Below are 57042 nucleotides of genomic sequence, written 5' to 3'. Positions count from 1 at the left end.
TCTGCCTGATCTTGACTTGCGCTGCTTCGTCGAAGCCGAGCTTTTCCAGGCGCAGCTCGACGCCCGCGCGGTCGAGGATGCGCAGCACGATCGCCTCGCCGTGGATCGACGGGATGACCGAGACGCGCAGATCGACATCGCGTCCGCGCACGGCGATGCGCATGCGCCCGTCCTGCGGCAGCCGCCGTTCCGCGATGTTGAGCCGAGACAGGATCTTGATGCGCGTCGAAACGCCCGACAGCATCGCAGACGGCGCGGTGTCGACGACGGAGAGCATGCCGTCATTGCGGAAGCGGATGCGGACATGATCCTCAAGCGGCTCGATATGGATGTCGGTTGCCTTGGCGTCGACCGCGCGGTGGATGGTGTCGGCGACAAAGCGCACAATCGGCGCCTCGCGGGCGAAATCCTTCAGACGCTCGAGATCGTCCGAGCCGAAATCCGAGGGGCTGGCATTGCCGGCTTCAAGCGATACGGCCTCAGCCGACGACCGCTCAAGCCGGTCTGTGCATTCGCCGATCATGCGTCGCGGCAAGACGCGCAGCGACGGCGTCCTTTCCCAGTGAAAGGCGAGCGCGTCGATGGTCGCCGACGAAAAGGGATCCGCCACCGCGACGACCAGCTGTTGCTCGTCCATCTCCAGCGGCAGGACCGCATTCTCCCTGAGATACGCCAGCGGCACGCTGGCGAGCATTTGCGGGCTCAACTGTTCCGGCACCTCGGTCAGCACCGGCACGTCGAGAAAGCGGCACAGATTGTTGGCGAGTTCATGTTCGCCGATTAAGCCGAGTTCCGTCATCACCGTGTCGAACGGATGCCCCGAGGTTTTCGTCGCACTGAGCGCACGCTGCGCGGCATGCGCGGTAAGGATATTCTCGCCTTCCAGGAAGGCGAGAAACGTTTCGATTTGCGGAGCGCCGGGAGAGACGGTCATGAAGCCCATTTCCCCAGCATCTCGGCCACGGGGCTGCCGAACATTGCATCGCAGCTGGCCATCGAGGGAGGCATAGCGGAAGAGCTGTCGGCGATCCCGCCGCCAGGGATTAGCGCAGTTCGCCTGAAGCCGGCCGCCAGTTGAGGAAATCTCTCAACGACAAAACCAGCCCGGCCGACAATGCCCGAGCCTTCGCGCCTGACCACGATTTCGACGGAATAGACCGGGCTCCGATTTGTGGTGCGGCTCGCCATTTGTTCACGATCGCCATCGAACACATCCCGCAGACGCTTCGGCGCACTGGCGAGGTTGATCGAACCGCGTTTCAGATTGACTGTGAACACTTGGTAGAGGTCATGAAGCCGCGTGGCGGCGAGGGCCGAAAATTCCTGCAATTCCGACACGGACTCGAAGGGCGCGTGCTTGTCTTCGCGCGGTTCGGGCGAAGGCGCCCGTTCTGCGGCGGACTCGAATGCACTCACTGCCGTCCTGAAGGAAATGACGGACCTGGCAAGCGCTTCGGCATTCTGCCGATCGAAGCCAAGCGAGTCGAAGCCGCGCGCCAGCAAGACGGCTTCGCCGGCATTGAGATCAATCAGACCGTCATGGTCCTGTACCCGCACCTCGAAGATCATGTGGCCGGCCCGGCATTCCGATGGCTCGCCGTTCATCGACTGGCTGTCAGCCTCAGAACCATTGAACAGCTCGGCCGAGATGACATTGACTAGCCCGTCTGCAACCAAGGCCAGCCGTTGCTGCTCGGCCTCGTTGCTGGCGATCATCAGGCGTGTCCTCGCCATGAGCGCGAAAGGAACGACGATCGCTGAGACGAGCAGCATAAAGACCAGCACGGCGACCAGCGCAAAGCCGCCATGTCCAGCATCGTTGCCTGGATGGTCACTGCGCAACGCCGCCGCCTCCAATTGCCTGCTTTTGAACAGGCGGATAAAGCGACAGGCGAGCCTCTCGTCCGCTGCGCGTGAGCACTGCTTCGTCCTTGTCGATCGCGGAAACCGTCCAGCCGTCGACGGTCTCGCCATTGGCATACCAATTGGCCGCGGCGCCGCCATCGACCCTTAGCAAGGCCCGCGCGTTTCCCACGCTGATGCTGATTCCGAGCAGCGACGGCGCAGCCACCGGCGCCGCAGTCTCCTGTGGCGAGGGCGCTGCGGGCGCGGTGGCCACCTCGGCAGGCTTCGGCTCGGCCGGCGCAGGAACGAATTTGCGCCGCGTCGGGCTGAACAGCGGACGCTCGAAGGTTTCGGCTAAGCCGCTCATATCCGGCACGGTTGTGATTGGAGCAGCGCCGTCCTGCAACTTGGTTCCTGACCTTTGGGTCGGTGTCGCCGGTGAAATATCGACCGCCGTATCGTAGAGGACGGCATTCGTTGCAATGAGCCCGGCGGCCGCAATCCCGATGCCGAGCGCCGCCATGGCCCGCATCATGGCTTATTCCCCGACGCCGCCGTAGCAGCCGGCTGCAGCGCGCCGTAGAAAAGCACTTCGGCGAAGATCTCAGGCGGCCTCGCCGGCGAAGCGGATGCACTGTTGTTCGTGGTTCTGAGCGTGGCTTCGCGGACGAACAGAACTGGCAGCGTCGTTTCCAGCCTGAGCAGGAACCCGTGTACGCTTTCTAGCGATCCGGAAACACTAGCACGCAGCCCAAGATAGGCGACGCCGTCCTCGCTGAGGGTGGGTGCGTTGCCGGCGGAAAGCACGGTCACTCCGTTCGATGCGGCCATGGCGTTGAGCCGGGTTTGCAGTGCCCCGCGGATGACGGCCTCGCTTGCGCCCGAGAGGAACTCCTTGCTATCTGGGGTCGCCACGGGTGTGGCAGCGCTTTCCACGTTTTTTGCCAGGTGTATGACGGCTTCGATCTGCCCCAGCGTTTGCCGCTTCTGTTCGACGTCGGCCCTGGCCGAGGCGATGCTGCCGGCGGCAGCGAACAGAACCCAACCCGCCAAGGCCATCGCAACGATAGCGAGGGCGAGAGCCAGCGATCGTTGGACCAGCGCGGGTGCGTTGAGAATTCGCGTCAAAAGGTTCACGGCGCATCGATCCTTGCGGTGATCGTGAATCGCTCCCCGGTCTGCCCCGGAACCTTGACGACGGGGGCCGCGAATTCCGGCGCGGAAAACAACGGCGAGGCGTCGATGGGTTGGATCAGATCGGCCGCCGAAGCGGCAAAACCGCTGATGGTCAGTTCACCCTTCTTTGACGAAAGGTCAGTAACCCAGGCGCTGTCGGGCAGCATGTGCGTGACCTCCGCCAGGATGCGAACTGTGGAAACGGCGCTCTTCTTCTCGGCCCGGATTCGGTCGATCTGCTCAAGTTCCGTCTGACGCTTCTGCAGGATTGCCCGCGCCTCTTTTGCCTGGATCTGCGCCTCGGCGATCTGCTCGTCTAGCGCGGCTCCGGCCTGCCAATATCGCCATTGCGCGTGGGCATAGGTCGCGGCAAGACAGAGGAACAGTATCGCGCACGCCACGGCCCAGGCTCGCGTCACGAGGTGCTCGCGTTTGGTGGGAGGCCAGATCGCTGCCAGGCTCGGGCGGTCGACGCGTTTCGCTTGCCCATGCTCTACCAGCGCGATCGAGCGAACCGTCCCGCCGACTGCGTGGATTGCGCTCAGGACTGCCGACAAGGTCTTGGTCTTGACCACATGGTAGGAGCAGCCTTGCTCGGGTGAGGCGGCAAACACCAGATGTACCTGCGCGGGATCGATTGGCGTTGAGGCTAGCAGGTCGAGCTCGGCCATGGTTCTCGCTAGTCGAGGCGGCAGTCGCAGCGCCCCCAGTTGGCGGGTCAGAAATATGCCGGAATGGATGAGGACGTCGAAGCTCGGTCTCTTCCGGCGGTTTCCGGCATGGAGGAGCGTCGAAATCTCATTCGCGGGTGCATTAGGCGTCAGCGGGACCGATTGGACTTCAGGCGCACCAGCCCTGCCGACGCGGATGCCGTCGTCGGCAAGAGCGACGATCCAGTCGCTGGTGGATGTTTGCTTTTGCCGTGGAATAATCCGAGACGCGATGGCCCGCATCTCCCCGAGCCACCAGTCGCAAAAACCCAAAAGCTGCGCTTCAATTGCCGTCACGACTGGCTGCTCGCTGCCTCGGCTGATTCTCACGACGATATTCAAAGGCAAGGCTACAATGGCAGGGCCAGTGCAGATACGAGGGAGATCGCGAAAGACGATTTAGCCACAGCTTTGTACAGCGAGGCCCCGGGCTTATGTGGCATGCCAATAGCTGGAGACAGCTCCGACGGGAACACCTTCGGCCAGCTGGCGCGCATGGCGGCGAATACAAAGACCACGTTGCAGTCCTGCCGCTGGCTTGTGAAGACGGCGAAGAAGGGAGACTGGTGGCAACATTTCACGGCTTTCGCACAATACGGCTACGACGCGTTCGACTACCGAGCGGAAGACGCATGGCTTGCGACGAACAGAACCGAGTCGACGGTCTGACACCAACTCTTTAAGTAGTCGCGTCATCTTAGATCTCTACGAACTTGGTGCCTTGTCTATGACGAACTCTCAAAAACCGATCGTTCACGTTGTCTTCAATATGTCAGCCGCCGGCAGCCTCGGGCAGGCTCTCGGACAATTGGGTGTCGACCAGGCAGTCATTGGACTGCCGGATGACCTCAGCTTGGGGCCGATCAATCCGCCTGCAGCCGATCTCCGCGGTCAGTGGATGGAAGAGACATTGGGCGACGACGGTTTCGGAGACTATGGACAGCGCGCCGATCTTTTCTGGGACCGCGCAACGGACCGGAACGTCACTCCCGTGGCGTGGGTATGCTGGCGGAGCGCCATGGAATCTGCTGGTTTCCTGGAGTTTGTCTGGCGGATCGGCGGTAGCCCCTTTCGAGTGGTCGACATAACGCAGGTCGAATTCGCCTCCAGGGCTGGTCGTCCCGGACCAAGCACCTGGCATGCGAAATCGTTCGGTTTCGTTCCCTCGGACAGCATCGTGACAGCAGGTCTTCTTGATAGCCAGATCGTGTTGAGCGAGCTGCAGTTGCAGGCATACCGCGACCATTGGGAGCGACTCCGCACAGAAAGCGCTCCTCTCCGCGTTGTTGGCGATCAAGGCCTTCAATCAGCACCGATGACGCATTTCGATGATGTCATCGCATCCCAGGTGACTTCCGAATGGCGGAACTGCGCGCGCGTGGTCGCCCAAAGCCTTGGAGCCATATTGGACCAGGGCTTCTGGCAATGCGGCGATCTCGTGCTCTGGTCAGCCGTCAGAAGACTTGTTGATGAGGGCGTGTTTGAGATGAAAGGCGACGGCATGGTGATGCGCGAGAATCATGTTCGCCTTTCCAATCGCAGCGAGTCTGCATGAAATCTCGCCGAGGCGGCACTCCCAAGTTTACGATAGCGTAGTCATATTTCGATTTTGAGACCTGGATGCCTTAACTCAGCATTCCGAGTGCATATATTCACCGAGCCACGAGGGATGTTACTTGCTGACGCGTGAAGAGCCTGAAGTCGGCCGTGACCCCACGTTAGATAGCTTAGACCGGGAATTGGATGAGGTGAAAGCCCTCTATCGGTCCGGCAAGAAGGCCGAGGCCGCTCCTCTGTTCGAGAGCCTTGCTGAAGCTGGCTCCGTTCCGGCAATGACCTGGGTGGGATACATATACTTGAAGGGCAGAGGCGTCGATGTCGACACGTCCGCCGCACTCGCATGGTTTCTGCGAGCCGCCGAGGCTGGCGACGTCGAGGCAATGGGCTGGATCGCCCATATCCATTTCTACGGTGATGGTGTCCCCGTCGACATGGCCGCCGCATACCAATGGTACACGAAGGCTGCTGAGGCGGGCGAAGCCGACGCGATGTCGAGGCTCGGCTACATGTATTCCAAAGGTATAGAAGCTCCCAAGGATCTCGATTCTGCGCGGCACTGGTTTTCCAAAGCCGCGCAAGCTGGGGATGCCAGCGGACAGCACAACTATGCCTCGCTCTTGTTTGAGGCAAGCGAGAGCGAAGAGGCGGAAAGCTGGATACGGAAGGCAGCCGAACAGGAGCATGCGCCTTCCGTTCGATGGGTGCGGAAGCAAGAAGCCTACCGCCTGACGACTTCGAAGCGCTACGCGGAAGCTTTGCCGATACTCGAGAAGCTCGGGGAGGATGGCTTAGCATGGGCTCATCAGTGGCTGGGCCACATCTACCTTTACGGCTGCGCCGTGGCCAAGAACTTTGACCTGGCGGCCATCCACTACGAGGCGGCCTATGAGGGCGGACGACACGAACTGGCGGTTCCCGCCGGGATCGCGAATTTCCGGGCCAGCCGACCAGAGGCAGCGCTCGAGTGGCTTCGAAAAGACGCCAAGGCGCCGATCTCGTCCCTCTACTGGCAATATCGGGTTCTGGCTTCCAGACCGGAACTCGAACGCCATTCCGGCGAAGCCGAAGAGTTGCTTGTGAAGGCAGCGGATGCGGGCCACGTCTATGCCCGGCGCGCGGTCGCCCTCAAGATGATCAAAGGCAACCGGAAATTCGGCACCCGGCTCGAGGGGCTGCGAATGTTCGGGAGGTGTTTTCGCACACGCTGCGGATTCATGAAAATGATCCCAACGACGAGAGATTGCATTAGTCCTCAGGGCGCTCGAGCTGAGGACGGTGAAAAGGCAACCATCATGTGTCGACCACCGTCGCCAAGTTTGCTGACTTCACCTTGAAACCTTGAGGCTAAGCCGTCCATCAGGAGACGGGCCCGCCTCCTCGGACAACGCATTGCAGGCCGGGTTCGGGTCAATCGAAATCGAACGGCAGGTTCATGCGCCGCATCGGCATTCCGTTCGAATTCACGGTCTCGGGGCCAATGCCAAGCTCGAATTGAATGATGCCGACAGAAAGTGGCAAATCGGACCATTCAGCCGCATACCAGCTGAAGCTCGCTTCCAGTCTTGACGATACTCCGTATGTTACGGAACATGTGGAAAATTACGTGGAGAAGGCAGCCATGGTTTCCGTTGCAGCATCCGAAATCCAGAAGAATTTTGGAGAGTGGCACGATCGTTCGTTCCAAGGCTCGGTGGAAATCACCAAGTACGGTCGAACGTCTGCCTTTCTTGTATCAGCGCCGCTTTTCAAGGCGATGTGGGCCTCGTTTCGGCAAGCGGTTCCTACGGCCAACCTGTCGAGTGGCGAAGTTGACATGATCCTGAGTTCAGAAGTGGCTACGGATCAGCCTTACTGCCTGGATGACATCCCCGATCAGGAAGACGCGCCTGCAGGTCCAAGAATCTAGAGATCTTCAGTGAAGATTCCTGTTGTTCCTCCTGTCGGTCACGTGATCGCTTACGAATATCTCTGGAGATCGAAAGTCGGCCAGCGGGAAGACGGAGAGAAAACCTACCCCGTCGCGGTCGTTCTCGCCAGGCACGATGTCGGTCCAACTCCTGTTGCCTATGTCGTGGGCATCTCGCATACGCCGCCGAGGGAAGGGAGGCGGGCGCTTGAAGTTCCTCTCAAGCTGAAGCGTCACATCGGGCTCGATGACCAGCCATCATGGATCTACACCGACCTAATCAATGTGTTCGCGTGGCCTGGGCCTGACGTCCGGCCTGCCGAATACATTTCGCAGTCACCCGTTGCGCAGGGAACATGCGTGATCGGCGCTCTGCCGAGCGACTGGTTCAAACAAGTCACCAGCCATCTGGCCGAAAGCCATTGAATGGGACTCGCCAGGACGATCCGGCGAACCTCATAAGGCGCTCGGTTGCTCGTGCCGCTACCTGACAAGCTCCGAATCTCAGTTGTGCGAAAGCCAAGCGTTAGCGGCCTCGGACACGGATTTCCCATGCAGCAGAACCTTGGCCAGTCTGCGGACGGATTCGGGATCGACGCTTGCGGAAAGGGCTTGAACTGACTTTGTCGGACGATCGCCTTGATGGTCCCTCGGGAGACACAGCACATCTGGTCGGCCTCTTCGTAGGTGAAGTGACCGTACGGCAACCTGCCGGAATCGTCCCGAAGTTGCCCGGCCCCGCAGAAGCGGGAGAGGGCGCCTTCCAGGATGTCATGCTGTTCGTGCACCAGCCAGTACCGGAATTCGTCGGAGTAAACAGGCGGGACGAATGTCCCGGTTTCCGGCTGCAATGACTCCGCCGCGTCGGTCGCGGTCCGGAAGCCGTCATCCGGAGCTGAGAGGATCGAGTATCCCTTCGAAAGGATGCGGCGCAGGCGCTGCGACGGCGTTCCCGGCAGGTGACCCTGGAGATGCGGATCGAGCCCGAACCTGCCCACCGCCATCATCGTGGCGATCGCCTCGTCCAAAGGGAGCGCGTCGAGGAGCGGGCAGGGGTCACATCGCGGGCCAGCCTTCCGATGATGTAGGCGTCGGCCAAGCATTCCTGGGGCGGAACCGGTTGCGACGGCGCGAACTCGAGCCTGCGGCCGCAGCAGCAGTTGAAATACCCCGACGTCCGCCACGTCACGGCCGCCCCGCATGGACAGCTATCCTGCAGATCATGGATTGGCTGAAAGCCGAACGTGAGGAGCGATCTGTGATTGCTGACGCGCACTCGGACGGGGAGATGATTGCACTGATCGAGAACGACGTGCCTGTTGCGTTCCTCGCCTACGATTTGACCTATGATGGCATTCTGGAAGTTCGGCCAGATCGACGAGGCCTTGGATATGGCAAGGCTCTAGCGTTGGCTGCCTTGAAGCAGGCCGTTGAAGATGATCGTCGCTGCATCCTCGACATCCAGTGCGCACCGCTGACATCGATACCTTTTTGGGAAAAGCTTGGTTTCCGGATTCGGTTCGAGAACTATGCCTACATGCCGCTGCCGAAAGCCTTAGATGTGCCGGACAGTTTGCGGACTGCCTGGAAGGACGGAGCTATCCGGCCAACGGATCGCCCGATTGTAAAAACCAAAACGTGGCGGCGGCGTGCTGCCCCTCTCGTCAAGGCGATGGCCGACTTGCGAAATTGGTTCGAAGCCGAACCATGGCGAACCGGCAGCGAGCTTCTGTCACGGCTGCAGGCCGAGTATCCCGGCGTTTACCCGGAACTGCTTCGAAAACTTCAGCGTCGGCTGAAGGTCTGGCGCGGCGAACAGGCGGACGCGTTGCTGTTTGGCCCTTGAGCAAGGAGCCGCCAATCCTGGAGATCGCAAGGCCACACTGAGGCGCCGTGGCGCTTCGCAAAGGAGGCCGGGCGCTGCGAAACCCCGGCCATCGCAGCGCCCGGCCTCCTTCGCCCCAAGCCGGGAGCAAAGTGGATGAGGCAACGCTCGAACCTCCGGGAGCATTGTCACGTGAGGCAATACGACCGGTCTCCCTAATCGCCGCGCTACACTGGCGTCCGCGTGACGACGCATCTGCGTGAAGTGCTGCGCACGGTGCAGTGTCTCAATGCGACCAGGACGGATCTGTTCGGATAGCTTGAGAGATGAACCAACATGGGTGCTGCGCAGGCGGAAAGCAGTGGACCAATTCCAGAGATTTGGCCAAAGGGAGCCGTCTTCGTCCGCTTTTCGTGTTGCCGACCCCGAGTAGCGTTTCCGAAGCCCATACGCGATCCGGGAAAAGGGTTTTGACCTGATCCTCGGACGTGGTCTAACAGAGCTGCCGCTCGGGAAAGCAGTTTTACTAGAGGATATTCGGCCGTCGCGGATGAGTTTTCGGCCCTGGACGGCTGCTGAAGGTTTCTTCGGGTGCAGGCTCGCCAGCAGTATCGACGAGAGGATCGACTGCTGGGAACAGTTGGCGACGCGCAGCATTGTTGAGAGCCGCGCCCGAGAAAGCAGTAAATCGTATTCTCGTGGTCTAGCTCTTGCGACGTCGGGCGATAGCTTTCCCCTGCAACTGAGCGGGCTGGAAAGTTCGGCTGGGATGGGAATCGTGCACTTATAACCCTTCATTTAGATGCACGTCGCGACAAATGTCGCAATTCGAGAATGGCCAAGCGTATTCCTAGTTCTGCTTGAAACCACCCGTTTCTTGCGCTGACAACTCGCCCGCGACGGGCAATTCCCATAGATTATGAAATTATCACGCATCATGAGCGTCTGAAGGTTCGCGATCCCGATCGCCAGACTCTGGGCACCGCGTGTCAAGAGCTCAATCGCGGGGGGTGTCTTCGCAAAGAGAGAGTGACATCCAGCGATCCGCGTCGGTGATGCCGGCTTCTGCGGCCCTGGCTTCTCGCAGTTGGTCGATCGACTCGCTGCCATGGTCGAGGGCTCTGCCCCAGAGGAGCTGGTTCTCAGCGCGTCGGTATCGAGGCGGAGACCCGAAAGAGAAGCCTCGAGCAAGGTGTACTGCCGGATCTCCGTTCGCGACGCCGGTGATGCTCTCGGTCTTAGAGAGACTGGCCTGCATGCCGCGACGGTGCCGTCCGATATGCGGGGTGAGAGGCAACGAGTTATGCCGTAGTTCGAAACGTTTGCGGCAGGGAGCGGAACAGTACGCACTCATGATTGTCATCCCATGCCCGTTGCACACATTCCGCTGCATCTCTATCATGGAGCCACGCCGAACATCGCCTTCTGCGATTGCAACGCTCCCTGTCGGCCTTTCTTCCCTTAACAACAGAACCGAGGATGGCACATGTGTGACCATTTGTTTGTCGTGACCGGTGGACCCGGTTCAGGAAAAACTAGCTTAATTGAAGCGCTTGCGCTCAAAGGTATTCAGCACATGCCCGAGGCCGGCCGAGCAATCATTCAGGATCAGGTCAGGATCAAAGGCAATGCGCTGCCTTGGGCGGACAGATCGGCGTTCGCGGAACTCATGCTCGGATGGGAGCTTCGATCACATCGAGAGGCATCAGGGATGGCCGGTCCTGTGCTGATGGATCGCAGCATACTTGACGTGATCGGCTATCTGAGCCTGTGTGGTCTGCCCATTCCCGGCTATGCTGAAAGAGCGGCGAGGCTCTTTCGATATAATCGACGGGTCTTCATTGCGCCCTTCTGGGACGCAATATTTTCTCAGGATGACGAACGGAAGCAGGACAAGGGCGAGGCTGAGGCAACTTATCGAACTATGGCCGAGACGTACTCCAGACTAGGGTACGACCTTGTTCATTTGCCTTTGGTGAGCATCGAGGAGCGCGCACTATTCGTCCTCGAACACATAGGAAATCAATGACCGCTTTGTCCGCATCGTCGGGCCACGGTGCCGTCGCTATCAATTACTCTGACTCCAGCCATTCATTGCTCATGCAGAGCTCTTTAGGCGCACGCCGTCGGTATCGATTCGGCCAACAGCATGTTCAGCCGTGTCTTTCCACCGACCACAGATGAATACCTTCCCGCCGCATTGGCAGGCTGGGCATGTAAGCCTATGAAAGTCTGCCACCGCTGTCCCCGCGAAAAGCTTCCTTAGCGAGATCTAAAGTTCGCGCGCCGCTCGAATTCTCGTTCGATCGCCACGCTGAACATGGCGATGCCGAGGCGGAGGTCTGACCGGGCGGTCTTGAGCCCTTAGGCGATGCGCGTTGTTCGGCTCGCCTGCAGACTGCCGGTTCCACGCCCCGAGATCCTGCCAAACTGGCGATGGAGGGAATCGACGTCGGATCCCAGTGCATTTTGAGTCATAAGCTCGCACACACAGTCCTCAAGAAATCAATGACATAGCGTCGCGACGAAAGTCATAACTTCAGCAGAATTTCGACCCATAAGCCTGCGAAAGAAGGAAATTATGGGCATAAGCCGGACGCCGTTCCTGGCGCAGCCGTTCTCGCCCCAACGAGGCGCTTCGGCTCAAGTCTCGCTGACGGGCGCTCGCCAGCAGCCAGCATCTTGCCGCCTTAACCCTTCGGTTCGACAACTGTCCAGTCTCTGATCACAAAACCCCGGTCGTCGACTGGAACATTGTCGGTTTGTGCGACGTATGGCTGACCGGATGAGCAGGCCCATGTGACGACTTGGTCATGGCCCGCCGCATAGGCTGGTATGAAAGATGCGTTGGGCTCTCGTGAGCAATATTCCCGGATCGCTTGGGTAGGAACGCTAGGTGATTTGCGACCAGTAGAGGCCTATTTTAATCATAAAACTCCGAACAGTTTCTTTGCGAGCACGTGTACGCCCCCTTGTAACTACCGTATGCTATAGAAGCAGTCGCCCCCAGAATGCTTGTTTCCTTTGTCCCCATGGATTGTACCGCAATGACAAATTCCTGGTTGGGAGCGACGAACATCGTGGAAGGGACTCCTTCAAGGAGGACAATGTTGTTTCCCCACTTCATCAATGCTTCGTCCTCGGTCGTCATACGTACAAACGCAAGCGGCAGGGCAACCGTACGTCCCTTGAAAACAAAGGGATTAGCGACGAACAAATTGATGTCCGCTAGTTGCTGTGCGCCCGACTGCTTCATAAACGCGCTTCCTGACCTCTGCCTTTTGAGAAGCTATTGCATCGATCTGCTGGCGCTCCCTCACGCAATTCTTCAGGTCAGTCCATTGGCCACCGTTAAACTTCGTAGCAGTGACACATTGGTTGATCGCTATGCCATACTCCCCCGTGTCTTGAAATTCAGGCACGTACACGCTGCAAAAATGGGCCGATTCCGATCTCAGTTGCTCAAACAACGCAATCGCCTTGTTGTCATCTAGTAGAGTGTTCAGATTGGCATCGGATACGGTAGCGGCAATAGAATTCCATTCACCCGGCGCGCAAGCTTCCGACCTATGACCGAAGAACACAATTTGGCACGAACAGGTAAATTTTTCTTTTAGTACAGGTATATGATGATCTTCCTGTGCAACTGCCTCTGACCGTGCTCCGTCGCGACTCTTGCTTTCAGCCTGATCAAGCAATTTAGAAATATGGTCCGGATCGAAATGGTGGGGCGTACTCTTTCCGAGCGTATCGGCCGCACCCGCGCCAAGCACAGATGACGCGTCGAAGGTGATGGTTAGCCGATGAACGCCCTTTTTGGCCAGTTCGGCATACGGTGCGCACTTCTGTACTGCTCGAACGGCACTCTCGTCGAGCTGAATATTGGAACCATGCACAACGGGTTTGCCATCGAGAGTCCCGTCAGCCTTGAGATGAAATTCGACATGCGGAGTCGACCCGACGGCATCTATGCCTGCCGGAAGAGTCCAACAGCTGGCGAGCTTTTCGTGTAACGCCGCGTTTTCGGTCGGTGTGAGGCTACCCTCCTTCGCCTCGGAAGGACCGGGCCAGAGCGCGAGCGCAGCAAGTCCAGCACTGAAAAGCAAAATCCTCATGTTTAATCCCCGCTATATAGGCTTGGTAGCATTAAGAAGAGAGCGATCGGACACAGGGCTACTTTAGGTTCCGGAATCTCCTCGCTTGCTGCTCATCAACGGCTTCGTCCTTGAGGCGCTCCCTCAAGCAATTTTCAACGGGAGACCACGGGCCACCGCTCAATTTCGTCGCGCCCACGCATCCGTTGATCGACACTCCATATTCTCCCGTATTCGTGAAATCAGGTACGTGCGCATGACAGAACCGCACCAGCTCCGATGTCAGTTCGTCCAAAAGCGGAATGACTTTTTTGTCGTCCAGCAAGCTGGTCAACTCGGAATTGGCTATGGTTACGTCAATCTCGTTCCATTCGGTCGTTGAGCAGTTCTCATTCGCTTGATCCGCGTCCCGTAAGGGGCATGAGCAACCAAACCTTTTATCAACGAACGGTATGCTGACCTTCGCGGATGTAGCTTCTTTGGCCGGCGCGCCCGGTTGCGCTGCGGCATTCTTCCCACCGAACAAATCCAATGGATCGAAGTCGATTACGACTTCACGCAAGCCTTTACTTGCCGCGTCAGGATATGGCGCACACTCCTGGACCGATCGTACAGCGCTCTTGGCCGCTTCCAGGCCATCATCACCAGGACTGGCTTTCACTACCTCAGGTACGCCATCAAGGCTGCCGTCCGGATTGAGGCTGAATTTGACCGATGTTTTATGCCAGGGAGTGTCAAAATCCCAACACCCTTCAACCTGACGGGTGAAGGCTGCCATGTCCTCGGCGGATGGGGTCTGCTTTGCAGCGTAGGAAGGAAGCACGGCGGCAAGTGCGCAATAGACCCCGACAGTGAGCGCTACCCGCATCCAAAGCCCCCAACGCACAGTTGCGCCTGATACTCCGCACATCTATTCGCGATAGCTAATATTCGTCAAGCCGGCCTGTTGGCGCCCAGGGAAAACCTGCTAGGTTGCAACCGGGCAATCGAGGGGTGCCGGGGGTGTCAGTCCAATCGGCCAACCAGCAGAGTGGTCCGGGCGCGAACAGTTCCGGCCGCCTTTTGACGCGGGTGGCGCTGGCGCTCGCGGCGGCAGTTCTGTTCGCAGTCGCAACAATACTTTTTCCTCGGGCAGTCGGCTTGTACTGGGGCTATTACGGGCTCCGCGACCTTTTCCATGACTCGTTGGGACTCAGTGAGGCGCAGGCTGAGCTAGCTGGCGTTGTCGGCGCGTTCTTCTACGCGTTCTTCTGGGTACCGATGCTGTGGCTCACCCTGTCGGCACTCGTGCTCCCCAACCGGGCTCGTCGGCTAATCCCCATGTTCGGGCTTTGGCTGGTCTTCTACGGAAGCACGCCCGCCTTGCGCATGTTCTTGGGTTCTGACGTCTGCTTCAACCAGTCGACCGGACAACCGCTGCAGTGGTACGTCAGCGCGCGCAACGGCACGCTGACATTCTATGACAGCCCAGGCTACGACACCTCTGGCGTAGAGAAGAAGCCAGTCACAGCCCAGGTCTGCCGTATCGGCCGGCTGCTTGGGAAAGGCATTCACCCGAGGCTGATATCGACGCCAACCGCGGAGTACTTTGACGGTGTCACCGGCTTCGCCAAAATCTGGTACGCGCAGGATGCCAACGGGCGCATCTCCCTCTTCGATGCCGAAGGCTTTGACCCGCACTCTGGCACGTTGCTGGCACCGATCACGGCCGAAGTGATAGCTCAATTCGAAGCGCAGGTCGCCACCGAGCGCGCAGCGAAAGATCAGGCTGCCCGGGAACAGGAGGCAGAGCAGGAGCGCAAGGCCAGGGAGGCGAGCGCCCAGCAAGAACGGTCGGCGCTTGTCTCTTTGTTCGCCCCCGAGAGCTACCCACCTCAGACCGTTTTGATGGGCGGCTCGGCCACCAAGACTGATGACCTGTCAAAAGAAGCCGTCGAACTGATATTGGATGAGGCTGACAAGTCGCTTCGCAGCCGAGGGCTTCTGACAGGCCGTGTCCGTCCGGCGGTGTTAACCTCGGGGCGCTTCGATCGCCTGCTTGAGGGTGACCCCGGCGACCTCGTGTCTGTCGGCTTGGACGAACGAATGCGATCCGCGTTCCTCGTGACGGCGGAGGCTAGCTGCAGATCCGGGGAAGCGGTCATTTCCTGCACCATAGCCATGGACGCTCGGAAGTATCCCCTCGACCGGGTGACAAAGCTTATCGAATGTCATGAGACAGGTGCCGGAGCGACAACCGAGCAAGCCCTTTCGCGTGCCGCCGAGCTCATCCACGAGCGGCATCCAGAGCTGTTGGAGGGAATTTAGCAATGGTTGACGGACTAGCAAAAAACGCGAGGAAGCTGCTTTGCTCTCTTCTGTTGCTATTAGGTCTTCAGACCGGCGCGATTGCGTATGACGACGATCTTCAGAAAGTTGCCGAAAAACTGATCGCGCAGCTGGAAACGGCTGGGCAGGCCAGGGCGACTGTTCTCGATTTCACAGACCTGCAGGGGCAGCAGAACGAGCTGGGCAGGTTCTTGGCCCAAGAGCTATCGGACAAACTCATCGGGGCCGCGAAGTCGGTATCCTTTCTCGATCGCGCCGGCCTTCAGTATTTGCTCAAGGAGAACAAGCTTTCAGCTGAAGGCCTGGTGAATCCAGAGACGACGCGAAAGTTGGGCAATCTCATCGGCGTCGACACCCTCATCGTCGGGACAGCGACGCCCCTCGGGAAAAAGATCAGGTTGAGCGTTAGGGCTATCGCCGTGGAAACCGGCAAGATTGTCGGTTCACAGTCGGTGACGCTGCCGCCCGACGATGAACTGCTTGCCCTCTATACTCATGGCGTGGCTCAGAATGCTCAAGATGATTCGATTTCCTCGGACGGGTCGTCGCCAACGGATGCGCGCGGTCAGTTGCGCGCCGATTCGTTCAGGCTGACAGGCCATGAGCTCATTGTAGCCCAACACCCTCTGTACAACGAAGTGAAGTTGACCTTTGGGATCGAAAACCTCAGCGGCCTCGGGGTGGGGATGGGGCTCAAGGCGGGAGGCATCTCTGCCGGGCCCTGCATCGGCCCCCTCGATGTGTCCGGGCTGCCAAAGACGGGCGATTTGGAACTGAGTGTGCTGACCAACGAGACCGACGACCCAAGCAAGCGTTTGCTTTGGCTAGCGCCGTCGGCAAAGGCATCGGTAACAGTCACTTTGGGAGAAGAATGCGCGATCTCGCTCAAGGGAGTTAAAGCAGTGCCCTTGACGGCCAGCTTCGTCGTGGCCAAGGGGAAGGATGTCATTGTTGTTCCTGTGAGCATTGATGAGCTGCGTGTCCGGTGGACCAAGGGCTAGGGTAGTCCTGCGTCGCCTGAGCTCTGTGCAGGAACTTGATCTAGGTAGCGCCCCGGTGCTTGCCGTCGGCAGAGCCCTCCGCGGATGCGTACGGTGCCGCCTATCAAGCAGTCGGGAAACTCATCCCGCTACTTCGGACCGACGAGGGCAACCCCGGGGCAACATGAACAGATTGCAAATACAACCTACAGCATGTATGCGTTAGCGATACCTTATATATCAAAAATCGCGGGGGGAGAGTGTGGCGCGACGGATAGGAATGATTTCCATTGGCCTCTGTTTGGTCGGTTGCACGACTATCAGCCAAAATAAGGACCTGCATTTAGTGAATGCCGCTAGCATTCGAACAGGGCAAACTAAATCACAAGTGCTCCAAATAATGGGACAGCCGACTGAACAGCGACTTGCTACCGAGTATCAGCCTGAGACTTGGTCCTATAACCAGATGCAAGAGCAATCCAACGAAGTACAAAACGCCGTAGCGAGTGAAGCAATAGGTGTTGTTGGCTCAATGCTGCCATTGGGTGGGCAAGTCGCTGCTCTAGGGGCGGGAGCGGCTGTACAGGCGCAGAACAAACAACAGGACACGACAAGTATCGTGTTGATCTCGTTCAAGGGCGGAGCTGTATCGTCTTGCAAAATGCAGGTCTCTTCGACGACCTTATCGCAAAGTGGATTGAGTGGGGCAAACCTAGCCACGCAAGTGCGGGAAACACCCTGTAAAGATATCGGAAAACCGAGCACGCTGACTCAGGCTCCGCAAGCATTTGGGTCGAAGAAAAGTGTCCCCTAAACCTCACCGATGGCACGAGCTCTGAGCTATCTCACCATCGGAAGCCAGCGGAAAAGAAAATGGGCAAACATTGGTCACGATTTACCTCGCTGGCGCTGCTGATCGGCATGCTTGCGTCCCACTCGCTATCGGCAAAGGCGGTGGAACTTCCTTTGGATGTTCCACTAATTAAGCTTGAATACCCTGGAAATCCTCCGAATATCCGAATGCTGTACGTGAAAGTATTATTTCTTGGCAAACGTAAAATTGACCAGCCGCTCCTATTCGATACCGGATCCAGCGGAATGACAATAGATTGTGCCGCCGTTCTTCCCGCTCTGATGTGCTCTGAGAAAGGGATAAAGATCCAGCATAACCAGGAACTGGATGGGATAACTGTCACTACCCAAAAAGCCGTCATGCACTACGGAACCTACGACGAGTATGGAAACATCGCGTCAGCTCGCGTGACTTTCGGTGGTCCAGACTCTCCAGCCTCTACCGAAGCCTCGATCCCATTTTTGATCCGCTACAAAGAAGTCAGGCGCAGCACAGGGGAAATAGTCGGCGGCCCGCTCTGGCCAAAAGGTACTTTTGGCGTTTCGCCCGTTGGGGGCGGAGGGCCCAATCAGTTGCTGAAATCGCCAATGGATGCCGTGAGGGTGAGGGCCGGCTTGCAGAGAGGGTTCTATTTTTCCCCGATAGGAACGGAGTGGAAGACTTGCACGAATGAAGAGGCGAGTTGTCCGGAGGTTCAGGCTCTTCATATTGGAATACCAGAAGGACTGAAAGGCACTTTCAAGCTCAAAAGATGGACAAGGGCAAGCGAGCGTTTCAATTTTCCGACTGTGGATTCTTGTATTTCGTGGGGCAAGAGAACAAGTTGCCGCCCAACTTTATACGATACGGGCAACTCAACGATCATGATTGCGGAAGCGCCACCAGCGAGGTCAAACATGTCTCTGGATAGCGGGGTCAGCGTGGTGGTAAAGACCCAGGGAATCGACGACTGGAATTTCGTCACCACTTATAAACCTGAAGTGGAGTTCGTTCCTGCCCTTGCACATAACATCATGGGAATACGTTACTTTGAGACCAATAGCGTCCTATTCGATCTCGATGCGAAGGAAATCGGGGTCCGGATAGGGAATTGATTCCGCGCCTCTGGCGAAACACGACACGCTTCGAACTGGCCGAGTGCTCGTTCTCAAGGAACGCTCCACTCTGCCCTTGCGGACTGCGCGCGCCAGCGCTTGACGGGACGCGCGACGGCGGCTCCGGGGATCAGGCTTGGGTTCCGACCACCTCCGGCGGGAAACTGGCTACGGGGAGGATTTCGTAAAGGGCTAATCGGACAGAATGTCAGGATGACTTAGGCGGCACGTACAAGCAGATCGTACTGTCAGGGCCAAATGGTATTTCACGATGCCGTTCTACCGTTGCTTTTTGGTCATGGCACCAATGGTAGCGCATGTCGTGCGACTGACGAACCCTGCCGTCTCCGTAAGGCAGCAACTCACCGGACGGCACCTTGAAGCCCTTGCTTGTTTCGCGAACGGCACCATCTGCCATCGGCTCGCAATGCTCGTCCTGGCAGCACTGTTTTTCGTACCAGCTATGTGCCGATGCCGTCGGCACTCCGAAGGCACACGCTGCGGCGATGATAGCGTCCAACCCGAGTGCGCCGCCGCGCCCGCCAAATGGCCAGATCATGATTTAATCCCTGATCAGGTTGAGAAAGTCCGGATAGATACAGCGATGGCCGAGGCCGTTTGATAGATAGGTCCAGGCCCGATCGGCGCTTGCGCCAACGCAGAACCACTCTCCAGCCGGGCGCGTCGTCGCGTGCTGACCACATTCATCGAAGGCCCCCCTTGCGGTAACCGAAGTCGTCACCAGCCACCGCACTCTTCGCGGACACGCCAGGTAGCCTTGGACTTCTGCGCTGGGCGATACGACTTCCTCATAGATTAGCACATACTAATATGCTAATCAAATGCGAAGGCTAATTCATGGCGCAGTTCCAAACCACTATTGCATTGATGTGGCTTGTCTTGGCCAGCGATGCGAACGCCCACGATTGGTACACTGGCAAGACTGACCCGGTTCTTCATTATGATTGCTGCGGCAATAAGGATTGCCACCCAATCGATTCCAGCCACGTCAGGATGACCAAAGACGGTTATTTTGTGAGGATGCCGCGCCCGACTTATATGAATGACCCGCAACAAGGGGAGTGGTTTATCCCCAGGGAGCGTGTCCAGGCCGCGCCCGATGATCGATACCATATCTGCGAGCGTTTAGTGACGTTTTATCGAACGATCATGCCCCATATGAAATTCGAGGCCTATCGGAGATTCAGATGGACGTGTTTCTTCGCGCCAAGGGGCACAAGTTCAATCGCGCAGACACACTAGTGTTGAAAGTCTGACGCTTGGTACCCGACACAGACTTCCGTTTTGGGTGGTTTCCTGTCGTACGTCTGGTTGACCGGAACGAGCAACCAGCGCCAACTCCTGACATTTGCGTCGGGAGCAGCGAAGGTCGCGTTCAGACCCTTCCTGGACGTTGCTCGGCCGCCCGGCCAGGCCGTGTACGGTCAGCCATCACTCCTCCGGCAAGCCCGCGATCCGCATGTCTTTGATCCAGCGGTCGAGGCTTCCGGGGGCGGTCCATAGCTTCCCCCACTCCCTGCGTTCCTTACTGATGGATTGACCGGGCGAGTCTTTAAGGAAAACCGCAAGCGCTTCCCTTGCCTCGCGCTTGTTTCCCAGACAAGCGTGGATTCCCGCAAGCATTCGGTGCGCGCCGCTCGGGATTGTGGACATTTTCCGCATCGCCGCCAGCGCGGCCCCGCAATCGTTCTTTTCCCAGAGCGCCCAGCCCATCTGCCAGTTGAAGTCGTCTGGGTAGAAAGGATCGATGCCCATGGCCTGCTTGATCCGATCGATCGCTTCGTCTGTCCGGCCAACATAGAGTAGCAGATCCGTGCTGCGGACCAGGATATCGGAGTTGCTGGGGTTCAGGGCGATTGCCTGATCGTACTGGGCACTGGCCTGCTCGACCTCGCCGGCTTCGGTGTGGATGCTGGCGCGGATATTATGCGCTTCAGCGTCATCAGGAGCGAGCAGGATGGCCTTGTCGGCGTATTCGGCCGCGCGCTTCAACGCCTCGTCACGGTCAAGTTCCTGCTCGTTCCAGCCGAACATCGCATCGTTGCGATAGGACCAGGCCAGCCCGATATAGCCGAACTGCGAGTTCGGATCTTCTTCGATCGCCTTGAGGTTCAGCTGCCGAAACAGCTCGTTCCTCGCGGCCGAGAAATCCTCTCGGATCTTGGCAATCCCCATCAGGTGATAGTGGAGCGCGCTGACCCTGGCGGCACCGCTCTGTGGCAAGGGGCGCTCGATCCTGCGCCCGACCCGTTCCGCAAGCGTGCGGATGATTTCCTCCTGGACGACGAAAAGATCGCCAATCTCCCGGTTGTAGGAGTTCGCCCAGACATGCGATCCATCATGCGCATTCAGCAGTTGGGCCGTCACTTTCAGCCGGTCTCCCACCTTCTGCTGGCTACCCTCAAGCAGGTAGTCGACCCCGAGTTCATCTCCGATCTGCCTGGTGTCGGTGGGCTTACCGCGGTACCTGAAACTCGAGTTCCTGGCGATGACTGCATAAGTCTTGCTTCGTGCCAGCTCGGTGATGATCCCCTCGGCAACGGCATCGCTCAGATATCCCTTGCCCGCTCCGGCACTGAAGTCATCGAAGGGAAGGATTGCAATCCTGGGCATGTCGCTCGAAGGAACCGGAGCGGCTCGCCACATTTCGGTGCCGTAGTATGCGCCGATCGCTGCCGCAACGAGAACGATTACAGCAAGAATGAAGCCAGCTCGCGAGAATCGTGACCTGGCTCGTCCCGTGCCGACGAAGACGTTTGGATCTGCCGCGCCCGATCGGTCAGCATTCAGCCGGTACCCTCGTTTGGGCAGGGTTTCCACGATTACATGCTTGTCGTCGCCCAAGGCACGGCGGATATCGGCGATGCATTGGGTAAGGCTGTCCTCGGTCACGAAGGTGTCGGCCCAGACCGCCTGCATCAGCGCGTCCTTGGATACGATCTCGCCCGGTCGCGCCGCGAGCACTGAGAGCACCTCGCGGGTCTGGCTGCGAAGATTGACCGCCTTGCCTTCGATGGTTCGGAGTTCTTTGCTTTTCGTCAGGAAGACAAAACCGCGAAACGTGATCGTTTCAGCAGATTTCAGGTCAATTTCGGGGGCCTTTCGGGACATTTCACCCACCTGGCGCGCTTCCTAACCCTATCCCATTCGACCGTCGCTTCCAAGCGATCCAGCAGCACCGGATGGGACGGAGGGCGACATGGATCGCACCAGGCTCATCATCGCGCTCGCTCTTCTTTTGGCAGCGCAGACGGCTGCAAAAGCGGATTCCCGCATCGCGAAACTCTGCGGCCCTGACCGAGTCAGGGAGACTAGGGGATAGCGATGGAGCAGTTTCTTCTAATTACCTTTCTGTTAAATTTTGACGGCACTGTAGTAGTCGGCAATCATGAAAATGGGTTTCCTCCCAAGGTGTTAGCTTCAGAGGCCGAATGCAAATGTCTGAAACATCAATATGAATTTGTCTGGCCCCCTGTTGGTCTTAAATATCTGTCAACCGCTTACATCTGCGAGAGGAAATAAATGATTGTCGCTTCTGGTTACAATGCTCAGACGATGTCCCAACCCCGGCGGTTACTATCTCGCCAGCCTCAGGGAGCAGGTCAGCGAGGGCGACCCTTGCATCATCCGAGCACGAGCGATGCTTCTAACTCTGCACCCGACCGGCCGCGACCCCCGATATGGACGCGACGAAGGCGCGTCTGTTGATGCACGAACGCACCGTGAAATACCTCTTCGTGCCAGCCATCCGGCGCGACCAACGTGGGCCATCCTGAGGTGAGGCCCAACCCATCGAAAGGCGGAGTCACCTGTAGAACCGCGATCAGACAACGCACGCACGCTGTATCGGCAAGCTTCCATTCTCGCCGTGCGCCCTCGGGCTGATGATGTCAGCCTCGAGAGGCTCAAGCGCAGGGGCCATTCAGTCGAAGGTCTGCAAATCATCCTTTTGCGGACCTAGGCCCGACAGAGAGCAAATGACCGCAAAGGGTCAGGGCTTCCCCTTGACCCGCCCTCAGGGAAGGTTTGCAAGGGGTCGAAACCGGAATTTTCGACTCCGGTACCAGGCATCAGATTCCACCACTAGACGACGGGTCAGGATGGGCATTTGCGCTTCATTTCCTGAAGAACGAGCAGGAGCATTACCATCTCGGCGCTCCCCGGCTGAGCGTTCTTCGGCAAGCGTTTTTCAAGCGCCTGCAGCTTCGCGCAATCCATATCAGCGAGGTGGTTTCTGATCGCCTCGATCGCATCACCAAGTTTCGCCACCAATTCGACCGCAACGACCTGCATCCGCCTCCGCTCCTCACGTTATATGAGGAGGCTCTAACGTATCCGGCGGCCTTTTGACATGCGGCAATTCGGGCATGCCCCGAACGAAAAGTGACATGGGCCTCTTGAACAACCCGAGAATGCCATCTGGCTCGCATCCAAGCATGCAAGCAGGGCCTGGATGCGACGACATGTTCCCTGTCGTCATTTCAATTAGATTTTGCTAATTTAGCAAGCTGACAGGTAGCAAGCACCCGAGTCAGACAGGCTAGAAATGCCTCCTCCGCGGCCGAAATTGGACCGCTTGGAGAATCCGGCCCGTCGTGGAGATGGAGGGTAGCATGGTCGGATACCTTCATGACGAATTGAATTCGCGATCCGACTCCACCTCCTGGCACGCGCGGCTGCGCGGCAGTTTGCCGACACCGATGGACCGAGCAGCCGGAGGGCCGGGAAAGCGGTCCAGTCCGTGGCTAGGACTGGCGGTCATTTCAGCCGCGGCACTTTGCGACCCGCCGGCACATGCCGCCGACACCGATACCGCGATGGCGAATGTCGACGTCGCGATAGCGTTCGCCGTGGATTTCTCGGCCTCGATCGACCCCACGACGGCTGACCTGCAGCGCGAGGGACATGCCGCGGCGCGCTCACCTCGACCGAGATCATCAGCGCCATCTCCGAGAATCGCATTGGCTGCATCGGCGTGACTTATTTTGAATGGTCGAGCGCTGGCCACGCTCGCACCGTGCTGCCCTGGACCCGCATCTGCGGACTGGAAGACGCCAAGGCAGCGGCGGCGGCGATCAGAAGAAAAGGCGACACTGGCTATATCCGTCGCGGCCGGGGCGGAACATCGGTCTCGGAGGCCATCGACGTAGGAAGTCTTCTGCTTGATCGCTTTCCGGGAAATGCGATGAGGAAGGTGATCGACATCTCTTCCAACGGCGAGAACAACGACGGACTGCCCGTTCAGCCGAGCAGGCAGAACGCCATCGGCAAAGGATACACGATCAACGCGATAGCGATTGCACCTGACGACGAAGACCCCAAGCAACCGCTGGCAACCTACTTCGCCCGGTCCGTCATCGGCGGCTCCCAAGCTTTCGTAATATCGCCGACGGGGCCTCGCGACTACACGGCTGCCCTTCGCCGCAAACTGGTCATCGAAGTCAGCATGAACGTACTCTATCGCCATCCTGCGTATGCAAGAGCGCCTGGATATTGCAGAGCCAGGGGATCGGAATTCCAGACGTGGTTTCAGCTAGCTGGGCTGATCGGCACGCCCCTATCGCCGAACAGCGCCGCAGCAGCAAGCATCGGCAGCTACGACGGGTTCCGACCAGATGCGCCACTCTCGTCATCATAGAGTTTGGCGAGCACACGCGACGCCTACCGTACCAGAAAGGCCAAACACTCCTCTGTCATCCTTCTGGCAGGCTGAGAACATTCGATCGTAGATACTGCTTGTGCACGTAAACTCGACTAACGAGAGCGACCTCGCATTAGTTCGTGCTAATTGACACAAAATGCATGCACGCCTACCCTTTGGGGCCCAATTATCGCTGCCCTTGGGGGCGGATTTTCAGGCTGAGACCCAGCTGATGTACCTGCTGTACCATTATCCCTATTCCCAACATTCCCGGCGGGTTGTGGCGTTGCTTGAAGAGGCGGGTCTCGAATACGAACTCCGCCACGTAGCCCTGGATCAGAGGGAGCAGATGTCGCCGGCCTACCTGGCTATAAATCCGAACCATCAGGTCCCGGCGATGCTCGATGGCTCGATCAAGATCTTCGAATCCAATGCAATCCTCCGATATCTCTGCCACAAGCACCGCTTGTCTGATTGGTATCCCGAGGATTTCGCACGGCGGGCGATAGTCGAGCAATGGCTCGATTGGAACCAGACCCATCTGGCCGGAGCAGTCATCGATATTGTCCTCAATGCTGTCTTCTTGGGTCCTCGTGGAGACCGCGAAGCCATCGCACGTGGACGGGCGCAGCTGGCCGAGCTTGCACCCATTCTGGAAGCTGGGGTTAAGGACCAGGCCTTTCTGTGTGGCGAAACGCCGACTATCGCCGACCTCTCAGTCGCATCCAACCTCACTCAGCTCAGCCTTGCCGATGCCGTGCCACAGCAAGCCGGGATTGACACTTGGTTCAAGCGGGTCAGCGCCATCGAAGGCGTGAAGCGAGCCTGCGCTCCCATCGCTCAGTCGTAGCAATTTTTGCGAGCGTCAGGCGCATCAGGCGTTATCAGCAGCCGCTTGACGACTGGAATATACTTACCGCAGGAGGCGGACTCACCAGGGATCAGCCAGCCCGAAGCCTCCTAAGCGGCCGACGCTGCTCTGTCCCCAGCGCAGTCGTGCTCGTCCTCAAGGGACGCTTTGCTCAAGCCCTTGCGGACTGCGCGCGCCAGCGCTGGACGCGACGGCGGGTCCGGGGTTCAGGCTTGAGGCTCAGTGCAGTGAGCGCGAGTTCTTGTCATGGAAAAATCAGGCTTCCGTCGAGTTCCTGAAGGCAGGCGTGACAGCGCACGGCCCAACTTGCCATTCTCGCAAAGAGCGGTCGAGGACCACCGACCGGACAATTGAATTCGTGCTGACGACCGCCTACGTTAGGCGGTTAAAACGCCTGAAAGCTTGGGGGATGGCGGTTTTGGGCGGATGAGGCAGACCGCTTGAAACCTTGACTTCCAATGAGGTAGCCCCTATATGTCGTGTCAGGCAGGCTGACCCTTCGGGGCCGCTGCCATGTCAACCAGGGCGGAAGCGTCTTGGTCTTGTACACCACGGTAATGGACACTGCATACTAAGACCCAGCTTCGGCTGGGTCTTATGCGTTTGGGATCCTGGTCTCCTTGAAGAGACACGTCCTGGCAAAATAGCTTAAGTTTCTGCGGGAAATCGTCTTCTGATGGATCACCTTCGGGTGAGCCGAGAGGACTTCCATTCGAACTGAGCAGCCATCGCCGAGCGGTTGAAGGCAGTACACGACAGCCCACGTGTGGCCATCTTCCATCTCGACGAAAACAAGGTTGTCGACGCCGCCGTAGCTTTTCGAGACGTAGGTCAAGCCGTTGTTCTCGATCTGCCATCTTATGGCAGCTCCCAGCCCTTTCGACATCTCATAACGACCGCCATCGAACGTTCTTTTCGTGCCGTAGTGGTCGACCGCATGGTGTTGTTCGCCATGCTTGGTCCGCTCGGTATAGACGTGGTTCGAAAAAGCTACCTCGACCAGCAGATCGGTCCCGGCAGTCGCCCCCTTTCCGGGGATCGAGGCCGAAAACGCCTTCAAGTGCGTCAGGTCGTAAGTGGTTCCGTCGATGGTGATGGAGGGGTGTTCGTTTGGGATGCTCACACACGCGCTATACCTGTATGCATAGCGGCCTCCAACCGATAAATTGCATCTCCGGCCTCACCAAATGGAGGCAGTCGAAATCCGGAGCTTCCCGGGTTCCCTCAGCAGCCAACGCTGGTGCACGCGCAGCCGCGCACATAGACTTGCACCGAGGGGGAACATGAATCAGACTGTTTGGGCTGTTCCACAAAACGAGCCGCCACCGAGGCCGTCGGGCGTCATTTCAGGCTACCATGAAAGCGCCCTCTGCCAGGTTTACCAAGACGGCAACGACAGCTCAGCAGCCGCGTCGAGATCGATGCGAATCCTCGAAAGGCCCGTGGCTCTTTTTGATGTCCCGGCCACCCGCAGGCGTCCCTCGAAAATCGCGTTGATGAGTTTGGCGACCGGAACATTGAGCTCGCGTGCCGCAACGGGCATCGGCATGGTCCGAGCATCTGTCGCAAAATCCCCGTCCCGGAGCTTCAACAGCTTCCTGACGAGCCGATCCGGCTCGTCAGGGGAGAAGAACCCGTACACCGCTCCGGTCGCCCGGACGAACGTATCGATGAGTCCGTCCCGGCGAAGCGGCGTGAGTTCCCTGTAGGCGACATCGAGCTCCGCTGCGACGTGCTCCTCGCCGATCCGTCCGCCGACATGGCGCACGAGCCAGGCCATGGTTTCCGGATCGATGCGTTCCATTCCCACCGGCTGGTTCCAGGCCTTCGGCCGCTTGTGACGCAGCACGACCAGAAGCGCGTCCGGGCTGTAGTCGCACAGGTATCCCGCGTGGCGCAGGGCGAAATATCCGTACGGCACGTCGTAGCCGCCGATCCCGGGCGCGTGGCGGATGGTCCACCGCCGGATGGCGCGCCTGATGGTCTTCTTCATCGGCGTTTCATCCCCGGTCGTCAGCCAGACCCGGAATTCCTTCGAATGCATCCTGTGCGGGGCCTGGAGCTTCTGGCTTCGGGTGCTGTAGATGCCGGCGAGCGTCGCCTCGATGGTCGTCGGGAACTCTGTGATCGTACGGAATCCTGCTGCCATCAGTTGATGCCGACCTTCGACCGTGTTCGCGAAACCTTTCTCCTGGAAGGGGTCGAGAACGAACTCGCCGACTATCCGGACGGTGTCTATCACGTCGAACATCGGTAATTCGTCGAGCCAGGGAACTGGGCGCCGCGCATGTCCCAGGAAACGGTCGATCAGGTAGGAATCGAAACCGCAGTCGATCCAGGCGGGGCGCTTCGCGGGCGTGTCCTTCAGCCATCGCCCGCATCGGCATGCAACGAGGCTGGCCGAGCGCGCCCATCTCGTTTTCGCGCCGCAGGCGCAAGCGTCGTGGAGGAGCATCCCGTGGCGCGGGCAGGAGGTGACGTGCGTCAGGTCCCACCATGTCCGGTGTGACCCGTTTTCGGCGAGGCACGAGGGACACCAGCGACGCTCGGAGATGGCGTAGTCCCGCCGCCGGAAGCGCTGGCCCATCAAAGAGACGATGACGCCCTCGAAGACGGGGGAGGCGTGGGCCAGGACATCGGCGTCGACCCGGCAGAAGCGAGCGACAACCTTGGGGTCGATGCTCGTGACCAGCCGTCCCGAGTCGCTTCCGAGCAGGCCTCGGAAGTAGTTCGCGGCGCCGGGCACGTTCAGGTCGGCCGCCTTTACGAGCATGGCGTGAGCAGGTTCATAAGGTTCCTGCGACGGGCGGAGGGGCAGGGGAGCTTGCCCTCTTGGAAGGAGGCTCATTCGGCAGCCTCCGCGGCCGCCTTCCGCCGGCGTAAACCCGATCTCTCTTCGATGCCGTTCACCAACAGGTCGACGTAGCGCTTGGGGAATTTCACGGACTTGAGGCTGATGAAGGGATTCCCCGCGTACCGAGCGGCTTCAGTTCGTCGAAAGCGACAGCGAGGTGATCAAGTTTCAGCACCCCTGCGAATGCTTCCAGCGCGATGCCGTTCGCGCGCACCAGGAACAGGCTGGTGATCCCGGCCAAGCCCCATGAGGCGACCGACAGGGCCTCGCTCCACTCCGACAGGGGCGGAGGACTGCGGAAAGGCATGGCCTCGACAAAGGCGTCGAGGAAGTCCTCGTAGTCATCCCGGTCGCTATCCAGGGTCCAGTCGTAGGCGCTCACCGTATGCTTCAGCCGCGTGCGGCGCTTCAGCTGTAGGTTCCGCTCCAGTAGCGACATGGAACTCGGCATCCCCGCAATCACAATCTGGCAGCTGTTGAAGTTAGCCAGTTCCTTGATCATGTCGGCCGCGAGGAACCTGCGATCCATTGTCCTCAGGTCCGCAAGGTGGTTGGACTCATCCAAGATAAGCAACTCCACACGCTGTGCACGAAGGTGGAAGTCGATGAGGAGGGTGAGCTCATCCTGCGTCCGCCGGTGCGGGACCGGCACATCGAGGCCTGCCAGAATGCGACGCTGAAGCGAATGCTTGTCCGCACCGGACGGCACGTGCACAAGCAGAACCTGCCGCCGCACTCCCTGCTCGTCGACCTGCACCGAGAACTCCGCGGCATAGCGTTTGAGCGCGGCGGACTTGCCGGCGCCGCTCATGCCGCTGACCAGCATGACCCCCGCCTCCCGAAGGGGGCCGGGATCGTAGTGCAGGTGATGGAAGGCGAGGCGGTCCGAAAGGCGGTCGAACTCGCGATGCCTGATCACCATGTCTTCGAGCGCCACGTTTGCTTCCGCGGCACACCGAAGCGGATCAAGATTCAGGCGGGCCGCTAAGGAAGGCGGCATTTCCACCCGGTACGGCTGGCGGGAAGGCTGGTCAGACATTGTCTAGCCTCCCCAGCCTGCGCCTCACCCGGCCGCTTGGACGCCTTGGAGCCTTGGGCGCGGCGTCCTTCCCGTCTGTCGGCTGGCGCCCATCCAACGCGGGCGGAGTTCCGTCTCCAAAGGACTCGTGATCGAGCAGCGCGAGCGGCTCGTCGGATCCCGGCGCGTCCTCCGGCAGTTCGGTCGGTTCCTTCAGGTAGGTCCTGTGCGCCTTGAGTACGGCATCGATCTTGGCGGTGCCTCCGTTGGCGACGCGCTGGGCGTACATGTCCTCGGCCATGCGCGCGAGACGCTGCTTCGCTTCCATGAGCTGATGCACGGTGATCACTCCTTCCTTGGCGGTTTCCTTGGCGTGCTCCACGATCACCGAGTGTCGGTACTCGGAGAGGCCGCGGGCGTAGTGCATTTGCTTGCAATAGGCGGGGACGGCGAGCGTGCTCCCAGACCGCTCCGGGTCGGGAAACAGTGCCCAGGCGGTCGAAATGTCTTCAGAGCGGTACTTCGCCTCGATGTCGCGCATGATGCCATCGAGGCCGCCGTGATCCTCGCGCAGGGCTCCGATGGCATCGGAGTTGTACTCCAGGCCGTGCATGCGGAGGCCGTTCTTGTTCAGCGTCCGCGAGGGCACGTACTTGCCCATCATCAGCCGGATTTCTTCCTTCGAGGGAGGAGCGTCGACGGGCATCTCGGCAGTCCACTTCTCCCAGGCGTCGCGCGGAGTCATGCCGTGGGAGTGGTGGACCGCCTCGTGGTACTCCTCGACGATCCAGTAATCGATGATCAGCGGCAGTTCCCGTAGGGTGACAAGCAGCGGTCCAGAACCGGGCGACAGGGACCTGCGGAGCCGACGCGGCAGGATTCGCAAGGCTCCACCTGCGCTGCCTTCCTTGAAGGTGCGGATGAACCGCTCGACGCGACCCTTGAGCTTCGGGCTTGCCGGAGGAAGCGGATGAAGCACCGTCCCGGACCTGTATGATGCGTCCTCGATATGGTGAGACAGGTAGGGGGAACCCATGTCCGACTTCAGGACCTGGATCTTGCCCGCCATCGTCCATGTCTTCGAGAAGATCGGCTTCCCGTCTTCGTCGAGGCGCCCGGACAGGTCCTTCGGATATGCCGCGTGCTCGTACCCCTTGCAAACCGAGTCGCTCGTAGGCCCTCCAAATCCCACATAGCGCCCGACCACGGCTTGCGTTGCCTGGTCCAGGAAGAGCGACACGACGGGGAAGCCGAGTGGAAACCAGTCCTCGTCGTCGACGACGAAGACGCCGGTGAGGAACATGTCGTCGCCTTCGACCACGGCGAGCGGCTGCGTCACCCGGGGCCCGGCCAGCGCAGTGTCGAAGGCCTTCTTGGCGTGCTCGGCTCCATAGGACCTAGCTGCCCGATACTTGGCTGACCGCCTATTCACGCGATCGCGGACATACGCCGGGGACACGAGCTTCATCCAGTCGACGTCGCCATCCGCGTCCACCGGAAGCTCCACCCCGTCGACGGTTCCGGCCTTGCGATAGACCTTCTCCCACGTCCGGCAGGCCAGCATGATCGCATGCTGTCGAACGATAGGCTGGCTCCCCCAGCCCCTGTATCGAGCATCGACGGCCTCTTCGACAGCGTCTTGGACGAAACCAGGCTTGCGCGTCGTGCGGTTGCCCTTCCATGCGTGCTTGGGAGCGAGCGCCAGCGGCTTCCTGCCCGAAGCCTTCCATTTTCGCAGATGGCCAGCAGCGGCGCGAACCCCGATGGACGCTACGCCACGAGGAGCGGCGACTTCGGCGAGCGCTTCCCTGATAGCGGCAGACTGGGACATGCCCCGAGCAGGATCCTTCACTGCACGCTCCATGGTGTCCGCGATCCGGCGGCGGTAAGCCAAGACCAGATGGTCCCGATCAGAAAGACGGAAGGGATCGGGCAGTTCAGCGTCCCTGGCCCCGTTCGCGAGGGAGCCGTCCTCGCTGCCGATGCTCAAAGGACCCTTGCCTCCGATGCCGAGGGTGACCTCGTCGTCGGTCACCACGAAAGCGTACTGGGGGTCGCGGACGGATCGCGCCCAATATCCAACCGGATCGGTCGCGCGGTTCTCGACCTTCGCGGCGACACCGTTGTAGGTGACGAGCGTTCCGCGCTCGAGACGGAAAACGGTCATGTCGGTTTATCCCTTCTTGGATGTTTGCGATCAGGTTTGGGGGATACTGACCACGTCATCGGCGGCAGCGCCGAAAGCGTGACGAAAAGCCGGTCCGACCTTGGCCCTCGAGAACGAGGCGGCCATGCCACACGTGATGAAGCAGTCCTCCGAGGCACAGCTTCGTCTCGATGCCGCAGGCGGTCGACACTTCTTGCGCGGTAGCGCCGCCGTCAGGAACGGCACGGAAGATCGCGCGCAGATCAAGTTCGGGCAGGCGGCTGCGTCCGAAGCTGTTAAGGAGCTTGGCACGGTCGAGTCGCGGCTGCGCGCCGAGCGGCTCCGCGCGCAGGCAGCGATACCGGATGCCGCGTGCGGCCAAATCATTCGTGAGAGACGCCGTCCTGACGGCGGTCGACGGATGGCTGAACCGGGTATCTGGCTCGATGTCGACATACACGTCGCCCATTTGGGTGCGGACCTCGAAGTCCGGCGCGTGCTCCCGCAGTTTCGTGCCGTCGTGCCACTCCACGAATTCCGGCCGTGCGCGGATGCGCACCACCGTCGGCTGGATCTCGGTTAGGAACAGGAAGTTCAGCTGGCCGTCGCCCCAGAAGCTGAGCTGGTATCCCGCGCGGTAGTGCGGGAATTTCCCGGCCCGCACCCAGCGGCCCTCCGGCTTCAAGTGGCAGGGAGGCGGCTCGACGTAACGGAACGGCATGTCCACGCGGATGACGTCGTAGGAGCCGTTCGCGAGATCCGCACGGGTCAGGAAACCATCGGGTTGATCGGGGGCGGGGGAGGCGTTTCGTTGCATGTTCGATCTCCAGGATCGGAGGCGCACGCCGTCCATCGCTGCCGGAAAATCGGCAGACGTACGCGCGCTTCTGTATGCCGCTCACGCGAACGGCATCGCTGCGTTTTCGGGATGAATAGTCGAGTGGTGCCCGGCGCTCGGAAGCGTCAGGTCAGGCGGATATTCGCCGGTCTATGGATATGACGAGACGCATGACGTCCTCGCTCCATGAATGCGGGATGCTTCCCGCGCAGTTAGCCCAAGTGGAACAGAGCAAGAACATCAAATCGCGGAAGAATGCAACCCCGATTTTTCGTCGAGGGCACAAGGCATATGACGGCCACCGGTGAATCATTAAGCTTTCGCTTTTATCCATGGTGTCGCCACCTCCGTTTTGAATGATCGGGTGTGCAATTCTGTCGTCGACCCGGAGGTGGTCGGGGAGGGGCGGCTCGTGACCGCTCCTCCCCCTCCTTCGCGTCGTCTCGAATTCCTCTCTTCCAGCGGGTGAGAGCGACGCGTCTCCAGGTCCATGCCCGCGACGTCACCTCAAACTTGGGCGCCCGTCAACCCCGCGATTTATGTCGTGCATGTCGACCAAAGCCTTGCATTCGTTAAGGAATCGATGGTTTCTAGCCGCCCCGCACGTCAAGGATTGGCGGCCAGCGGACGGCGCGTCAGGCGTGTTCCAGACCTCTGGCCGGCGTCGCGCCTGAAAGCAGTTTTCGGATTCGCCGCCTCGAAGTCTGCGAGCCAAGGGCGTTCTCCCGGTTAACGATTGCCCGGTACCGTCCGTTAACCATAAGAAAAGATCGCCGCCGACCAGAGGGATTTCGCCCTGCAGGGATCCGGCCGATCCGTCATATTCGCCAAGACCCGCTCGCTCCCTCAGTTGGGCTCGATCCTCCACATGTGTTAGTTGTCTGCCATGGCTGAGGGGTACGAGTCGCCCGAATGGGCGGAACCAGACGACGATTCCGAATTCCGGACTGGCTATGATCCGTCCTCCCCATGGTGGTCGGTCTCGTTGCTCTTTCCTCGTCCATCGAAGCTGTCCGACGAGGAGATGCAGCTTCATTTCCGGGATCGGGACGGCCGCTGGAGCAAGCAGACCAAGGCCGCCGTCCTCAAAAATGGGGCGATCGGGCTGGACCTCAACGACAACTGGGCCTTGGTTGAGCCAAGTTGGCGTTGTCCGTGCTGCGGGCGCGTCAAGGCCGAGATTTTCCGGCTGTCGAAGCGAGGCGTTCTGCTGGCCAAGCTTGAACTTCACCATGACCACATGCGCGACGAGGTCTGGCCGCGGGCCGAAAAGCTCTATGGTCCGGATTGGAGAGACACTGCCGTTCCCGGAGCCACCAACGTTCTCGATCCCATAGAGGACGTGGTTTCCCGCTTCCGTGAAGCGCTGGTTTGTTCGGAGTGCAACACCGCTGACGGAAAGGTGAAGGCCCAATACCGCTCCGAGATCGACCCGCGGTTCACCTTCACAGTTCTTGAGATCGCAAGGTTCGTCAGGGCCAGGGCCAATGCGGATCATGACATCGACTACGACGCTGCTCTTATGCTCTGGCGCGAACAGGAGAGGGGACATCGGGCGCGTGTCGAATTGCTCGACGCTCTCCTAGGGAAACTCGGCGATGGACTCCTTGCCAGTGAACGCACAGGCGGTAACGGCCTGCGTCCGATGTGGATGAGCATGGAATCCGATGAACTCCTCAGGAGGGGCTTCATCGACGAAGTCCGGGATGACGAGCGATGGGGCCTGCTCACCGGCTACAGGCAGGAGTTCCTGGCGCGTTCAACCTCCAGGGATTCGGCCTCTCTACCGTCAATTCGCGTCACGTCGCGCGCGGAAGGGCCAACGGACGAGGAATTCGCCGCATATGTTGACCGCGTATCCACGAAACGCTGGAGCGCCACGCCGGAGGGATGGATTTGTCCCGTCTGCTCGCGAAACAAGCGGGAATTGCTTCGCAAAAGCGGCAAGAACAAGTGGACGGGAGGCATACGCGAACATCAGGAATACGTGGATGAAAGCGACTCCGAAAGGATTGCTGTCCGGCGACGCCTGTTTCCAGGATTCACCAACAAAGCCTGGATATGCGGCTACGACACCATCCACTTGTGTTCTGACTGCTCTGAGATTTCCAGCTCGGTGCGACAGCGCAACCGCAGTTTGGAATCCGCGTACCTGAAGCTGACGGATCTGCGGGACTGCATAAACAGTGCGTTGCCGCACCGGGTTCATGACATAGACTTCCAAGAGGCCGAGCTGCGCCTGGTGCGCAACGGGGCATACCACTCGGCCTGGGAAGCATGGTGTCGCTACGATTCCTTGCTAAGCACGGTCAGGCTGAAAATGAACTCCTGGCCTCGTGCCGAAGGGTTAGCGGACTTGGCCGAAGACCTTCGGGTATTCCACCGTATCGAGTCGCTTCAAGAACGAGAGGCCCTGAGCCAATGGCTGGCTGACGAGGCGTTCAACGTCCGCACACGAAGGCAGATGGTATCCGAGTGAGTGCAAACTTATGGCTCGAAATACCTAACTTATGACTCAAGATGCACCCAGCGTTGGCGTCGCACCTCTCAGCAACTCAAAGTTGCATAATAGACGTTTTGTTGCGAACTTAAGGCGGTCTACGACAAGACGAACACCAGCCAATCGGAGCTCGCACTACTGGCGGCCAGGATGAGCAATCGCTAGCCGGACCTGACTACAAGCGCCCTAGGCCCGGCGAAGCGGCATAGCCGTCAGGCGCACGCTCCCGGGCTCTTGACCACGCTTTCAGGTACGCTCGCTTCGAAACTCACTGAACCCGAGCATTGGCGTTCGGGTCAGTGGCCGGATTCGGATCTGCGCGCTCGTCGGGCGCTAGCCATGTCGTTAACGTGACCTGAACCCGCAACGTCGTATTCGAACTTCTTCGGAGGTTTTGATGTCGAAGGACAGATTGCTGGCGGAAGCGTGGCTGGAAGCCTTGGCTGTCGGGACCGCGACGGACGGCACGATCGAGACCTACCAGGACGATCTCGACTGCTACCTTGGCTGGCTCTCTTCCGTCGGGCTCCGGCTGTCAGGCATGACGTTCGCCGGCCTTATGGGCTATTTCGGCCATCTTTCCGCGAAGGATTACGCCGAGGCGACCGTCGCCCACCGCAGGGCCGTCGTTCGGACCTTGCACGCCTGGCTCTTCGCCGAAGGCCATGCGGAAAGAAACCCGGCTGCGCTGCTCGAACCCATGCGGCGCTCAAGGAACGTTCCGTTCGTGCTTTCGATCGAGGAGACCGAGCGCTTCCTCGATGCCGCCCACGCGCTCGCATCCGACCGCAGCCTCGGCCTGTACAGGCGGGCGGCGTACGCGAGGCGCGCCGCGCTGTTCGAAGCACTGTATTCCTCAGGGATGCGCATCACTGAGGCGGTCCGCCTGCCAGCCTCGGTGCTCACCAATAACGGCAAGATGTTCAACATACGCGGCAAGGGCGACAAGGAACGCATGGTGCCTCTAGGGTCGCGTGCCGTCGAGGCCATGCGGCTCTGGCGTTCCCTGGCGGCGGAATACGGAGTCGTTTCGCCGAAGTGGCTGTTTCATTCTGTGCGCGACGGCAGCAAGCCTACTTCGCGCTCTGCGGCGTTCAGGGACGTCCGGGAGACCGCCGAAATGGCCGGGTTGGCGCGGCCGGACGAAGTGAGCCCGCACGTGTTGCGGCACGCCTTCGCCACACACCTGCTGTCAAACGGGGCCGACCTCAGGGCGATACAAGCGCTGCTTGGCCACGAGGACATCGGCACGACGGAGATTTACACTCATGTCGACCAAAAGAGATCGATCGAATTGGTGATGATGCTTCATCCTCTCGGGGCGGGCGAGAGCTGATCCCAGCCCTCCGCGTCAAGCCTACCGAGAGGCCGAAGCAAGGGACCGTCGGATCTGGACCGCGTTTTGGCCTGCAACCGCATCGTGCCGAGACATTCAGCTTTCCTCTGATCCGCTCTTTATCGACAAGGTGCAGGACATCGTCCGGGGCGGTGATCGGTCAGTGCTACAAGCGTCACCGGGCCACCGAATTCCTCGATTTCCTGAAGCGGATCGACGCCGAAATGCCCGATAGGCCGGACGTGCATATGGTGAAGGACAACTATGCGATCCCAGAAGACGCCGAGGATCAAGGCCTGGCTTGCGCGCCGCCCATACTGGCGTGTTCACTTCACGCCAACGTCGGCATCCCGGATCAATCAGGTCGAGCGGTGGTTCGCCGAGCTGACGCGAAAGCAGTTGCAGGGCGCCGTAGGCGGTCGAGCGCCAATGTACAAAGGATGACCGCAGCCAAGGACGATGCAAAGGCGATCAGCAGTTCCGCCCGATCACCATGAACGAGAAAGGTCCGATCTTCATGGTCTGGCCCTTCGATCGCCTGCCCGCCTCCTATGTCCCAGCCCGTAATGCTATCTGGGTCTTCTTCCCGGTGGTGCTGCGCGCGGACCAATGAGATTCGGAACCAGCCGCTTTTTTGCTGCCTTGCCTTATCTCGGGCTGGCGCTCGCCCTCCTCCTCAGCACTTGGGCATTCGTCCGATCGGACGGCTACAGGCAAGAGACGGACGAGATCCTCAACCAGACCTACGAGATTCAGTGGCGTGCGACCCAGGTGCGCGAGCGGCTTGTCAGGGTCCATGGCCATATCCGTCTTGCCGACGAAGCCGGCAAGCTCGATCCTGACATCAACCGGCAAATGGCTCTTGTTAGCGTCAACATCGCTCAGCTTCTGGCGCTGCCGTACCTGCAGCATTTCTTCCCGCAGAAAGACATCGAACTCCTGGAAAACGTGCGTCGGACAGTCGAGCAAAACGTCGCGCCGGCCGTCGAAGCTGGTTCCAATTATGCGGATGCCCTCGACCACATGACCAATCTCGAACAGGACATGTACGAGATCTCCAGCGCCACCGTTGATCACAGCATGACGCTCCAGGAGACTGCTCTATAGCCGCATCCCGCAACTGGTTCATGTTCGCGATTGCGCTGGGACTGGTCGCGATCTTCTATCTCATAACCCATCAGCGTCACGCTTACGTCAGCCGTCGCGATCGACACATGCGCTCATTCGCCTCGCTGTTCGCGCATATGACGCGCTCCCGCGTCACCGCTTTGCGACTGTTTCTGGAGGGCACTGGTTCGGAGCAACCTCCGAGAGAAGAGATGTTGAAGGCTGCCCGCAGTGCTGCGAATGAGCTCGAATCCATCAATGACGGGTTGCTCAAGATCGCGTTTTCGCAACGAGATTCGCATGTCCTCCCGCTCGCCAAGCTTTTGCTGGACCTCAAAGATCGGGACGGCATCGTACAGCTGTCAGTCGATTCCGAGGCGGGAATACAAGCAGTGCCGGCAACCCAGTTTCAACTGGTGCTGAGCGAGCTCGTGCAGAACGCGCTCACGGCGGTCGAAAACACCGACAGGCCGAGCGTTGTCGTAAAGGCATCGGTCGTGCACCGGCCTATTTTTCGCCGCAACGTTCTGTTCCTGGAGGTCGCAGACAACGGTGTCGGCATGACGCCAGAAGTCCTGCGCAAAGCAAAGACGCCCTTCTTTTCGACCCGGGCCGGGAATCGGCCTCGGCCTCACCGGCTGTTCCCAGATGGTCGCCACACTCAATGGGAGGCTTTTCATCGATAGCAAACCCGGAGCGGGCACTGTCGTCAAGGTCCGCATCCCAATCGGTGCATAATGATTGGCCTCATCGGGCGCCGGCGGCTCAGAAGAGTTCAGAGTCTCCCGCCCAGCAATGAGACGGGTTGTGTAAGTAAGATCGATCTGTATACGGAGATTTAAAGTAAGTCTACTGCCGCAGTACTGATCGATCCTGGATTGTAATCGAGAGGACTTGCAGGCGATTAATCTCTTGCAATACAAAAAAATAATAACTTGACCGAAGAACGCCGCGTAATGTATGATATAGAACTTAGAAATCGGCCAGCTATTTTGAGCCGCATCTGACCTGCCACCGAACTGTCATCCAATGGCGATTAGAGCCGCGACCACGCTTGCTCCGATACCATTCTCTGGATCGCCGGAAGGTAGAGTTTCCCGGCTTTCTCACGATGGCGGGCTGGCGGCGCCATCGGGATTGAGCAACGAGATCGGGGCCTTGTGCCCGATCGCCCCATGTGGGCGTTCCTCGTTGTAGTATCTGCGCCAATCCTCCAACTTTTCGGCGGCGTCGGCAAGGGTAAGGAACCAGTGGGCGTTCAGGCACTCCGCCCGGAAGCGACCGTTGAAGGCTTCGATGTAGGCGTTATCCGTCGGCTTTCCCGGCCGGGAGCTATGGCGGAAACTGGGTGATGACGGTTTGAGGAGAGCGGCGTATCGAGGCGGGTGATGAAGCCTGCCAGAACCTCTCAAGGAGAGTGATACGCCATGAATGAGACTACCAATGTTTTGCGTCTTCGTCAGCCCGACGAAATTGATGATCCCCTGACGGATGTGCTTCGCACCGGGGGGCGCAAATTGCTGGCGCAGGCGATCGAGATCGAGGCCGAGACGTTTCTTGCCGAGATGCGGGATCTCAAGCTTGCCGATGGCCGTGACCGGATTGTCCGCCATGGTCACGGCCCGGAGCGGAGCATCCAGACGGGCATCGGTCCGGTGCCAGTCAGCCGGGTGAAGATCCGCGACGTGTCGAACTCCAGAACCCGGCAAGCCCGCCGGATCGACACGTCCCACTCACCGCACGTCTCCGCCACCAGCTCGCGTTTGCGACCAGGCCTCACTTTTCGGCGGATCACGTCTTGCAGCATCTCCTTGTCCAATGACAGGTCGGCGACCAGCTTCCTGAGCTTGCCGTTCTCGTCCTCAAGCTGCTTCAGCCGCTTCATCTCCGTCGGCAGCAGTCCGTCGTATTTCTTTTTCCAGTTGAAGTAGGTCGCCTGGCTGATTCCCGCCCGGCGACAGATCTCGGCAACAGGAATCCCGTCCGCTCCCTGCTTCAGAATAAACGCCTTCTGCGCGTCCGAAAACTTCGATGCCTTCATCGTCTTCCGCTCCTCCCAGCCAAGGGATGTTACCGCGGAAACTCAACTTTCGAACGGGTCCAGTTTTCAGGGGTCAGAGCAACGCCAGCCCATCACCCACATTCTCGACTGGTTCCATCTGTCGATGCGGCTCCGTCATATCGAACAGGCGTGGGAAGGGCTCAAGAGCGTCGGCAATCTGAGTATTTACCTTCGAGACACTGCGCTTCATGTGCCGCGGCTTCGTCATCTCCTCTGGAGCGGCTACGTCAGGGAGGCGACGAGAGCCGTGAGGGATATGCTTTGCCAGTTGGAGCAATATGCTCGGCTGCCGGATGCCAGCAACAAGCTCAAGCGCTTCTTCGAACTGGTCAGCAATCTTCAGACCCATCTGATCCAGAACAAAACCTCCCTGGTCGACTACTGCCAACGATATTGGTCGCATCACCCGATCTCGAGTGCCCCAGCCGAATCCGCCGCCAACAGCCTCGTGAATGCCCGCATGAACAAAAAACGTCAGATGCGCCCTCCCGCAGGAGCTCACAGGGTACTTCAGGTCCGCGCGGCGGTTGCCGATGGTCGATTGAAGTGCAGATTCCGACGATTTACCGGACGGCATTCCGATCAAAAGCCGGACGCGATTGGAGTGCACCCCCAGACTGAGACAAGGAAAATCGCGGACAGTTTCCCCGCGTTCAGCTATGCCGCCATTTCCACTCGTCGTCTACCTGAATGCATCTGTTCGTATTCCTCCGGCGTGAGATAATCGAGCGCCGAATGCAGGCGCTGCGTGTTGTAAACGGTCTCTATGAAAGCGCCGATACGCCTGCGGGCATCATCAGCGTCCTTATAGGCGAGACCTTGCACCTCTTCCTGCTTTAGCGTTTTCATGAAGCTTTCCGCCTTCGCGTTGTCGTAAGGATTTCCGACACGGCTCATGCTCGCCTGGATGCCATGGAGATGCAGAAGTTCAGAGTAGGCCCCGCAAGCGTATTGAACTCCGCGATCGGAATGATGGACAAGACCCCCAGGAGCAGGCCGGCGATCGGTGATGGCCATCTCGAGGGCCTCAATGGCAAGGCTTGCTCTGAGATGCGTGTCCAACGCCCACCCGACCACCCTGCGGCTAAAGGCGTCAAGCACAACGGCAAGGAAAGCAAACTCCTCAGCCAGATGCAGGAAGGTGATATCGGCAACCCATAGCTGGTTGACCCCACTGAGGATCATGCCCCTGGCAAGGTTCGGCACGACTTGCCAACCGTGCCTCGAGTTCGTCGTTGCAGGAACAAAGGGCCGCGCGCGCAGGCACAGCAGATTGTCTTCACGCATGATGCGTAGAACGCACTTGTGATTGACTTGCCATCCCTCCCGACGCAACAGGGCTCCAATCCGGCGGTAACCGTAGTGCGCGTTTACGAGAGCCAACTTTTGAATGAGATCTCGCAAACCTGTCTCGGCCCGACGAGGGGCCGAGTCTAGCCAGTGACGGTAATAACTCGCGCGGCTGATACCCGCGAGCCAGCACATTCGATCGATGTTGAATTCGCCTTGCGACAGGCCGGTCGTCATCTTTTCGATGACTTTGAAGATCCCGTTTCGCCAGGAGCGCTGCTCCGGCGCTGATCTTCCTCGAAGTGCCGCAAGGCTTCGCGAAAAAAATCGAGATCGAGCTGCTGTTGCCCGACTTTCTGCTCTAATTCCTTGATCCGGCGCCTGGCCTTAGTCAGAGCCTTTTCCTGAGGCGCGGGCGGATCGACTGCGCTCTGCAATGGCAAGTCCCCGTCAACTCCTCCCGCCACTCTCGCCGGCCGGCCGCGCCGACGTGACTTCAGGTTACCACGAAGCCTGAGATGATCGCGCCACTCGTAAAGACGTTGGCGGCTGACGCCGACCTCATCTGCCAACTTGGTGACGGCTTCGCCCGCCTCCATGCGCTGGAGAAGCTCCCGCTTTTGGTCCTCGTGAATGATTCTTTGCCGCCTGGCCATGCCCCAGTTTCCTCTCTTTGCGGGGAAACTGTCCGCGATTTTCCTTGTCTCAGTCTGGGGGTGCACTCCATCACTGTCCGGTTTCATTGGAATACGCAATTGAAGCAAGCCAAGTTTGCCCTTGCGGCTTGACCCCCAGCTTTTTCCCGCTCCCGTGGTCCGACTGGATACTACGAGATGATCGACGGCGTTGTCACGTTGTTTGAAATGTGACCGCGTGAGGCCGATACCGCGCGCTCGACAGACGTAATCACATCAATCGGGTGCTTCGTCGTAGGGACTACTCCTAGTGTTTGCACTTGGTCTTCCGATGTTCGCCATCACCTCACGAGACAGTACTCACGGTGGGCTATGACTGAAGGCGATCCTTTTATCTTCGCGGGTCAGAGGGCATTGAAACTGGCAGCGTTTGCCGTGGGTGGCGGAGCGCTCTGGTTCGGATGGACGTTCCCGTCCTATCGGGGGCGGCCCGGGCGCTATCCCGACGATGTCATGTAAGGGAAAGAGTGATCAGCGCTAGATGGGCCGCAGACGGATGACGACGTCGACATGGGCGATTTCCATGCCTTCGGGCGGTTCCGGCAAATTGTCGATCACAAGATTGTTGATCGGGATATCTAGCATCTCGTTGTGGCCTTTCACGAAGAAATGGTGGTGGTCGGACACGTTGGTGTCGAAGTAGGTCTTGGCGCTTTCCACGGCGAGAACGCGGATCATGCCCGCTTCGGTGAACTGGTGCAGCGTGTTGTAGATGGTGGCCAGCGATACAGGAACATTCGCAGAAACGGCTTCCTCGTGGAGCTCTTCGACCGTCAGGTGGCGGTCACCCTTGGCAAACAGTAGATCGGCCAAGGCAACGCGTTGCCGCGTCGGGCGCAGGCCCGCCATCATCAGTCTGTTCTTGATTGCCAATTCGGCAGCTACAGCCATAAAGGGAACTCCAATCCCTACCGGTATTCCTAAATGGGCCGATCTGGCGCATGCCTAGTTGATGCGCTTATGATCTCGCCTCACCTGCATTGCAAAGTCCCCTTGGCATATAGGGAACGGTACGGGGAGATTCTGGCTCTGACCCAGAACCAGAAATCTCTCCGCATCGTCCCGCATGGTTCCCATCGTAGCCTGCTCAAGGTGCTCAGGCTGGACCGACCAGCTAGGCTCTCCCGACGATCGGGTTCATCGTGTCGTCGCAGAGCCTGTCGCCGACTTTCAGGCTTTCGAAGTAAGCCGTGGGCAGGATGTTCTGGCGCCCATTAAAGGTGGAGCCATCGGGCATGAAGCCCGCCGTCATCGCGATCCGGCGGCGGCGGGTCATGTTGGCCCCGGCGCCATGCGCTGTTAGGCCGTTGTGAAAGCTGCAATCGCCTGCGGGCATTGGCACCGCGACAGGGTCCGTCTCTGCCATCCTGGGGTAAACCTTGAAGAGTCCCGCGAGCTCTTTCCCGATGTCGGTGTTGTCGTAGCCGGCGAGCCTGTGGCTGCCCGGCACGAACGACAGGCAGCCGTTGAGGGGCGTCGCATCCTCGAGCGCGATCCAGATCGAAATCGCGTCGCGCGAATAGAATGACCAGTAGGGATTGTCCAAATGCCATGCGGTCGGGTTGCCGTAGGGCTCCTTGATCAACGCCTGGTCGAGCCAGATGCGCATCGCGGGCTGGCGGGCAAGGGAACTGGCCATGTTCCCGATCTCGGGGCCGCGGATGTAACGGTGGATCGTCTGATTAAGTTTCGAGACGTTGATCCGCTGGGTAAACACCTGGTCGTAGTAGCGGTCGTCGCCGTCGGGCCGGTCGATACCGCCTGGGGCGATCTTGCGGCCAGCCATCATCTCAACAGCATCGAGGACGGCAGCTTTGAGTTCGGCCACCTCGGCCGGCGACAAAAGGCCTGGGATGTGCACGAACCCTCGTTCCTGGTATTCTCGGACCTGATCCTCGGTAACTTCATTTTTCATTGCGTGTTCCTTCGCCTGCTAATCCAAACGTTCCCAGCTTGGGTCATGGCCTTCACCTTAGCCCACTGCTCGCCTTGGCCCGCCGCCACCGACTTAATTTTCACCCGGTCAATTGTTCATGCGAATCCTCCTGATTATTCTTTGATGCCCGACATCGCGACCAAGCCGCAAAGAAGCAGAGACACTATAACCGATTTCTTGCAAGAGCTTCCCGCGTATTGCGACCCACTAACGCCTCCAGTTCACGCATCTACACCACAAGGGTTGTTCGGGAAGAATTGGTGCGCATTCCCTCGCATGATCTGTTCGATCAGCGTCGGCATGTCCTCGGCAGCGAGCCACCCGCTCGCCACGAGTTCGTGCACAGCCTCGACGATACCGCGCCGTGCCAAAATAGCATGCCCGTAAATGGGTTCCGCGGCTACAAGATCCCCACCAAAGGTAAAGATCTTGTTCGACGGTACTGCGACCAAAAAATCGGTCAAAAAGCGGGTACTCGCAACAGGATTTAGCATCCATGCCCAGCACATATCGATGTACACGTTTGGGTATTGTTTCGCCAGCGCAATAAACTCATGTTCGTATGGATATCCAATATGCATCAACACGAATTTTACGTCAGGATAATCCTGCAACAATAGGCATAGGTCGGATGCATTGCTTCTGACACGGGCGATTTGCATGACGCCGACTGAGGCCAAATATCCGGTGTGCAACTTTACTGGCAACCCATACTCTTCAGCCTTACCTATGCAATACCGAAACAAAAAATCCTGAATTGCTTTCAGATCATCTGCGCCGAGCGAATGACGAGCGCCAGTGAGATCCACCTGGTTCGGGAAAAGGCGAGCGGCACGACTTTTAGTCACTGGAGCGAAGTCTAAGGCGCGAGTGTACGCGATCTGGCACTTCACCGCGACAGCCTTGGACCCGCACCTCCGGAAATAGTCATCGATGATTGAAAGCCATTCGTCGAGCGAGCTAGGGCGTAACCCCGTTTCTTCCTCGATCCGCGTGAAATCGGCGGCACTGCATCGACAAAGACTTAGGATACTAAGGTCTTGCGCAAGGATATTAGGCGTAGTACTGTCCATAAAAGAACTTTGCAAAGAGTTTACTTGGCAATATTCGATGTTCGAACGCCTTAGAATTTCCGCGTAAAAGCCGGGCCTAATGAAGTCGTGGTACTTTTCGGCAATCTGAGGAAACGTGTCGCTTGTAACGTCGATTTCGCCGTAAAGACCACGAAAAGTGTGACGAAGCGCCAGTCCATAGCCCGTGTTCCTTATCCGTTTCCAGTACGGAGCCAGTAAGAGATATTTTTCTTCACTCCTAACGTTGGGGTTCAAGAAGCTCTGAAAGTCTTTCCGCGGCATACCGCAAACGACGAGATCCTCCCCGGCATAGTCTTGGAAGAGGTAAGACCAATCGTTTGATAGGAAAAATCTTGAGTGTACCACTCCATCGACGCGCTGTCGCTCGTCGATCAAATGCTCGTGAGTATCCACAAAAGGGGTCTGCTCAACGTATTCGCGAATCTTATGGCGGAGGTCAGGCATTGAATTTCCTCGGATCAAGTTCTGCGCCAGGGATCGAACCCACCCTTCGGCGTCGATCAAAGTGAAGCCCCATCGGCTGACATGTTGATCGGCGCCGAACTCCGCTTATTCCCAAGGAGGCGAGTACAGAAGGCCGCCGCTAACCCAGGACGCATTGGGGGTGCCGGTTCGGTCCATATAATAAGGCGTCTTCGGGCCCAGGTTGCGGTCGTACATCTCACCGTAATTGCCGACGGCTTTGATCACATCGGCCATGAAACTATTGGACACATGGAAGTCCTCCCCCATTCCGCCCTCCACGCCGAGAAACTTTCGGATGACCGGATCGGGTGATTTTTTCATCTCATCCAAGTTGGCGGTGGTAATACCCCACTCCTCAGCCTGAAATAGCCCAAAGACGGTCCATCTCAAGAGGTTGCGCCATTTCGAGTCATTCGCCGCGACGAAGCCGGCGAATGGCGATTTGCCGGTTCCTTCCCTGAGGATTTTGTAGTCTTCGGGCTTGGGGGAGCTGCCGCGCCAACTGGCCAGCGCAGTTTTGTCTGTTGCCATCGCGTTGCACCGGCCGCCGCCCAAAGCCGCAAACACCTTGTCGTTTGAATCGAACGTCAAAACCTTGATGTTCGTTATGTTCTGAGACTTGAATAGGTTCGCAAGGGCAACCTCTGTAGCGGTTCCCTGCCCCGTGCAAATCGTTCCACCGGCAAGATCTTTAACCGTGTCAACGCCGGATGAAGTCGTTACCATAAACCCACCCGCATCGTAAAAGTATATCGGCAGAAAATCGACCGCGATCGCCGACTCACGAACAGGATAAACAGTAGTGGAGGTAAAACCAACGTCTGCTTGGCCTGTTGTTACCGCAGTGAAACGGCTCTTGCCTGTAACGATTACGAAATTAACTTTATCGGGGCTCCCCAGAACTGCAGATGCCATAGCCCGACAAAGATCAATATCCAATCCCTCCAGCTTTGATGTTTTGGGATTGAGATAGGCGAAGCCAGGGTTTCCATCGCTGGTCGCGCAGTTGAGCACACCGCGCTGCTTGACGTCATCGAGAACCGAGGCTCGGGCGGCTGGTGCCACCGCAAGACCAAGAGCAAGTGCAGCGCAGAAGTAACCGATATTCGATCTTACACGCATGGCCTCTAGTTCCCCTGATTATTGTTAACATTTCTTCGGGCCTTGTGCCTGGGGGCAGGTCCAAGGAAGCTTCAGGAAAGCACAGCCTCTTCTGAGTGTACAGAATATTTCAGCGTTTCACAGATAGGCACCGTCAATTGCTGCGATAGTTCGGACCTATTTGTCTTCGTCGGTTAGCATGAGATAGGGCTAGGAAAGTATCGCTACCCATCCAATTGCGTCGAAGGCGCCAAAGAGAAGGACGAATTGACCCAGTGGGGAAGCAATAACGGCGACGATTGATCTGCGCGAAGTTCTCATCACAACAACGGGGCTGCAGGAGCGGCAAGACGCCTCATCACAGCAACGGTCTATTGTGAGTCCGCGCTGGCGCGTCCTTACCAGGTCCAAAGGAGACTTCTGCATGAAAGCAAAGAGATGGTTTTTTGAGGAGCCCCTGGCCCAGGCAGATCCTGAACTGGCACCTTTAATCTCAGCAGACGAGTCGAGGCAACGAAGTCAGGTAGAATTGATCGCCCCGAAGAATTACATGAGTAACGCGGTCCGTGAAGCGATGGCATCGATGGTGGTATTCACCACCGTTGAGGGCTATCCGGGAAAACGGTATCATGCTGGTGTCGAAAACGTCGATGCCATCGAACGCCTTGCCATAGAGCGAGCCAAGGCGATGTTCGGTGCAGGACATGCAAATGTGCAGCCCCATTCCGGTAGCCAAGCTAACCAGGCAGTGTACTTTGCTTTACTCACACCCGGAGACACAGTGTTGAGTATGGACCTCTCCTCGGGGGGCACTTGAGCCACGGGTTCAAGTCCAACTTGTCCGGTCGCTGGTTCAAGACAATATCATACGGGACAACACCTGAGGGGTTCATCGACTACGATACGATGGAACAGCTCGCTCGCGAGCACCGTCCCAAGCTGATTATTGTAGGCGGCTCATCCTATCCTCGTGCTATCGATTTTCCTAAGGTATCAAGAATCGCTGCGGAGGTTGGCGCAGTCACACTCGCCGATGTATCCCACTTTTCCGGATTGATAGCTGCAAAAGAGTATCCGAGCCCGTTTCCTCACATCGACCTGGTAACCACAACGACCAACAAAAATCTACGCGGGCCGAGGGGAGGCCTGATAATGTCTCGCGACGCGGCTTTTGGTAAGAAAATCGATTCAGCGGTATTCCCCGGCATTCAAGGCGGGCCGTTGCCCGACGTTATTGCTGGCAAGGCCGTCTGTTTCGGTGAGGCCCTTAAGCCCGAGTTTACCGAATACGCTAGACGGGTACTGAGCTGCGCGCGAACTCTGGCGAACGGCTTGAGCGCACGTGGGTTCAAAATCGTCACAGGGGGACAGATACGCCATTCACGATGGTTGACCTCAGAACGCGTGGGCTGACAGGCGATGCCGCGCAGAAGGCATTGGAAGCTCATGGCGTGACAACGAACCGCAATCTTGTGCCACAAGACAGGGAGCCACCGAATGTCACCTCGGGGCTCCGGATGGGAACGTCCGCAATTGCAGCTCGTGGAATGGCTGATCCGGAAGCATCTGAACTGGCAGAGATCATTGCCAACGTTTTAGATCGACTTGCAGCGAATCCAGGCCAAGGGCTGGAAATCGACGTAAACATTGCCGAACGAGTGTTGACGCTGGCGGAGAGATTCCCGCTATACCCCACCTAACCAGTGGGGCAAATTTTCCTCTAGCTGTTATCCCTGGGCAGTGCCACACGGTAAGCGGCGCAGGATCAGCGAGCAGAGAGCGCGGACACTCGGACATGCTCTCTGCAGCGCGGCAAACTGCCCTAAACAACACCAACTCAGAGCGGACTACAATATGACTCCGTACGTACTTACCGTATCTTGCAAGTCAACGCGTGGTATTGTAGCTGCGATCTCGACTTTCCTCTCAGATCAAGGCTGCAATATCGTTGACAGCTCGCAGTTCGACGACCTAGACACCGGAAAATTCTTCATGCGAGTGGGCTTCATCTCGGAAGAAGGTGGCCTGGCGCCGCAATTGAAGAAGAGCTTCAAGCCGATCGCGGATAAATTTGAAATGAAGTCGGAGCTGTTTGACGGCGAAAGCCGGATGAAGGTCCTGCTGATGGTGTCTCGCTTCGGCCATTGTCTGAACGATCTGCTCTACCGATGGAAGATCGGCGCTCTGCCTATCGAGGTCGTGGGGGTCGTCTCCAACCACTTCGATTACCAGAAGGTGGTCGTCAATCACGACATACCCTTCCATCACATAAAGGTAACCAGAGAAAACAAGCCGCAGGCCGAGGCTCAACTCATCGAAGTTGTCGAACAGACCGCAACCGAGTTAATCGTGCTTGCTCGCTACATGCAGGTTCTGTCGGATGCTCTTTGCACGCGGATGTCTGGCCAGATCATCAACATCCACCATTCCTTCCTGCCGAGCTTCAAGGGGGCCAACCCATATAAACAGGCTTACGAGCGCGGGGTGAAGCTGATCGGTGCCACGGCGCATTACGTCACAGCCGATCTCGACGAGGGGCCGATTATCGAGCAAGACACAGTTCGCGTCACACATGCACAGAGCCCAGAAGATTACGTCTCGCTGGGCCGCGATGTGGAGAGCCAGGTGCTGGCGCGCGCTGTCCATGCGCATATTCATCACCGCTCTTTCATGAACGGCAATCGCACCGTCGTCTTCCCGGCAAGCCCCGGCAGCTTTGCGTCAGAACGAATGGGGTAGCCCTTTGGTCCATATCGTCGATGGTAAGTCGGTAGCGGCATATGCCGATAACGAGGCGGAAGATTTCTTTGGAGGATGGCATGAAGGCTGTGGTGCTTGGGGCCGGCGTTGTCGGAACGGCGGCCGCCTACTATCTGGCCGCAGATGGCCATGAGGTCACCGTCATCGAGCGCCATCCGGCGCCTGCGCGCGGCACCAGCCAGTCCAATGCCGGCCTGGTGTCGCCTGGCGACGCCACCGCCTGGGCCTCGCCGGCGGCGATGAAGACGTTTCTGCGCGGGCTCTACAATCATGATCTCGGCATCAAGGTGCGGCTGCGCTTCGATCCCTATTTCCTCGCCTGGAGCCTGCGTTTCCTGCGCCAATGCACGGTGGCCCGCCTGCGCGCCAACAGCCAGGTCAAGCTGCGCCTGGCGCTCTATTCGCGCGACTGCATCAACGCCATCTCGGCCGACACCGGCATCCACTATGACGAGCGCAAGAAAGGCATCCTCTATTTCTTCCGCTCGCAGCACAGCCTCGACACCGGCACCGACAATTACGGCTATCTGGCCGAGCATGGCCTGCCGATCGAGATCGTCGGTCGCGACCGGCTGGTCGAGCTCGAGCCGGGCCTTGCCGGGGTGAAGGAAAAGATCGCCGGCGGCGTCTATTCGCCGATCGACCAGACCGGCGATTCCCGGCAGTTCGTGGAAAAGCTTGCCACCCATGCCGCCGAGAAGCTCGGCGTGAAATTCCTCTACGGCACGACGGTCGAGGGCCTCGACATCGAGGGCGACAAGGTGCGCGCGGTAATGACCTCGGCCGGACCGGTTGCCGCCGATGCCGTGGTCATCTCGATGGGCCCGGAAAGCGGCCTGCTTGGTCGCCGCTATGGCATCGATCTGCCCGTCTATCCGGTGAAGGGTTACACCGCGACCATTCCGCTGGAAGACGAGAGCAAGGGGCCAACCATGGGCGGCGTCGACGAAGACCAGCTGATCGCCTATTCCAGGCTGGGCAACCGCCTGCGTCTTGCCTCGACCGCCGAATTTACCGGCTTCGACCGCACGTTCCAGCCGCGCGACTTCGTCCCCATGTTCAGCACCGGCAAGGAGCTGTTCCCAGGCGCCTTCGATGAGAAGAAAGCCGAACTCTGGGCCGGGCTGCGGCCGATGATGCCGAACTCCGTGCCGGTCATCGGCCGAGCGCGTTACAAAAACCTCTATCTCGACACCGGCCACGGCCATGTCGGCTGGACCATGGCCTGCGGCTCGGGAAAATTCCTTGCCGACCTAGTCGCCGGCCGCGACCCGGATATTGATCCGCGAGGGTTAGTCTACGGGAACTGAGGTGCGGAGCAAGTATCCGGACGCCAGTCGCCGTTGGCGCGAAGAGGTCGAGACTGCCCTTTCCGCGACCCAGAGCGAACTCGGTCATGCGGTCAAGCGCAATCCGAACGGAGCGCAAGCCAGATCGATGCCTATTTGCCGTTCATCCTTGAGACCCTGAACGCTTTCCGCACCCTGACCGCCGCGCGGCTTTACAGCATGGTCAAAGAACGGCTGGCACCCAGCCCCCCGCGGATCGCCGTATTCGTGAATGCGCTTGATGTCAGTGTTTGAGTACGCGCGAGAGGAACGTCCGGGTGCGCTCACTAGTCGGTTTGTCGAAGATCTGCGCGGGCGGCCCCACCTCCACGACCGCACCATTATCCATATAGATAACGCGGTCGGCAACTTCGCGGGCGAAAGCCATCTCATGCGTAACAATCATCATTGTCATGCCATCAGTGCGGAGCTCGCGCATGACGTCCAGCACCTCGCCGACCAATTCCGGATCGAGCGCCGATGTGGGTTCATCGAACAACATAACGTGCGGCTCCATCGCCAGCGAACGGGCAATGGCGACGCGCTGCTGCTGGCCGCCCGACAACTTGCCGGGATATTTTTGCGCCTGGTCTCGCAGACCGACACGTTCGAGCAGACGCATTGCGATAGCCTGCGCCTCGTCGCGCGACTTGCCGCGGACCCGCATCGGGGCAAGGGCGATGTTCTCCATCACGGTCTTATGCGGAAATAGGTTGAACTGCTGGAACACCATTCCTACGCCGCGTCTGATTTGATGGAGCGCCTTCTCGCCACCTCCGAATTGTAGGTCCTTGATCGTTGGCATTGAACATCCGTCAACCACCAAGGAACCGCTGTGATAAGTTTCCAGGCCATTGACGCAACGAATCAGTGTGGACTTGCCCGAGCCGCTGGCGCCGATCAGCACCAGCACCTCACCGGCCGCCACCGACAAGGTCACGTCGCGCAATGCCTGGAACGAACCATAAAACATGTTGACATTGTCAAAGGCCACCATCGCCGGCCCGAAATCATTGGATGATACAATCATCAACGCGAACTCCTTTGCATATGGGCCTCCATTCGACGCGATCCAAAAGTAATCGCCGAACCCATAACAAAATATACCGCGAACATGAACAAGTAGACTTCATTTGTTTGACTGCTGGCGACGGGGTCTACCAATATCAATTGTCCGGCGCGCAGGAAATCCATCAGTCCGACGATGAACACAAGCGTTGCTCCGTTGAAAACGTCAAGCACGTTACCAACCAGCGCCGGCTGGACTACCCGGAGGGCCTGCGGCAAGACTATCTCAGTCGAAATCGTCCAGTTCGACATACCCAGGGAGCGCGCCGCCTCCCGCTGGCCGCGGGGCACAGCTTGGAAGCCGCTGCGAACATATTCGGCTACATAGGCGGCATTGAAGACAGTGAACCCGATCATGCCGCGCGCCAGCGAGGATATTGAAGCTTCCGGCACGAATAGCGGCACGGTGATCCAAATCCAGTAGACAACGAGAATGAGTGGTACCGACCGCATCACCTCGATATAGCCGGTACAACAGGCCCGCAGACTGGGATTGCTGCTGGAGCGGCCGAACGCAAGCAGAATGCCGAGCGGCAGAGACGCTGTTGTAACGACGACCGTGAGCATAATGCTGAGCAGAAGCCCACCCCAGCGGTCAAGGCCAGGTGGGGCAAGGACAAAAACAGCCGCCCCGCAAGCTGTCAGCCATATAGCCACACCGAACCGACGCGACCAAGGCAGTAGCACGGCGCCAACCGCTGTGCACAGAATGGCGAGCGCAACCCAGGCACGCCATGTTTGGTCCGCCGGATACAGCCCTATCAGAAACAACCGAAGGCTCTCGTAAATCCTCTGCCAGAAAGCGTCCCAGATCACCCATCGCAGGAAGACCGCCAAAAGCCAGCCAAGCACCATGACGATGAGTATCGAGAGAATGGAATCAATAAGGTTCGCAAAAAGGTTGCGGCGGGCCCAGCTATGCAATGTTGCGATCATCACGCTCTCTCCAGGGCTATCCGTCTGTTTACAAAATTGGCGAGGGCGCTGATTATCCAACTGAGAAGCAGATAAATCGCCATCACGACAATGACGGTCTCGAAATCGCGACCAGTCTGGTTGGCCACGGTACCGCTAACGTTGAATAGCTCCGGAAAACCGATCGCAATGCCGATAGCCGTATCCTTTGTCAGGCTAATATAGCGGTTGGTAAGGGAAGGTATAATAATTCGGAACACTTGTGGGAGCACGACATCTCTAATCGTGTCGGCCCGCGACAGACCTAGTGCCGCCGCAGCCTCCCACTGCCCTTTAGCCAGTCCTTCGATTCCCCCACGAACGATCTCAGATATGTACCCTGCGCTGTTTACCATGATGGTGATCAGGACGGCAGACATCTCTGGGCTGAAGTGCAATCCACCGGTCGCACCGAAACGTCCAAGCACAGGCAAATCAACATTAATTCCGAAACCTGACGCGTAACTCGCACCAATAACACATAGGCCGGCGCCCAATAGCGCTATACGCCACCGCGCAGGAAAGCGTCGCAGGCACGCTGCCGCCAGGAAAGCGATTGCAACTGCGACGAAAAGAGCTGACGCGGGCCCTGCACTGTCGGATAGATGTGGTAACGGCAAGAAGACCCCGGATTGCTCTACGACGAACCACTTACGGATGTCTGTGGCGCTTGCGGCCGAAGGCAACTGCAACAACACTGCGAAATACCAGAACATCAGCTGGATCAGTATCGGGGTGTTCCGGAGGAACTCGCCAATCGCGAAGGCCAGGTTCCGGACGAGCCAATTGGTCGACAAACGTAAAACACCTAAGCCAACTCCAACGATTGTCGAGAATGTGATCGCCAAAAGCGCCACTTTGATCGTATTAAATAGGCCGGCTTCGAGCATCGCCAGATTTGATGACGCAGCATCTACACCTTCGAAAATTGGCGCCCACCCCGTCCAGACGGGCGCCAACCCCTCACTTATGTTAAATCGTGAAGGCGCAGACAAATACGCAAAGCTGAAGTCAATACCCCGTCTTGCTAGGTTCTGGTGGATTGCTAACGCAACCAGTATTATGCACGCGATAACTGCCGCTACTACGGCGCCATGAGTCAGCTTGTACCGGACCCGGGAAAAACGTTGCGTAACTGACGGCGTCGCGAGCGAGGACAGACACAGTTTTGTATTTGCTTCTATCATACCCTGGTCCGATATATTGCAAGTGGATCGATCGGCGCCGAACTCCGCTTATTCCCAAGGAGGCGAGTACAGAAGGCCGCCGCTAACCCAGGACGCATTGGGGGTGCCGGTTCGGTCCATATAATAAGGCGTCTTCGGGCCCAGGTTGCGGTCGTACATCTCACCGTAATTGCCGACGGCTTTGATCACATCGGCCATGAAACTATTGGACACATGGAAGTCCTCCCCCATTCCGCCCTCCACGCCGAGAAACTTTCGGATGACCGGATCGGGTGATTTTTTCATCTCATCCAAGTTGGCGGTGGTAATACCCCACTCCTCAGCCTGAAATAGCCCAAAGACGGTCCATCTCAAGAGGTTGCGCCATTTCGAGTCATTCGCCGCGACGAAGCCGGCGAATGGCGATTTGCCGGTTCCTTCCCTGAGGATTTTGTAGTCTTCGGGCTTGGGGGAGCTGCCGCGCCAACTGGCCAGCGCAGTTTTGTCTGTTGCCATCGCGTTGCACCGGCCGCCGCCCAAAGCCGCAAACACCTTGTCGTTTGAATCGAACGTCAAAACCTTGATGTTCGTTATGTTCTGAGACTTGAATAGGTTCGCAAGGGCAACCTCTGTAGCGGTTCCCTGCCCCGTGCAAATCGTTCCACCGGCAAGATCTTTAACCGTGTCAACGCCGGATGAAGTCGTTACCATAAACCCACCCGCATCGTAAAAGTATATCGGCAGAAAATCGACCGCGATCGCCGACTCACGAACAGGATAAACAGTAGTGGAGGTAAAACCAACGTCTGCTTGGCCTGTTGTTACCGCAGTGAAACGGCTCTTGCCTGTAACGATTACGAAATTAACTTTATCGGGGCTCCCCAGAACTGCAGATGCCATAGCCCGACAAAGATCAATATCCAATCCCTCCAGCTTTGATGTTTTGGGATTGAGATAGGCGAAGCCAGGGTTTCCATCGCTGGTCGCGCAGTTGAGCACACCGCGCTGCTTGACGTCATCGAGAACCGAGGCTCGGGCGGCTGGTGCCACCGCAAGACCAAGAGCAAGTGCAGCGCAGAAGTAACCGATATTCGATCTTAGACGCATCGCTTTTTATTCCCCTGATATTTAACACATTATGTGCCTTGCCTTGAGGAGGCCCCAAGGAAACGTTAGGAAAGCATGGCCTCTTCTGAGTGTACAGAATATTTCATCGTTTCACAGATAGGCACCGTCAATTGCTGCGATAGCTCTGACCTATTTGTCTTCGTCGATTATGCGAGGCACCTTCCGACCAAAGGAGGGGAACCTTACATGAACCTTATCTAGGATCTCTGCTGGGCTCGATAGGCGACGCGTGTCGCTGGTCTCTAGGACAGAAATCTGCTTCGGCCGGCATTCTCAACCGAAGGATAGAAGTCTGGAACGAGAGGAAAACGTCGTCGTTGGGCATCGAACTGAGGGGCCACACCATTCTGTGTGCCATCGATGGGTCCGCCGCTGATCGTGTTGGCCGAGGTATCACTGGCCTAATTGGCGCCACCTGACTTCACTATTTTGAAAGAAATAATCTATGACAATTTGCTCTGAGGCTCGTGTGTCCCTCGACCGTTTCTGGTCGACAATCGAAGCTTCCGCCAACATTGGCAAAGGCCGTCCGGGAGGCTTGTCGCGTCTGACGCTCACCGACTCAGATCGGGAGATGCGCGATCTATTTTGTGGCTGGTGCCGTGAGGCAGGCTTGAGCGTCGAGTTCGATGAACTCGGCTCAATCTTCGCGAGGCGTGACGGCAGAAACAACCAACTGCCACCTATCCTGATCGGCAGCCATCTCGACACTCAAATCAACGGCGGACGCTTCGACGGGATTGCCGGAGTGCTTGCCGGGCTAGAGCTTGTGCGTGCACTTAACGATCTCAGCCATGTCACTAAAAGGCCCATTGTTATAGTCGACTGGACCAACGAGGAAGGCGCGAGGTTTTCTCCGCCGATGGTGGCATCGGGCTGTTTTGTCGGGCAGTACGAACGCGACTGGGTCTATGAACTGATTGCCGACGACGGCCAGCGTTTCGGCGATGAGCTTGAAAGAATTGGCTACAAGGGCGACAAGCCTTGCAAGGCGGGGGAGATCGATGCTTATTTCGAACTGCACATCGAGCAAGGGCCGATCCTCGATGCCGAGGCGCGCGAGGTAGGGGTTGTCACTGGCGCTTACCCGAGCCACGGTATTCGTGTCCGCTTCGACGGCCAAACCGCTCACACCGGCCCCACGCCGATGGACCTCCGTCACAACGCCTTGATCGCCGGAGCAAGGTTTCTGACAGCCGTTGACGACATTGGTTGGGAATTCGCGATCAACGACGGCAAGGCCACTGGGTCGCGCCTCGCCGCCTGGCCGAACAAGCCGGGCATACTTTCTGAAACGGCTGAATGCGTCGCAGATGTACGACACCCCGATCCTGTTACCGCCAGGGTCATGGCGGAAAAGATGCGTCGTGCCGCCAAGGCCAGCGCCGCGATGGCTGGCTGTGTTGCCGTGATTGAGGACGAATGGAGCTGGGGAGGTGACATATTTGACGAGGAACTTATCAACAGCATCCGTGATGAGGCAGTCCGTCAGGGCTATAATTGGTGCGATATACGCTCTCAGGCGGGCCATGACGCCTACCACATGGCGATGCATTGCTCCAGCGCCATGATTTTTACACCCTGCAAGGATGGGATCACCCACAACAACAATGAATCCTGTGAGCCGGGAGACTTCCTCGCCGGCCTCAACATGCTTCTGCACGCCGTCGTTAAAAGGGCGGATCGTTGATGCAGCTTTTCGACCACGCAGAGATCGACGCACGGCGACAGGGGCTGATCGAGAAACTTCGAGCATTCGTTGCCGCCAGGACGGTTGCGCCGGCGCGTCAGGTGCTTGAGCTGGACCTGCCGGATGGCAAAAAGGCGCCGGGTAGTCCTGAAGGCGTCTATGGCGCCAACCGTGGCGCCGGCGTGATCGCATCACACAACCCGGACAGATCCTTTTTCCGGTATCGAGGCATATACCTTCCAACCGTCCTTGCCCATTCGCACAACGCGCAAGACCTTCACGCCGCTGCCCGGAGCCAGTGCTTTTTCGAATGCATGGTCATCTTTCATGAGTTTTGATCTCACAGGATAATCCCGCCACACAAAGTGAGGCAGAACCCATTTAAGTGCAGTGCGACATATCACACGACTTTTGGCGGTGGTCGCGATGTCGGGCATCAAAGAATAATCAGGAGGATTCGCATGACCATAAGACTGCTTCACCAGACCGACCTGTTTCGCCCCAGTCTCGATCCGGACGATCACTGGGACCTTGCTTGCGTCTTTGCTCTTGCCGCATCGGGCCAACTGGAGCTCGGCGGCGTACTGGTCGACTTCCCCCTTATGACACTCCAGGCCGCAGTCCGGACGTCACCGGCATTGCGCAGCTAAGCTACCTTACGGGGTTGCCGACCCACATGGCGGTCGGCTGCTCCGTTCCCTACACGCATGACCGGGCGTCACTTGCTGCCCTACCCAAGCGCGACCGCGCCGGCGCGGAGTTCCTCCTCGACTATCTCCGCGACAGCGAAGGGCCGGCCCACATCAGCATCGTCGGCTCCTGCCGCGATCTCGCCATTGCGGCCAAGCTTGACCCGGATCTTTTCCGTAACAAATGTGCCGGGATCTACCTCAACGCGGGCGCGGGCCATCCCGATCTCGCGAAGCAGGGAGATGTAGAGTACAATGTTGTGCTCAATGCGGCCGCTTACGCCGCCACGTTCGACATCCCGTGCCCGATTTATTGGATGCCATGCTTCGAGACGGTAACTGACGAATACCTGGACAGGAAGGTCCAAAAGTTCGGGACCTTCTATTGTTTCAAGCAGGGCGACGTTCTGACAAAGTTGTCACCCCCCCTGCAAAGCTACTTCACCTATTCCCTCGAGTCCCGAACGGATGCGCGCTACCTACAGCCGCTGCTGGCCCCTCGGAGCGATGCACCGGCCTGGCGCACCATGCAGGAATACCGCAGCATGTGGTCCACCGCCGGCTTTTTCCATATGGTGTCCCAAGTCGTGGACAAGGCGGGCAAGATCATTGCGGGGTCCGACGCAGACGATGCGGTTTTTGGCTTCCGCCCCGTCGACATCAAGTGCGATCCGAGTGGCGTGACGACGTGGACGGACGCCGGTCCAGAGTCAAATCGCTTTCTGTTTGAGGTAAAGGATCTCGATAGCTATACTAGCGCAATGACTATTGCCATGGGGACGCTACTCGGGAATATTCAGTAGCCGTGAGCTGAAACCAGTGGTCGCCGATTGCAACCAGAGGTCTTTCCCCCGCTCGTGACTGTCGCGAAGGAGCGGTCGGTTTGGGCGCAGTAGCGTCGGCCCTGGCCGTT

The 57042-nt window shown here is 58.5% G+C and carries 48 protein-coding genes and 9 pseudogenes (1 of these 57 only partly in view); 30 read left to right on the top strand and 27 right to left on the bottom strand.

All coding sequences use genetic code 11. The annotated features are described in order from the left end of the window. The 5 genes in view from EJ071_RS37970 to EJ071_RS37950 are tightly spaced (at most 8 nt apart) and all read right to left on the bottom strand, a layout consistent with a single transcriptional unit that may run on beyond the window. Positions 1-934 carry the 5' portion of a GspE/PulE family protein gene (locus tag EJ071_RS37970; RefSeq protein ID WP_126102385.1) on the bottom strand. It extends 707 nt beyond the left edge of the window, so the window shows 934 of its 1641 coding nt (coding positions 1-934); it begins with the start codon at positions 932-934; its stop codon lies beyond the left edge, outside the window. After that, the gene (locus EJ071_RS37965; RefSeq protein WP_189521599.1) at positions 931-1857 is read right to left on the bottom strand and encodes a general secretion pathway protein GspK; all 927 of its coding nucleotides are present in this window, start codon (positions 1855-1857) and stop codon (positions 931-933) included. Before EJ071_RS37965 ends, EJ071_RS37970 begins: the two co-directional genes overlap by 4 nt. Continuing rightward, positions 1832-2368: a hypothetical protein gene (locus tag EJ071_RS37960; protein ID WP_245460139.1), complete on the bottom strand. Its 537-nt coding sequence runs from the start codon at positions 2366-2368 to the stop codon at positions 1832-1834. The genes EJ071_RS37965 and EJ071_RS37960 overlap by 26 nt, the downstream gene beginning before the upstream one ends. 8 nt (positions 2369-2376) lie before the next feature. Further along, complete coding sequence (gspM, locus tag EJ071_RS37955; RefSeq protein ID WP_245460138.1) at positions 2377-2982, bottom strand: type II secretion system protein GspM; 606 nt, start codon at positions 2980-2982, stop codon at positions 2377-2379. Next, positions 2979-3692, bottom strand: coding sequence for a PilN domain-containing protein (locus EJ071_RS37950; RefSeq protein ID WP_245460137.1), 714 nt, complete (start codon positions 3690-3692; stop codon positions 2979-2981). The genes gspM and EJ071_RS37950 overlap by 4 nt, the downstream gene beginning before the upstream one ends. A gap of 63 nt (positions 3693-3755) precedes the next feature. On the opposite strand from EJ071_RS37950, the gene EJ071_RS39975 reads away from it, so the two are divergent. The 8 genes and pseudogenes from EJ071_RS39975 to EJ071_RS37920 all read left to right on the top strand — a co-directional run bounded on the left by EJ071_RS39975 (position 3756) and on the right by EJ071_RS37920 (position 11051). Beyond that, positions 3756-4400 (top strand): hypothetical protein, encoded by a 645-nt coding sequence (locus tag EJ071_RS39975; RefSeq protein ID WP_245460136.1) that lies wholly within the window; start codon positions 3756-3758, stop codon positions 4398-4400. Between the two features lie 58 nt (positions 4401-4458). After that, positions 4459-5286: a DUF3658 domain-containing protein gene (locus EJ071_RS37945; RefSeq protein WP_245460393.1), complete on the top strand. Its 828-nt coding sequence runs from the start codon at positions 4459-4461 to the stop codon at positions 5284-5286. Positions 5287-5407: 121 nt separating this feature from the next. Beyond that, the gene (locus EJ071_RS37940) at positions 5408-6625 is read left to right on the top strand and encodes a tetratricopeptide repeat protein (protein WP_126102382.1); all 1218 of its coding nucleotides are present in this window, start codon (positions 5408-5410) and stop codon (positions 6623-6625) included. Positions 6626-6894: 269 nt separating this feature from the next. Then, positions 6895-7197 carry a type II toxin-antitoxin system Phd/YefM family antitoxin gene (locus tag EJ071_RS37935; protein ID WP_126102381.1) on the top strand — a complete coding sequence of 101 codons (303 nt, stop codon included), beginning with the start codon at positions 6895-6897 and terminating at the stop codon, positions 7195-7197. A gap of 9 nt (positions 7198-7206) precedes the next feature. Next, positions 7207-7623, top strand: a complete 417-nt coding sequence (locus EJ071_RS37930; RefSeq protein ID WP_126102380.1) for a hypothetical protein — start codon at positions 7207-7209, stop codon at positions 7621-7623. A gap of 403 nt (positions 7624-8026) precedes the next feature. After that, positions 8027-8668, top strand: a pseudogene (locus tag EJ071_RS40330) (GNAT family N-acetyltransferase); the annotation flags it as partial. Between the two features lie 99 nt (positions 8669-8767). After that, positions 8768-9043: pseudogene (locus tag EJ071_RS39965) on the top strand (ISNCY family transposase); the annotation flags it as partial. 1465 nt (positions 9044-10508) lie between these two features. Beyond that, positions 10509-11051 carry an AAA family ATPase gene (locus tag EJ071_RS37920; protein WP_126102378.1) on the top strand — a complete coding sequence of 181 codons (543 nt, stop codon included), beginning with the start codon at positions 10509-10511 and terminating at the stop codon, positions 11049-11051. 1174 nt (positions 11052-12225) lie between these two features. Here the strand turns inward: EJ071_RS37920 and EJ071_RS37915 are convergent. Beyond that, positions 12226-13137, bottom strand: a complete 912-nt coding sequence (locus EJ071_RS37915) for an energy transducer TonB (protein WP_126102377.1) — start codon at positions 13135-13137, stop codon at positions 12226-12228. Positions 13138-13195: 58 nt separating this feature from the next. Continuing rightward, a complete protein-coding gene (locus tag EJ071_RS37910; RefSeq protein ID WP_126102376.1) occupies positions 13196-13984 on the bottom strand; it encodes an energy transducer TonB in 789 nt (262 codons plus the stop codon). A gap of 272 nt (positions 13985-14256) precedes the next feature. Here EJ071_RS37910 and EJ071_RS37905 point away from each other — a divergent pair, with 272 nt between their 5' ends. The 3 genes from EJ071_RS37905 to EJ071_RS37890 all read left to right on the top strand — a co-directional run bounded on the left by EJ071_RS37905 (position 14257) and on the right by EJ071_RS37890 (position 18371). Next, positions 14257-15423 carry a hypothetical protein gene (locus tag EJ071_RS37905; protein WP_126102375.1) on the top strand — a complete coding sequence of 389 codons (1167 nt, stop codon included), beginning with the start codon at positions 14257-14259 and terminating at the stop codon, positions 15421-15423. Positions 15424-15425: 2 nt separating this feature from the next. Continuing rightward, complete coding sequence (locus tag EJ071_RS37900) at positions 15426-16445, top strand: FlgO family outer membrane protein (protein WP_126102374.1); 1020 nt, start codon at positions 15426-15428, stop codon at positions 16443-16445. 852 nt (positions 16446-17297) lie between these two features. Further along, complete coding sequence (locus EJ071_RS37890; RefSeq protein WP_126102372.1) at positions 17298-18371, top strand: hypothetical protein; 1074 nt, start codon at positions 17298-17300, stop codon at positions 18369-18371. 208 nt (positions 18372-18579) lie between these two features. Here the strand turns inward: EJ071_RS37890 and EJ071_RS37885 are convergent, their stop codons facing one another. Beyond that, a complete protein-coding gene (locus EJ071_RS37885) occupies positions 18580-18930 on the bottom strand; it encodes a hypothetical protein (RefSeq protein ID WP_126102371.1) in 351 nt (116 codons plus the stop codon). A gap of 299 nt (positions 18931-19229) precedes the next feature. On the opposite strand from EJ071_RS37885, the gene EJ071_RS38960 reads away from it, so the two are divergent. After that, positions 19230-19634, top strand: coding sequence for a hypothetical protein (locus tag EJ071_RS38960; RefSeq protein ID WP_189521376.1), 405 nt, complete (start codon positions 19230-19232; stop codon positions 19632-19634). Positions 19635-19823: 189 nt separating this feature from the next. Here the strand turns inward: EJ071_RS38960 and EJ071_RS37875 are convergent, their stop codons facing one another. Next, on the bottom strand, positions 19824-21503 hold the full coding sequence (locus EJ071_RS37875) for a winged helix-turn-helix domain-containing protein (protein WP_126102369.1): 1680 nt from the start codon (positions 21501-21503) through the stop codon (positions 19824-19826). Between the two features lie 984 nt (positions 21504-22487). Further along, positions 22488-22685, bottom strand: coding sequence for a hypothetical protein (locus EJ071_RS37870; RefSeq protein WP_126102368.1), 198 nt, complete (start codon positions 22683-22685; stop codon positions 22488-22490). A 320-nt stretch (positions 22686-23005) separates the two neighbouring features. Here EJ071_RS37870 and EJ071_RS40325 point away from each other — a divergent pair, with 320 nt between their 5' ends. The 3 genes from EJ071_RS40325 (at position 23006) to EJ071_RS37855 (ending at position 24883) form a co-directional block, all read left to right on the top strand. Continuing rightward, positions 23006-23371 (top strand): DUF1194 domain-containing protein, encoded by a 366-nt coding sequence (locus EJ071_RS40325; protein ID WP_189521375.1) that lies wholly within the window; start codon positions 23006-23008, stop codon positions 23369-23371. Next, complete coding sequence (locus tag EJ071_RS37860) at positions 23368-24030, top strand: DUF1194 domain-containing protein (RefSeq protein ID WP_348628126.1); 663 nt, start codon at positions 23368-23370, stop codon at positions 24028-24030. Before EJ071_RS40325 ends, EJ071_RS37860 begins: the two co-directional genes overlap by 4 nt. 235 nt (positions 24031-24265) lie before the next feature. Continuing rightward, positions 24266-24883: a glutathione S-transferase family protein gene (locus EJ071_RS37855; protein WP_189521374.1), complete on the top strand. Its 618-nt coding sequence runs from the start codon at positions 24266-24268 to the stop codon at positions 24881-24883. Between the two features lie 616 nt (positions 24884-25499). On the opposite strand, the gene EJ071_RS37850 is transcribed toward EJ071_RS37855, so the two are convergent. The 5 genes from EJ071_RS37850 to EJ071_RS37830 form a co-directional block, all read right to left on the bottom strand. Next, positions 25500-26027, bottom strand: coding sequence for a hypothetical protein (locus tag EJ071_RS37850; protein WP_126102364.1), 528 nt, complete (start codon positions 26025-26027; stop codon positions 25500-25502). Positions 26028-26282: 255 nt separating this feature from the next. Further along, positions 26283-27677, bottom strand: coding sequence for a TniQ family protein (locus tag EJ071_RS37845; RefSeq protein WP_189521373.1), 1395 nt, complete (start codon positions 27675-27677; stop codon positions 26283-26285). Positions 27678-27843: 166 nt separating this feature from the next. Beyond that, on the bottom strand, positions 27844-28797 hold the full coding sequence (locus EJ071_RS37840; protein WP_126102362.1) for a TniB family NTP-binding protein: 954 nt from the start codon (positions 28795-28797) through the stop codon (positions 27844-27846). Next, positions 28790-30943 (bottom strand): DDE-type integrase/transposase/recombinase, encoded by a 2154-nt coding sequence (locus EJ071_RS37835; protein ID WP_126102361.1) that lies wholly within the window; start codon positions 30941-30943, stop codon positions 28790-28792. The genes EJ071_RS37840 and EJ071_RS37835 overlap by 8 nt, the downstream gene beginning before the upstream one ends. Positions 30944-30998: 55 nt before the next feature. Beyond that, entirely contained in the window at positions 30999-31739 is a 741-nt protein-coding gene (locus tag EJ071_RS37830) for a hypothetical protein (protein ID WP_126102360.1), read from the bottom strand. A 907-nt stretch (positions 31740-32646) separates the two neighbouring features. Between EJ071_RS37830 and EJ071_RS37825 the strand changes: the two genes are divergently transcribed. The 5 genes and pseudogenes from EJ071_RS37825 to EJ071_RS37805 all read left to right on the top strand — a co-directional run bounded on the left by EJ071_RS37825 (position 32647) and on the right by EJ071_RS37805 (position 37389). Next, on the top strand, positions 32647-34239 hold the full coding sequence (locus tag EJ071_RS37825) for a hypothetical protein (RefSeq protein WP_126102359.1): 1593 nt from the start codon (positions 32647-32649) through the stop codon (positions 34237-34239). 418 nt (positions 34240-34657) lie between these two features. Further along, positions 34658-35596, top strand: coding sequence for a tyrosine-type recombinase/integrase (locus tag EJ071_RS37820; protein ID WP_126102358.1), 939 nt, complete (start codon positions 34658-34660; stop codon positions 35594-35596). A 140-nt stretch (positions 35597-35736) separates the two neighbouring features. Beyond that, positions 35737-36001: pseudogene (locus EJ071_RS37815) on the top strand (transposase); the annotation flags it as partial. A gap of 204 nt (positions 36002-36205) precedes the next feature. Then, a complete protein-coding gene (locus EJ071_RS37810; RefSeq protein ID WP_126102357.1) occupies positions 36206-36703 on the top strand; it encodes a hypothetical protein in 498 nt (165 codons plus the stop codon). A gap of 20 nt (positions 36704-36723) precedes the next feature. Continuing rightward, complete coding sequence (locus EJ071_RS37805; protein ID WP_126102356.1) at positions 36724-37389, top strand: ATP-binding protein; 666 nt, start codon at positions 36724-36726, stop codon at positions 37387-37389. Between the two features lie 420 nt (positions 37390-37809). Here the strand turns inward: EJ071_RS37805 and EJ071_RS37800 are convergent. After that, a pseudogene (locus EJ071_RS37800) lies at positions 37810-38034 on the bottom strand (transposase); the annotation flags it as partial. A gap of 96 nt (positions 38035-38130) precedes the next feature. Here EJ071_RS37800 and EJ071_RS39960 point away from each other — a divergent pair. Next, positions 38131-38388 (top strand): annotated as a pseudogene (locus tag EJ071_RS39960) (IS256 family transposase); the annotation flags it as partial. A gap of 2 nt (positions 38389-38390) precedes the next feature. On the opposite strand, the pseudogene EJ071_RS37790 reads toward EJ071_RS39960, so the two are convergent. Beyond that, a pseudogene (locus EJ071_RS37790) lies at positions 38391-38744 on the bottom strand (transposase); the annotation flags it as partial. A gap of 82 nt (positions 38745-38826) precedes the next feature. Here EJ071_RS37790 and EJ071_RS37785 point away from each other — a divergent pair. Beyond that, positions 38827-39312: pseudogene (locus EJ071_RS37785) on the top strand (ISKra4 family transposase); the annotation flags it as partial. Positions 39313-39422: 110 nt separating this feature from the next. Here the strand turns inward: EJ071_RS37785 and EJ071_RS37780 are convergent. Both EJ071_RS37780 and EJ071_RS37775 read right to left on the bottom strand, forming a co-directional pair. Then, positions 39423-40292: an IS3 family transposase gene (locus EJ071_RS37780; protein ID WP_126102355.1), complete on the bottom strand. Its 870-nt coding sequence runs from the start codon at positions 40290-40292 to the stop codon at positions 39423-39425. Beyond that, entirely contained in the window at positions 40289-40711 is a 423-nt protein-coding gene (locus tag EJ071_RS37775) for a helix-turn-helix domain-containing protein (RefSeq protein ID WP_126102354.1), read from the bottom strand. The genes EJ071_RS37780 and EJ071_RS37775 overlap by 4 nt, the downstream gene beginning before the upstream one ends. A gap of 402 nt (positions 40712-41113) precedes the next feature. On the opposite strand from EJ071_RS37775, the pseudogene EJ071_RS37770 reads away from it, so the two are divergent. Next, positions 41114-41209 (top strand): annotated as a pseudogene (locus EJ071_RS37770) (trimeric intracellular cation channel family protein); the annotation flags it as partial. Positions 41210-41227: 18 nt separating this feature from the next. On the opposite strand, the gene irrA reads toward EJ071_RS37770, so the two are convergent. The 4 genes from irrA to EJ071_RS37750 form a co-directional block, all read right to left on the bottom strand. Further along, a complete protein-coding gene (gene irrA / locus EJ071_RS37765; RefSeq protein WP_126102353.1) occupies positions 41228-41641 on the bottom strand; it encodes an iron response transcriptional regulator IrrA in 414 nt (137 codons plus the stop codon). A 223-nt stretch (positions 41642-41864) separates the two neighbouring features. Beyond that, complete coding sequence (locus EJ071_RS37760; protein ID WP_126102352.1) at positions 41865-42665, bottom strand: phytanoyl-CoA dioxygenase family protein; 801 nt, start codon at positions 42663-42665, stop codon at positions 41865-41867. Positions 42666-42907: 242 nt separating this feature from the next. Then, positions 42908-44224 carry an amidohydrolase family protein gene (locus EJ071_RS37755; RefSeq protein ID WP_126102351.1) on the bottom strand — a complete coding sequence of 439 codons (1317 nt, stop codon included), beginning with the start codon at positions 44222-44224 and terminating at the stop codon, positions 42908-42910. A 105-nt stretch (positions 44225-44329) separates the two neighbouring features. Then, positions 44330-45367 carry a transporter substrate-binding domain-containing protein gene (locus EJ071_RS37750; RefSeq protein WP_126102350.1) on the bottom strand — a complete coding sequence of 346 codons (1038 nt, stop codon included), beginning with the start codon at positions 45365-45367 and terminating at the stop codon, positions 44330-44332. A gap of 403 nt (positions 45368-45770) precedes the next feature. Here EJ071_RS37750 and glyA point away from each other — a divergent pair. From glyA to EJ071_RS37735, 3 genes and pseudogenes are all read left to right on the top strand, one after another. Then, positions 45771-47046: pseudogene (gene glyA, locus EJ071_RS37745) on the top strand (serine hydroxymethyltransferase). A gap of 154 nt (positions 47047-47200) precedes the next feature. Then, complete coding sequence (gene purU / locus EJ071_RS37740) at positions 47201-48085, top strand: formyltetrahydrofolate deformylase (RefSeq protein WP_126102349.1); 885 nt, start codon at positions 47201-47203, stop codon at positions 48083-48085. Between the two features lie 80 nt (positions 48086-48165). After that, complete coding sequence (locus EJ071_RS37735; protein WP_126102348.1) at positions 48166-49416, top strand: D-amino acid dehydrogenase; 1251 nt, start codon at positions 48166-48168, stop codon at positions 49414-49416. Positions 49417-49678: 262 nt separating this feature from the next. Here EJ071_RS37735 and EJ071_RS37725 read toward each other — a convergent pair whose 3' ends face one another. From EJ071_RS37725 to EJ071_RS37710, 4 genes are all read right to left on the bottom strand, one after another. Beyond that, a complete protein-coding gene (locus tag EJ071_RS37725; RefSeq protein WP_126102347.1) occupies positions 49679-50464 on the bottom strand; it encodes an amino acid ABC transporter ATP-binding protein in 786 nt (261 codons plus the stop codon). Continuing rightward, entirely contained in the window at positions 50464-51438 is a 975-nt protein-coding gene (locus EJ071_RS37720; protein WP_126102346.1) for an amino acid ABC transporter permease, read from the bottom strand. Before EJ071_RS37720 ends, EJ071_RS37725 begins: the two co-directional genes overlap by 1 nt. Then, complete coding sequence (locus EJ071_RS37715; RefSeq protein WP_245460135.1) at positions 51438-52415, bottom strand: ABC transporter permease subunit; 978 nt, start codon at positions 52413-52415, stop codon at positions 51438-51440. Before EJ071_RS37715 ends, EJ071_RS37720 begins: the two co-directional genes overlap by 1 nt. Positions 52416-52691: 276 nt before the next feature. Beyond that, entirely contained in the window at positions 52692-53729 is a 1038-nt protein-coding gene (locus tag EJ071_RS37710) for a transporter substrate-binding domain-containing protein (RefSeq protein WP_126102345.1), read from the bottom strand. Between the two features lie 466 nt (positions 53730-54195). On the opposite strand from EJ071_RS37710, the gene EJ071_RS37705 reads away from it, so the two are divergent. The 4 genes from EJ071_RS37705 to EJ071_RS37690 all read left to right on the top strand — a co-directional run bounded on the left by EJ071_RS37705 (position 54196) and on the right by EJ071_RS37690 (position 56932). Next, a complete protein-coding gene (locus EJ071_RS37705; RefSeq protein WP_126102344.1) occupies positions 54196-55440 on the top strand; it encodes a Zn-dependent hydrolase in 1245 nt (414 codons plus the stop codon). Beyond that, on the top strand, positions 55440-55778 hold the full coding sequence (locus EJ071_RS37700) for a hypothetical protein (RefSeq protein WP_126102343.1): 339 nt from the start codon (positions 55440-55442) through the stop codon (positions 55776-55778). Before EJ071_RS37705 ends, EJ071_RS37700 begins: the two co-directional genes overlap by 1 nt. A gap of 123 nt (positions 55779-55901) precedes the next feature. Beyond that, positions 55902-56090 (top strand): hypothetical protein, encoded by a 189-nt coding sequence (locus EJ071_RS37695; protein WP_126102342.1) that lies wholly within the window; start codon positions 55902-55904, stop codon positions 56088-56090. 26 nt (positions 56091-56116) lie between these two features. Next, the gene (locus EJ071_RS37690; RefSeq protein WP_126102341.1) at positions 56117-56932 is read left to right on the top strand and encodes a hypothetical protein; all 816 of its coding nucleotides are present in this window, start codon (positions 56117-56119) and stop codon (positions 56930-56932) included. Positions 56933-57042: the final 110 nt, after the last annotated feature.

This window comes from Mesorhizobium sp. M1B.F.Ca.ET.045.04.1.1 (genome assembly GCF_003952465.1).
GTDB lineage: Bacteria > Pseudomonadota > Alphaproteobacteria > Rhizobiales > Rhizobiaceae > Mesorhizobium > Mesorhizobium shonense.
This window is presented reverse-complemented; position numbering and strand designations above follow the sequence as displayed.

Excerpts from the sequence above, each read along its gene's own strand:
- EJ071_RS37960 (WP_245460139.1), bottom strand. The coding sequence starts at position 2,368 with ATGGCGGCGCTCGGCATCGGGATTGCGGCCGCCGGGCTCATTGCAACG.
- EJ071_RS37950 (WP_245460137.1), bottom strand. The coding sequence starts at position 3,692 with ATGGCCGAGCTCGACCTGCTAGCCTCAACGCCAATCGATCCCGCGCAG.
- EJ071_RS39975 (WP_245460136.1), top strand. The coding sequence starts at position 3,756 with ATGGATGAGGACGTCGAAGCTCGGTCTCTTCCGGCGGTTTCCGGCATG.
- EJ071_RS37945 (WP_245460393.1), top strand. The coding sequence starts at position 4,459 with ATGACGAACTCTCAAAAACCGATCGTTCACGTTGTCTTCAATATGTCA.
- EJ071_RS37920 (WP_126102378.1), top strand. The coding sequence starts at position 10,509 with ATGTGTGACCATTTGTTTGTCGTGACCGGTGGACCCGGTTCAGGAAAA.
- EJ071_RS37915 (WP_126102377.1), bottom strand. The coding sequence starts at position 13,137 with ATGAGGATTTTGCTTTTCAGTGCTGGACTTGCTGCGCTCGCGCTCTGG.
- EJ071_RS37910 (WP_126102376.1), bottom strand. The coding sequence starts at position 13,984 with ATGCGGGTAGCGCTCACTGTCGGGGTCTATTGCGCACTTGCCGCCGTG.
- EJ071_RS37900 (WP_126102374.1), top strand. The coding sequence starts at position 15,426 with ATGGTTGACGGACTAGCAAAAAACGCGAGGAAGCTGCTTTGCTCTCTT.
- EJ071_RS37890 (WP_126102372.1), top strand. The coding sequence starts at position 17,298 with ATGGGCAAACATTGGTCACGATTTACCTCGCTGGCGCTGCTGATCGGC.
- EJ071_RS37885 (WP_126102371.1), bottom strand. The coding sequence starts at position 18,930 with ATGATCTGGCCATTTGGCGGGCGCGGCGGCGCACTCGGGTTGGACGCT.
- EJ071_RS38960 (WP_189521376.1), top strand. The coding sequence starts at position 19,230 with ATGGCGCAGTTCCAAACCACTATTGCATTGATGTGGCTTGTCTTGGCC.
- EJ071_RS37875 (WP_126102369.1), bottom strand. The coding sequence starts at position 21,503 with ATGTCCCGAAAGGCCCCCGAAATTGACCTGAAATCTGCTGAAACGATC.
- EJ071_RS37870 (WP_126102368.1), bottom strand. The coding sequence starts at position 22,685 with ATGCAGGTCGTTGCGGTCGAATTGGTGGCGAAACTTGGTGATGCGATC.
- EJ071_RS40325 (WP_189521375.1), top strand. The coding sequence starts at position 23,006 with ATGGTCGGATACCTTCATGACGAATTGAATTCGCGATCCGACTCCACC.
- EJ071_RS37855 (WP_189521374.1), top strand. The coding sequence starts at position 24,266 with ATGTACCTGCTGTACCATTATCCCTATTCCCAACATTCCCGGCGGGTT.
- EJ071_RS37845 (WP_189521373.1), bottom strand. The coding sequence starts at position 27,677 with ATGCTCGTAAAGGCGGCCGACCTGAACGTGCCCGGCGCCGCGAACTAC.
- EJ071_RS37840 (WP_126102362.1), bottom strand. The coding sequence starts at position 28,797 with ATGTCTGACCAGCCTTCCCGCCAGCCGTACCGGGTGGAAATGCCGCCT.
- EJ071_RS37835 (WP_126102361.1), bottom strand. The coding sequence starts at position 30,943 with ATGACCGTTTTCCGTCTCGAGCGCGGAACGCTCGTCACCTACAACGGT.
- EJ071_RS37830 (WP_126102360.1), bottom strand. The coding sequence starts at position 31,739 with ATGCAACGAAACGCCTCCCCCGCCCCCGATCAACCCGATGGTTTCCTG.
- EJ071_RS37825 (WP_126102359.1), top strand. The coding sequence starts at position 32,647 with ATGGCTGAGGGGTACGAGTCGCCCGAATGGGCGGAACCAGACGACGAT.
- EJ071_RS37820 (WP_126102358.1), top strand. The coding sequence starts at position 34,658 with ATGTCGAAGGACAGATTGCTGGCGGAAGCGTGGCTGGAAGCCTTGGCT.
- EJ071_RS37810 (WP_126102357.1), top strand. The coding sequence starts at position 36,206 with ATGAGATTCGGAACCAGCCGCTTTTTTGCTGCCTTGCCTTATCTCGGG.
- EJ071_RS37805 (WP_126102356.1), top strand. The coding sequence starts at position 36,724 with ATGTTCGCGATTGCGCTGGGACTGGTCGCGATCTTCTATCTCATAACC.
- EJ071_RS37780 (WP_126102355.1), bottom strand. The coding sequence starts at position 40,292 with ATGACGACCGGCCTGTCGCAAGGCGAATTCAACATCGATCGAATGTGC.
- EJ071_RS37775 (WP_126102354.1), bottom strand. The coding sequence starts at position 40,711 with ATGGCCAGGCGGCAAAGAATCATTCACGAGGACCAAAAGCGGGAGCTT.
- irrA (WP_126102353.1), bottom strand. The coding sequence starts at position 41,641 with ATGGCTGTAGCTGCCGAATTGGCAATCAAGAACAGACTGATGATGGCG.
- EJ071_RS37760 (WP_126102352.1), bottom strand. The coding sequence starts at position 42,665 with ATGAAAAATGAAGTTACCGAGGATCAGGTCCGAGAATACCAGGAACGA.
- EJ071_RS37755 (WP_126102351.1), bottom strand. The coding sequence starts at position 44,224 with ATGCCTGACCTCCGCCATAAGATTCGCGAATACGTTGAGCAGACCCCT.
- EJ071_RS37750 (WP_126102350.1), bottom strand. The coding sequence starts at position 45,367 with ATGCGTGTAAGATCGAATATCGGTTACTTCTGCGCTGCACTTGCTCTT.
- purU (WP_126102349.1), top strand. The coding sequence starts at position 47,201 with ATGACTCCGTACGTACTTACCGTATCTTGCAAGTCAACGCGTGGTATT.
- EJ071_RS37735 (WP_126102348.1), top strand. The coding sequence starts at position 48,166 with ATGAAGGCTGTGGTGCTTGGGGCCGGCGTTGTCGGAACGGCGGCCGCC.
- EJ071_RS37725 (WP_126102347.1), bottom strand. The coding sequence starts at position 50,464 with ATGATTGTATCATCCAATGATTTCGGGCCGGCGATGGTGGCCTTTGAC.
- EJ071_RS37720 (WP_126102346.1), bottom strand. The coding sequence starts at position 51,438 with ATGATCGCAACATTGCATAGCTGGGCCCGCCGCAACCTTTTTGCGAAC.
- EJ071_RS37710 (WP_126102345.1), bottom strand. The coding sequence starts at position 53,729 with ATGCGTCTAAGATCGAATATCGGTTACTTCTGCGCTGCACTTGCTCTT.
- EJ071_RS37705 (WP_126102344.1), top strand. The coding sequence starts at position 54,196 with ATGACAATTTGCTCTGAGGCTCGTGTGTCCCTCGACCGTTTCTGGTCG.
- EJ071_RS37700 (WP_126102343.1), top strand. The coding sequence starts at position 55,440 with ATGCAGCTTTTCGACCACGCAGAGATCGACGCACGGCGACAGGGGCTG.
- EJ071_RS37695 (WP_126102342.1), top strand. The coding sequence starts at position 55,902 with ATGACCATAAGACTGCTTCACCAGACCGACCTGTTTCGCCCCAGTCTC.
- EJ071_RS37690 (WP_126102341.1), top strand. The coding sequence starts at position 56,117 with ATGGCGGTCGGCTGCTCCGTTCCCTACACGCATGACCGGGCGTCACTT.